We start from the raw sequence: 56,747 nt of genomic DNA, 5'->3' as shown, positions 1-56,747 counted from the left end.
GAAAATGCTGGTCATTGGTTTCCAGGGATGAAAGCTAACCGTTGTACAGAATGTGGTGATTGTTTGCCCAAATGTCCAGAAAATTTAGATATTCCCACTTTGCTAAAAGATACCCATGAAAGATTGCAGGGGAAAGCAGGAAGAAGATTATGGGGATAAATCCAAAATCTAAAATCTAAAGTTATTTAACTTTTACTTCTTCAACTTCTGCTAATGTTTCCATAGTTAGCGGTGTAGACTGACTAGCACCAGAAAGAAGTTTTAAAAGATTAGGACGGGAATCATATAATAGATAGATAATGCGATCGCCTATTTCCCATTCTTGAGTAGCCGACATTACCTGTAAACGTTCTTGTCTTTCTAACAACAGTGGTACTAAAATCCCATCTCGAATTTTTTCTTGTATATGTTCTTGTTGAGAGTCAAATTCTGCCGCATTTAATGTAGTTGTTCCCAATTTCACCTGTCCATTCATCAAATATTCATTCCAAGTTTTTACTGGTAAATCAGAGACAAAAGCTTGATCAACTTTACTATTCTCCGAAGGAGATCCTTGAGGATGTCGGGGGAATATAGCTAAAACACGGGGAGGATTAAATTCCTCAGCAGCCCGTTGAGCTAAAACAAAATTCACTTCACCATTACTGGTAATGGCTAAAAAAGTCCCCATCGAACCAATACCAGCTTCTTCCAGTATTTCCCCATCTAAAGCACTACTAGCAATCACTCGGAGATTTTGGGCTTCAGCTTGGGCTAAACGTTCCGGGTCAGTATCAATCATCACTACACTTTCTCCCCGTTCTTGAAAAAAGCGGGCAATTAATAAACCCAAAGGATTACAACCCACAATTACCGCCCCAGTTGCATCTTTAGAGGTAATTCGTAACCATTTAACCAACCAGCCAGCGGTTAAACCTTGGCAAAAAACCGTCATGATAATTGTCAAAAAGACTAAAGCTTTAATCGAATCACCACCATTAACGCCCCTCTGCGTCAGTAAAATCGCAAATAAAGACGCTACAGAGGCGGAAACTATGCCTCTGGGTGCAACCCAACTTAAAAATAGTTTCTGTCGCCAATTTAGATCACTATTCCAAGTACACAAAATAATGTTAATGGGGCGAACAACAAACATTAACACCAAAACGGTGAATAAACTCCCCCAACCTAAAGCGAAGACACTGGCAATAGATAAATCAGCCGCTAGGAGGATGAATAATACAGAAACGCTGAGAATTGTCAGTTGATTTTTAAAGCTTCGCAATAAACGCTCTTCGGGAACTGAAGAGTTAGCAAACACCGCACCTGCTACCACTGTGGTCATAATTCCCGATTCAGAGCGAATCATTTGCGCTAGGGCAAACAACACCCATAAAACTGCCAGTACAACCAGATTTTTCAGTTCAAAGGAGATAAAATTGGCGCGTTTAAACATCCAACTCATTAAATATCCACCAACGCCACCAATGCCCGCACCCACAGCGAAACGTAAAATTAGACCAATAATGGCATTAATGGGGTCTGTATCACCGTTTAAAATCGTATCCAGGACAACGTAAGCCAGGATAGCTCCCACTGGATCTATTAAAACTCCTTCTCCTTCTAATAGCGTTGCTACTTGTCTATCTACGTTAATTTGTTGAATTAATGGACCAATTACGGTCGGTCCGGTGACAACAACAATGGACGCATAAAGAACTGCTATATTCCACGGAAATTCGCCTAGCCAGTGGGCGGCAAGACTTCCCCCTAGTAGGGTGATCAGGGTTCCCAGGGTGACGAGTAACTGGAGACTGAGGGAAACTTTGCCCAACTCCTGCCGATCTAATTTGAGTCCACCTTCAAACAAAATGATTGCTGTTGCTAGGGAAACAATCACTTCCAATCCTGTGCCTAGTAAATGCGGTTGTAATATTCCCAGCCCGTCTTTACCTAAAAGGATGCCTAAGAGGAGTAGTAACACGATGCTAGGTAATTTGAAATATGCAGCCATTACCTGGGCGCTAATGCCTGCAAAAACAGTGATCACCATCTGGAGGGTGATTTCAAAAGGTGCTTCCATATTGTAGATTTTGAGCCATTGATTTCAAAATCCTCTCTAAAGAATCATAAATATTAACTTTACAGAAATATCCGGTAAGCGTAAAGCTCAGGGGCTAAAGCCTTGAGATATAAGCGACGCGGGCAAGATGCCCGCACTACCAAAAACCCGTCAAAATAAATTTGACAGACTACTAGAAATTTCTCAAGAATTTATTTTTCTTGGCAAAAGGACAGGGTTAATAGTCCAGAAATATTCCCCCTGCTCCTTACTTTGTGGCTTTTTCACCTCCTCTAAAAAAATCTTTCCAAAACCTCTTGACATTCTCAAAAAAACTCGCTATATTGTTAAAAGTGAAGAGAAACAAGCCCCCATCGTCTAGAGGCCTAGGACACCTCCCTTTCACGGAGGTAACAGGGATTCGAATTCCCTTGGGGGTATTATAAAAGGGATAGAGAAAGAATTTTTCTTTTTCTATCCCTTTGATGTTTTTATGATTCCTGTGTCGGAATATTTACAAGATTTAATTTTGTTATTAGGTAGGGGTTTAGCAGTGCTAAACCCTTAGAAATCCAGGTTTTTTGTAATCTGGCAAAAGTCCATTTCCCAACCGTGTTTAGTATGGACTATTGTATTAATTGCTTGTATATACCACAGGCTAATTGCTACACGATTAGTTTACAAGTCTTCATTGAGACGGTGTTTAATAATTTATACTATGCAGTGTAATTATTCAGGAGCTAGGAAAGAAATAGCCAACAATTACCGCTATATTATAAACAATTAATCATGGAAACATCAAATTTTGTTTATATTTATGATGGCAAAGTCTAAAAAGTTTCGTTGGCAAAAAACTAAATATTCTACCTTAGCCCGAAAAATAGACATTTTCAGGGCTGCGGCTAAATTTATGTTATTTCTGTGGTGGGATAGTATTTTTCCTCAAGATTCTTTAGAACATAAGAAAAACCGCGCTACTTGGTTTGTGAATACTTTAATTGATTTAGGTGCTACTTTTATTAAAATTGGTCAAACTTTGTCAACTCGTGCCGATTTATTGCCTCTAGAATATATAGAAGCTTTGGGAACTTTACAGGATCAAGTTCCGGCTTTTAGTAGTCAAGAGGCAATTAAGATGATTGAATTAGAATTAGGTAAACCTCTACAATTTATCTATAAAGAATTTGAATTTAATCCTTTGGCTGCTGCTAGTTTAGGTCAAGTTCATAAGGCTACATTATACTCTAACGAAGAGGTGGTTGTTAAAGTTCAACGTCCGGGTTTAGAGGCTTTATTTAATTTAGATTTTAAAATATTATTACAGTTAATTAAGTTTTGCAATAAATATTTGGCTGGGGTAAGAAAGTATAATTTACAATCAATTTATAATGAATTTTTTGATTTGCTGTTTCAAGAAATTGATTATATTCAAGAGGGTAAAAATTCTGATAAATTCAGAGATAATTTTCATGGATATCCGCGAGTTATTGTCCCTAAAGTCTATTGGCAATATACAACAACGAAGATATTAACTTTAGAATATAAACCGGGAATTAAAATTAATGATAAAGCGGCTTTGGAAGCCTGCGGAATTAATATTCATCAGGTAAATGAAACGGGGATTTGTTGTTATTTAAAGCAACTATTACAAGATGGTTTTTTCCAAGTTGATCCCCATCCAGGGAATATGGCAGTCAATCCAGATGGTAGTATTATCTTCTATGATTTTGGCATGATGGCAGAAATCGGAATTTTGGATAAAGATCAAATGATTAAAACCTTTTTTGCTATTTTAAAAAAGGATAGCAATGAAGTGGTAAATACTTTAATGAGTATGGGATTACTTGAACCTGTCCCAGATATGACTCCAGTAAAAAGATTAGTCACATTTTTATTAGATAAATTCACCGATAAACCTTTAGATGTTAAAGCATTGGGTGAGGTAAAAATTGAACTTTATGAAATGTTTGAACAGCAACCATTTCGCTTACCTGCTCAAATGACATTTATTTTAAAAGCTATAACTACATTAGATGGTATTGCCAGGACTTTAGAGCCTCAATATAATCCTACAGTATTATCCCAGGCATTTATCAAAAGTCTGGCAGTCACAAAAAGTAAAGGAAGTACAATCGCTCAATTAAGCCATCAAGCTAGGGATTTTATTCAATATCAACTGACAAAACCGAATAAAACCGAAGTTTTAGTTAAGAAATTAGAGGAAAGAATTGAAAGAGGAGAGTTACAATTAAGAGTTAAAAATGTTGAAAGCGATCGCATCTTAGGACGAATTTATCTAGCAGTCAAAACATTAATTTATGCTTGTTTAACAGGGTTCAGTCTGTTGACAGGGTTAATTTTGATCATCGTCAAGTATCATAATTGGGCGATCGCAATTTTTTGTGTATGTGCTTTTTGTCTATATTTATTAGTTAAATCGTTAATGAAATTAGCAGTGATAGAGAAAATAGAAAAAATGGGCAAAAAGTAGCTAAGTAAGGATTCAGGTCTAACGTCTTCCGTAATTCCTCTATAATTAACCCGGAAATCTCAGGCTTTGCATCCGAATTAACACGGGAAACCTGAATTAATCCAGGAAATTGTCTTAAATAAATCTAAAAATTAGTATTTTACCCAGTTACTAAGGTAGCGTCTGGGTAAAATTAACTAAAATTACCGACTAATCAACCAAACTCTCAAGACTCAGAGGAACCATATCACCATTCCTCGTCAATCCCAATAACATTGACTGTTGTGATGCAATTAATTTACCTGTGAGGACACAACGCTCATCTTGTTGGGCTACAGCAGCAATACTAGCACGAATATCAGATTTAGAAAAACGCGGTTTCCACTCACCTGATTTTTGCTGGATATAATTCCAGAGAATATCTCGAATTAGAGACTGATATCCCTGATTACCAGCGATATCTTTAAGTTTCTCCTTGAGTTTCCGTTCTAGACGAATACTAGTAACTTCCATATCAGTTGTTGGGGTGCGTGTAATGGTCTGCATGATTTTTTCTCCTTATAGGTATAGACAGGATAGTAATACAAGTGTAGTATGTTTAAAGGAATGTTCAATAGGTGAAATTTTCTGTGAAATCCATTTATCCCATCTCTACCTCTTCACAAGCAACCAAACGCCTCGGCAGTTGGGAATTTGCTGCTGCGGACGTGGAGAATTTATTTATGGGCAAGGATAGCCAACATCAAGGGCAAAGAACAAAAGGCAATTATGATTTTAAATATCCCAGCATGAATTTGCTGAATACAAAACCACAAATAGAGATCAAACGCGGGAGGTACAGGTAAAGAAATGCTGTACCAAAATAAGACAAAACCATCAGGTCAATTGTTAACCCCCGCAGCGTCTAAGACAGAAGCGGGGGTTTTTTTATAAGGAGTTAGGCTGTGACAAGCGCAATCCAAGTATTAGAGCAATCTGTAGTCGTGTTTTCCCAGAATTACTTACCACTGTGTCGGATAAATATCAAGCGGGCGATAGTGTTGCTAGTCAGCAATAAAGCCGAACCATTAGAATTTTCGACAGAAGACGGTTGGTTAATTCACTCATCTCGATTTGTGCTGTCTGTACCCAAGCACATCCGCTTAACAATTGCTGCTACGGAACGAATGTGGAAAATTCCGCCAGTCAATCGTCGGGAGGTTTTACGACGAGATCATAGCAGTTGTCAATATTGCGGTACTAACAAACATCTCACCCTAGATCATGTTATCCCCCGATCTAAAGGTGGCCGACATACTTGGGATAACGTAGTCATAGCCTGCGAAAAATGTAACTCTCGCAAAGGCAATAAAACACCCACTGAAGCTGGAATGCCTTTGCGGAAATTACCGAAAGCACCTATTCACCCAACGGTGATATTTGCTGAGAAGTTTTGGAATGATATGCAAGCAAACCTGGAATAACAGGAGAGCAAAAGGAATGCTGAAATTAACTTACACCGAAAACTGTTTTTATTTAGAGTGTCTCACTCAATCTCTTGAGGAATGGGTAGCCCAAAGAGTGATTTTGGCACTGCGTGTCAGTCAAACTTTGCGGATTGAACCCACCACAGCTTCCTTTATGCTACCTCTTGATTTGCCAGGAGTAGAAAGACTAAAAGCCGAAGTAAATCGCCATGATAGTGAAATTATGGGCTTATCTAACTGTGATCCTGAATACTTAGAAGTTACCCTCGATGGTTCTTGGTTATCTGATGGTAATCATGATGCTGTCGGTGTATTTGTCACCACTATGAGCTACAGCACTGAGTTTTTTTTGTATAAACTTTGGCAAGAGTCTCAAATTTGTGCTTCTGTCGTCACTGAGTAAGGATGATCATGGCTGCATTTCTAAAAGTTCAGGAACTGTAACAAATCGGTAGCCTTGCTGTTTGAGTCCGCTGACGATTGCTGGCAAGGCTTTGACTGTTCTTTCCCGATTTCCGCCACCATCGTGCATTAACACAATTGCGCCGGGTTTAGCATCTCTGATCACATTTTTCACAAATACTTGATATTTTGCCCGCGGATCGGTGTCTGCTGAAGTCACTGACCACATAACAACGGAGTTTTTCTGACTTTTAGCATAAGCAGCTAATCCGTTGTTTAAATAGCCTCCAGGGGGACGGAAAAATGATGTTTTGACACCTGTTGTTTTATAAATAAGGTCATTTGTTTTTTCAATTTCACTTTTAGCTGTGGCTTCATCCATCTTTCGATACCAATGATGCCAAGTATGATTACCAATAGCATGGCCTTCAGCTACAACTCGTTTGGCAATTTCGGGATTTTCTTGTAAGGCACTTCCTACCCAAAAGAATGTAGCTTTTACATTATTTAGTTTGAGGATGTCTAACATTTCTCCGGTGGTTTTTGGCCAGGGACCATCATCAATAGTTAAAGCAATTACTTTCTCTTTATTGCTGGGTTCAACTTTATAGATAGTTTTTGCTTGATATTTAGCTGGGACAGTAAAATCTAGGTTTTCAACTTTAGTTAGTAGTTGTGATTTGGGATTAATTTGATTAGTCGGAATGGCAACTTTTAAGGGTTCGCTATTGGTTTTTAATTGGCGTGGATTTGGGATGTTAGTACAAGCTGTAAAAGACAATGCTATTGCGGCAATAGCAATTACTTTTAGTCTTTTATTGTGGTTATTTGTGGGAAAGGAATTATAATTTTTGGGCATAAAGTTCTGTGATATATTCTCCAGGTTGGGAAATTGAAATCTTCCAAAATTAATAAAAAACTTAGTTGGGTAAGGATTTGACTAAATCGGCAGTTAGAAACTGCATTTACAAAAGTCATCAAAAGCGGGGTTTCGCAACTTCTAGGATTTTTTTATTGGGATGAGATTTATCTATTGAATATTACAGCCAATTCTCTCTAAAGATTGATTAAGAAAATATTTAATTCAATTAGTATTTATAGGCACAGTCAATCATCACAGTAAAATGAGTGGACAAATGTCAGAAACATATCAAGCAGAGCGTACCATCTCATCTATATTTAAAGAACAGAAACAAATTGATGATGTAATTCATCGGTTACTAGATAGAGGCGTTTCCAGCGATTATATATCCGTTTTGGGCAGAAATTTTCAATCAGAAACCAGAATTGCTGGCTTTATTACTAAGCGGGATGTAATTTTGGGAGGATTAAGAACTGGGGCGATTTTTGGTTCTTTATTTGGTTCTTTCCTTAGTTTATTAACTGGGGTCGGTGTATTATTTATTCCCTTTGTTGGTCCAATTGTGGCAGCAGGTCCGATTGGAGCGATATTATTAGGGGCCGCAAGTGGAGCGCTCGCTGGTAGTGCTGGGGCAGGTTTGGTATCAGTTCTTACTGCCTTGGGGATGTCAGAAGACAAAGCTACGGTTTATCAAACCCGCTTAGAAGCTGGTGAATTTTTATTAATGATCGAAGTCCCGATCAATCGGAGTGGCGAATTTCAATTACTATTGGAAAGTTCAGGTGGTGAAGAAATTAATATCATTGGCAAAACACTACCTCATCCTTGTCCTGGAAAATGCAAAAATTCAGATGATTTATCTCCTGAAGTTCGCACCCATCTTTCACCAGAAGCTCAGAATATATTCATTGAACGCTATAATACTGCACTGAATGATAATATGGACAAGCTTACATCTGAACAAATGGCTTGGGATGAAGTTCATAAGCGATTTGATGAAGATGAAAATGGCGTTTGGTCAAAAGTTAAAGTTTTGCGATAGGATGTTCTTCTAAGAGAATTCCACAAAAAAGATGATCCAATTTTGTGGGATGGGCATCTTGCCCGTCCTTGTGTTGTTAGCGGGCAAGATGCCCGCACCACAAGAGATTTTGGGATATTTTTTTAATTGGAAGTCTCTAATTAGAAGTTCCTAAAATCTTTAAATACAAAAACGCACCAAATCAAAAGACTTGGTGCATTTTCGATTAATTTTTAGATGGGAGCGGGGGGGCTCGAACCCCCACGACCGTTTAAGGTCAACGGATTTTAAGTCCGTAGCGTCTACCATTCCGCCACGCTCCCGTAAGGTTATTTACTGTTTTTGAGGCAGTATTCACCCGCTTGTCTGTTATACCACTAATTGCTTTTTTTTGGCAAGTAGATTTTAAAATTTTATTTGCTAACGCTAATATTTGACATTTAGCACTGAAACAAAATTTTAAGTTAGCCATTTAGCTCACGCTTGATGACTGGAAAACACTATATCACAAGTTTCGATTTTTGGGCAATTTATTTTTGGGGGATGGAAAATAACAGAATTACCGATTTCCTCAAACCAGCCATTGGGCATATCATGGGAAGTGAATGCACCAAATATAGTTCAAATTGCGGTAAGGAATATGGTTGTAGCACTACTGTATCTGAGTTTGGCTGGCGCTTATTTGCTGGTAATCCCCATTGCTGTCTTTTTCTACTTGAGTTTAAGATGGTATACCTGTGGTTCTGTGGAACGGGTGTTTATGTACTTTTTAGTGTTCTTTTTCTTTCCAGGGTTGCTAGTTCTCTCCCCGTTTGTGAATTTGAACCCCCGTCCGCGAAAAATTGCTTAAATTAAGATTGGTAGGTCATAATTCTCATGCGACGTATTGACGCGATTGGTATTGGCTTCGGCGTTTTTGTCGCCGGTGGCTTGGCTTATGTGGGTTTGCAAGTAGTAGGTTTAGATAGTCAGAATGCTGGTATCTGGAGTCAAGTTTTCTTGATTGCTGGCTTAATTGGCTGGTTATGCACCTATCTTTTCCGCGCGATGGGGAATAAAATGACCTACCATCAACAACGGGAAGCTTATGAAACGGCTTTTTTGCAAAAGCGTCTGGATGAACTTTCTCCGGAAGAATTAGCTAAACTGCAAGCGAAGATTGAAGAGGAAAAAGAATCTCAGGTTTAGGGTTATTATTGTTCAGTGGTTTGTTGACAAATGACCACTGACCACTAACTACTGACTAGGTGAAATGACTGCTATTTCTCGTTGCTTTGAAAATTTGAGACGGAATCAAGAGTGCGCGTTGATTCCCTTTATTACGGCTGGTGATCCAGATTTAGAAACTACTGCTAAGGCTTTGCAGGTTCTCGATAATTCTGGGGCTGATATTATTGAGTTGGGTGTCCCCTATTCTGATCCTTTGGCTGATGGTCCGGTGATTCAGGCTGCGGCTACTCGCGCTTTGGCACGGGGGACCACTTTAGAGCAGGTGTTAGAGATGCTCAAGGGGATTAGTCCGAGTTTGCGATCGCCAATTATTTTATTTACCTATTACAATCCGATTTTATATCGAGGTGTTGATAAGTTCTTGGGGCAAATTAAAGATGCTGGGGTAGCAGGTTTAGTTGTGCCTGATTTGCCTTTGGAAGAGTCAGCAGGACTCATTAAACCAGCGGCGGAGATGGGAATAGATTTAACCTTATTGGTAGCTCCTACGAGTTCTCCTGAAAGAATAGAAGCGATCGCTCGCGCTTCCCAGGGATTTATTTATTTGGTCAGTGTTACTGGTGTCACGGGAATACGAACCCAAATGCAAACGCGAGTTGGTGATTTACTCCAACAAATTCGCAATGTTACAGATAAACCCATCGGTGTCGGGTTTGGGATTTCTGATCCTGAACAGGCGCGACAAGTGAAAGCATGGGGCGCAGATGCAGCAATTGTGGGTAGTGCCATTGTGAAACGACTGGCAGAAGGTACACCAGAGCAGGGATTAGATGCGATCGCTCAATTTTGCCAAAGTCTCAAGATAGCTATCAAAAATCCCTCTTAAACCCAAGGGAGAAATTGCCAAACAGTGTATTTTTTTGTTATTTTTTAGTGGACAATTTGACTATGATCGTCTTAAATAATAACAGCATATCTTAGGATAGACAAAAAAACTAACTAATACACTGGTTTATCTTGACCCTTAACTTAAATATACTATCAAAGTAGGCAAAAAATTATGCGTGTGAGAGTGTGTCAGTCACAACTGAGTTACTGTTCTGTAGTATTTGAGGGGTAACAGCAATGAGCGAAAGTATGGCATTTATTGGCGGAGTCGCGGTGGCTGGGTTAGCGGCTTTAGTCTTGCTGAAAGGAACAAATACCCCAATCCCATCGAATTTTGGTGTTAGCCCCCAAATGCCAGGGACAGTTATGGCTCCCCAGGTAATGCAGTATCCTCCCAATTACGGGCAACCTGCCTATTTTAATCAACCCACAACTACTCAACCCCCAACTGCTCCTAATTCTGATCAGCGTCTAGAAATGGAAAAGCTGAAAATGAATATGCAGCTAGAGAAGTTGAAAGCTGACAATGAACAACTCAAGTTACAAAACCAACAATTCCAGGTACAAGCTCAAAGCTTTACTCAACGGGAGTGGCAATTAGCACAACAAGCTAATCAACAAAAAATGGCGACATCATTACAACAACCTGAACAAAATAATTGGTGGTCTTCACCCATGCTTTGGGCTGTGGGTGGTGCGACATTGACCATTGGTGGGGGTGTTGTGGTGGCTGGTGTTCTTTCTTTGTTTGCACCAAAACAGCGGGGTACTCGGACCGTCCAGGTGATTCATCCCTACAATGGACAAGCACCATCTTTAAATCCTGTCCGTCGGGCTGAGTTTTTACCTTCCTCGCGGATGGAATCTAGAAGGGTAGAAACGGCAGAATACGACGAAATGCAATAAGTTGTTGGGCTGAATAGTTGGGACATTGAGACGGCAAAAAACCAAAAATCAGAATGCAATTAGTGGGGTTAAGTATTAAACTCCACTTTTTGGTATTTCTGAGGGTAAAACAAACTGCATTAAAATCTTCGACCTTGAGCTATATCTTGTTTACCTCTTTCAAAAGATGCGATAAAACCAGGAATATCAAGTAGTTCTTGGGTAGCTAATTCGCTTTCTTTATCTGCTAGATAAGCTAAAAATTCGGCAACTATTTTTAAATTATCTGGAGATAGCTTTTCTAAGTTGTAGTTTATTTCTTGACGCAGTTGTGAGGTGTTCATAATGTTAATTATGGTTTTTTACTATTTTATAACAGATTTATTCTTTAGGTACTAAAGCAATACGATAACCCAAAGCATCTAAAAATTCAATTAAGGTGTAAATTTCATTTCCGGCATTTTCTGATAATAATTGATCAAGTTTTTCATAACGTTCTTTGGCTATTTCTGAGAGATTATTAGCCAATATTCTCGCCTCAATAATATCTTTTAAACCAGCCCTAAGTAATTCTGGTTCACGTCCTTCTTCATCTAATTCTAAAAAAACTGCTAGATAAGCTGTAGCGTGTTCTTCATTTTGAAGAGAGGAAATGAGATAATCATGGTAACTGCTAGTTAGTGGTATTTTTACTTCTGTTGTCATAATCTCTCCAGTATTGTTTAGCTGTTAATATATCTTGTTCTTGGGTACTTTTATCTCCACCACAAAGAATTATTACTATTTTTGACCCAATTTGTCCAAAATAGATCCGGTAGCCTGGTCCATAGTCAATTTTTAGTTCACAGACTCCTTCTCCAACTGTGCGGTAGTTTCCTAAATTACCTAACCTAACTCGTTCGAGTCTTTTTTCTATTTTAACTATAGCTTGCATATCTTTGAGATCATCAAGCCATTCTGCAAATAGGTTTTTTCCATCTGGTGTGATATAGTTTTGTACTTCTCTTGGTTGTGCTTCCACTTTTGGTTTGTTAATACTGCATAAATTAGTTTACTGGAAATTGTTTTTTCTGTGTAGAGAGTGGAAGGTAAAGTAATTTGCTAATTAACTGCATCAATTCATACATTATCTTTTTCTGCATCATGCAAATTAGAAATATAAGCTGGAAGTTTACCAAAATTAATTCTTTCTACATATTTAATGGCGCGATGTTCCTCTAATGAGGTTTGAATTAAAGTATTTATTAACAACCGAAATTTATTAACATCTGCTTGAGATAATTTCATGAAGCTAGTGGTCTGTCAATCTAAAAATTGTGAGATTGAGGGAAAATAGAGAGGCTATTAACTGTAAACCTCATCCATAAATAGAAATTTGATAGACCACTAGTTATAGTTATAGATACCCATTACTGTCAATTTAACGTAAAACCGATATTCCAACTGGGAATGAATTCCCAGTCTCATAGCAAAAGTCATCTAAAGATGACTAAATAACCAAAAAATTTTTAACTTTTTGAGTTTACTTTAGTAACCTTTAGCTATTAGCCTGTAACTTCAGTTACAGGCGGGTTAAGAAGCAAATCAGATAAGCTATCTGTTATAAATATAATAGTTGCTAATCCAATGATCTGGTTAGCAGAAGCTACCAATGATATAGCTAATGGTACAGAAATTCAATTGCTTTTCTATGTTTAATTGTGGTAGTTTCTGTATTATCTAATGGTTGGACAACTACCAATACTTCTACAGATTTATCTTTAAAATCTGTATGGGTTTGAATTTGCAATATACCATCTGTACCGATATGCGCCAGCAATTTCATTGTTTCCATTTTTTACCACCATTCTTAGGGACAGGTTGCCAATTTCCGTATTTATTCATATCTATATTACTACTTAAATTAAAACTTCAACTTCCTGAGCGATACTTGTAGGTTGAGGAATTGGTAAACCTAACTCTATTAAACCTTCTATATGAAATTCTATGGATTCTACAATCATTTGTTGAACTTCTGCTAATGTTTCAGCCACGGCTATACAACCGGGTAAGTCGGGAACATAAGCACCATAACTGGTATTTCCTTTTTCAATTACTACTGTATAACGCATTATTCGTCCTCCAATTGAGCTTGTCTCCAAATACTTTTTAGTGTACCAATGGGTACGTCAATATTAGGTTTACCGGAAACTGTAACTGTACCAAGTTTATGAGGATGTTGAAACTGACGATGACTTCCTCTAGTTCTTGCTAAATACCAACCATCAGCTTCTAGTCGCTGAATCACTATTCTTACTTTCATATTAACATCTATTTGTACAGGTGAAATTTCTGTTATGGATTTTCTCATCTTTCATCATCTCTATTTTAATCTTCATCATCATGCAAACTAGAAATATAAGGTGGAAGTTTACCAAAACTAATTCTTTCTACATATTTAATGGCACGATGTTCTTCCAATGAGGTTTGAATCAAGGTATTTATTAACAAGCGAAATTTATTAATATCTGCTTGAGACGGTGATTTTAATTGTGTAGCTAGTAAACTGGAAATTTGCAATATCAATTGAAGATTAGGTAAGTTAGTTTCGGTTTGTTCAATGATTTCATACTTTTTATTAAGACAATATTCATTACCTATATGAGAATAATCAGCCAGTGTTTTTAATAGTTCTGGTTTCCAATTAATAATTACTTGTTTGATTCCTGGGATTTTATTTAATAAAACAGTGATGATTTTCGGTAAATCAGGAATGAAATCACCGATATTTCTAAATCTATAGATGGGAGTATCCAAAATTAATTCGATTGTACTAACTGGTGGTGCGCCAAATGTATAGGTTTCTAATGTATAAGGTGCAATAGGTTTTAATTCAGTTTCACTAATTCGTTTAGTAATTAATGTAGCCGCAGCACCGCCTAAACTATGTCCGGTTACGAAAATATTTTTATTGGCGTTTTCTTGTCTTTGGATAAAGTCTTGTAATTGTTGCCAAAAACTTTTAACATAAAGATTAAAACCGGAGTGAATTGCTTCTGAATTGGGGAATGCTAGTAAGTTAAAGAAGTAATCATCTAATCTTTCTGTACCTCTAATAGCAATGACAATATCATTTTCTGTGGATAGGAGTAAACCACAACAAACTAATTCATCCGTATCACTTAAAGGACGTGGTGCTGAGATAAATTCTATGGTTTGATATGGTGGGAAAAATGATGGAGAACCTGTTTTCAGGATATCGCTAACTATATCATTTCCTTGTTTATAGGCGACGTAAGCGAGTTGAGAAATACAAGCCATTTCTAGGGTGCGTTGTCTGTCGGTGGATGTTTTCATGTTGGTTAAAGAAGTAAATGTTTGATTTTATTTGTGCAAAATAGATATGGTAGCTCAATCTATTGTATAATCAACTATGTAGCTCGCTGATAAAATATGCAAGATACCCTAACCATTGCCATTACTCCAGAACTTAAAGCAGCACTTTTAGAAATTACCCAAACTGAAGGTATATCTGCTGATAGTTTAGTCGGTAAAGCTATTGAGGACTACATCTTTACCCACAAATTCCGCGCATTGCGTTCTGACTTGATGCAAAAGAATGAAACAGTTTACACAGATGAGGAAATTTTTGAGCTAATTTCATGAAGCTAGTTATAGATACTAATAATTAATGATAATTTTTGTAAAACAATGTTCTAAAAATATGAATAAACAATATAGAATATATTTAGATGTTTGTTGTCTTAATCGTCCTTTTGACGACCAAACTCAATGGCGAATTAGGCTAGAAACTGAAGCAATTTTAGAAATTATCAATCATTGTCTATCTGGAAAATGGCAATTAGTCAGTAGCACAGCTTTAGAATTAGAAATCGCCAGAACTCCAGATATAAGCAGAAGAGAACAAGTACAAAAAGTCTTAACAATAGCTCATGATAAGATTTTAGTCACAGAAGAAATTACTCGACGAGCGATAGAATTAACAACCTTTAATATTAAAAATTTTGATGCTTTTCATCTGGCTTGTGCTGAAAATAACGCTGATATTTTCTTGACCACTGATAGTCGTCTATTGTCAAAATCATTAAGCTATAAGGATAATATAAATATAATAGTTGCTAATCCAATGATCTGGTTGGCAGAAGCTACTAATAATATTGTACAAGGAGGAGAAAATGACCCCAATTGAACTATATAGAAAAGGATTTAAAGCTCTTGTAGATGCTTTAGGATATGTTGACGCTATCAGATTTATTCGTCAATTTGATAATGGTAGTGGAGACTATACAGAAGAACGTCATCAATGGTTGGATAATGTAACAATGGATGAAATACTAGCCAATATTAAGAAACATCAAGAAACTATCTAGGGAAAAGAGATCAATAGGTTTTAATTTTTGATTCTTTAACCCAGGAGATGTTTTATGGAAAGAATAAATTACTCGCAAATTATTCAAGATATTTTAAGCAATCATTCTACCAATGATATTGCAAATGGTACAGAAATTCAATTGCTTTTTGATACGCAACGTCATCATTATCAAGTATTAAATATTGGTTGGAAACAACAAATTAGAACCTATGGAGTACGGAAATTGGTATTGATCCTAAAAAGAACGATATTGTAGGGGTTTAGCAATGCTAAACCCCTACGAGAAATATGGGTTTTAGGACTATACATATTTAAAGTTTCCTGTCAATGCGTAACTCCTATAATTGATAATTAAGCAGTTGGTTTTCGCCGAACTTGCGATAATTTAACCCAGAGAAATGGGAAGAAGATAATGCAAATTAATCCTCCTGTTGCTAAAGGATTTTTTGCCAGCCATGCTAATATTTTATCTAGTAAGCGTGATTCTCTGGTTTTTTTCAGATTATTAAGAGAGCGATTTATAGAGGCTATTTGAGAATCTAATTTTAATTTTTTATCCTGAGTACCTTTTAAAGCTGGGAGAGCTTTTTCTAAATCTGATATGACTTGATCTAAATCTGCAATAGGCATGGTGGCAGATTTGTTTTCATAGTTTTCACCTATTACCTTCAGAGCAGCAGCAGCCTCTTTACGAGCGTATTCAGTGTATTTATCCTGATCCTTGAATGGTTCTATCAAAGGAGGAATAAGCCCTTTTATTTCCCCTCCCATATTCACCAGGGCAGCGGCAGCATTGAAGCGAACCTTGCTATCATTATCTTTCAAAGCTCCTATTAATGCAGGAACAGCCGTTTTCGCTTCTGCTCCTATCTTTCCCAAGGCTTCAGCAGCGTCGGAGCGAACCCAGGCATGGTTATCTTTCAAAGCTCCTATTAATGCAGGAACGGCCGCTTTTGCTTCCTCTCCTATACTTCCCAAAGCACCAGCAGCGTCGGAGCGAATATTTTCATATTTGTCCTTTAATGCTTCTATTAAGATAGGAACAGCCGCTTTTGCTTTCTCTCCTATTGCCGATAGGGCAATAGCAGCCCATTTGCGAACTTCTGCATCGTTGTCCTGCAATGCTTCTATCAAGCTAGGAACAGCCGCTTTCGCTTTCCCTCTCATTTGCCCTAATGCAGCAGCAGCAGTTGAGCGAACGTCTTTATCATTATCTTTCAACGCTTCTATCAAGGCGGGAACAATGACTTTGGATTCTCCTTCAATTCCAATAATCGTCAGGACATGAACAGCATTACGACGAACCTCTTTATTCTTGTTATTCAAAGCTTCAATTAAGGCAGGAACAGCATTAACTTCCTTTTTGATACTCACTAGGGCATAAATAGTGTTGGAGCTAACAGATGGATCATTATCTTTCAACGCTTCTATTAAGGCGGGGAAGGCAGCTTTGCCTTCTCCTCTCATTTTCCCTAATGCCGCAGCAGCAGTTGAGCGAACGTCTTTATCATTATCTTTCAATGCTTCAATTAAGGCAGGAACAACAACTTTGGCTTCCTTTTTTATTGTACCCAGAACATCAGCAGCAACACGACGAACGTCTTTATCATTATCCTTCAAAGCTTTAATTAAGACAGGAACAATAGGTTTAACGTCCCCTTTGATATCACCCAGAGCAGCAAGAGCGTAGATACGAACGTATTTATCATTGTTCTTCAAAGCTTCTATCAAAGCAGGAACAACATTAACTTGAATTTCCCCTTTTATGTTCCTTAGAGCATCAAGAACTTTGATGCGAAATCCTGCATTGTTGTCTTTCAAAGCTTCTATTAATGTAGGAACAGCCGTTTTCGCTTCTGCTCCTATCTTCCCCAAGGCATCAGCAGCTTGAAAGCGAATCCAGACATCGTTATCTTTCAAAGCTTCTATTAATGTAGGAACAACAACTTTGGCTTCCCCTCCTATCGCCAGCAAGGCAGCAGCAGCAGTTGAGCGAACGTCTTTATCATTATCTTTCAAAGCTCCTATTAATGCAGGAACAGCCGTTTTCGCTTCTACTCCCATCCTTCCCAAAGCTTCAGCAGCGCCGGAGCGAACCGTGCTATAATTATCCTTCAAAGCTCCTATCAAAGTAGGAACAGCAGTTTTTGCTTCTGGTCCTATGCTTCCCAATGCTTTAGCAGCACCTCTGCGAACCCAGGCATCATTGTCTCTCAAAGCTGTGATTAAAGCAGGGATAGCAGTTTTCGCTTCCACTCCTATATTCCCTAAAGCTTTAGCAGCGCCGGAGCGAACCGTGCTATCATTATCCTTTAAAGCTTCAATTAAAGCAGGAACAGCCGTTTTTGCTTCTGCTCCTATATTCCCTAAAGCATAAGCAGCACCAATACGAAGGGTTGAATTGTTGTCTTTTAAAGCTACAATCAGTGCAGGTATAGCTTCTGCTCCTATTTTTTTAAGTTCACCAGCAGCATAGTAACGAATATTTCCATCATTGAACCTTAACTGTTGGATATAGGTAGATATTTCTGCTTCTCTGCTGGTTTGCGCCAATGCTTTATTCGTCGGTACTACAGACAACCATAAGCAAGAGAAAGAAACTGCACTTACAGCTAATAATCTTTTCAACTTTCTCTTGCTCATTAGTTTGCCTCACTGTAGTAATTTTTCAGTTAGATGCTTTTTTGTAGCCTACCCGCTTTACATGGGAATTTATACAGTGTAACATAGAATTTGAGTAAAATTGCTGGCAAATTTGAGATTAATCAATGTGAATCTCACGACGAACTAGATTTTCTCTTTCCTGAACTTACCCGCATTCATAATCATGATTTAGTAATCATCGAATCATGGCAAAATCATGTAGATTGGGTAAAATCTCTACCTCCAGCAGAATTAAAACTTTTAAATAGTGCTGATTTTCATAATTCAGAAACTCCCCAAACTATAACTAATCCAGAAATACCACCAGAACAAATCAGCTATGAAAATATAGCCGAAAAATCTCACTTTTATTCATTACGTGATCAATTATTATTTATGTTTGCGCCTGAATTACGCCGGGAATATGAAAATTATGTGAGTCAACAAGCAGCAAATTCTGGATATAGAACATTAGTTACATCTAATTTACAACTAGCATCAGATTTAACTGTTGCAAATCTTTTTCACTACTTTAATATTAGAGATGAATCACAAGAAGAAGAGTCAAAAGTTAGTTAGAATAAACCCAACATCACAAGACAATCTAAAATTATGACCTATACCCCAGTAAAACCACTCACCTTTGAGCAATTTTTAATTGAATATGGGGACAATACCCGCTATGAACTAATTGACGGAGAACTCAGAGATATGGAACCAACAGGACCCCATGAAGAAGTTGCTGGAAATATTGCCGGGAGAATTTATACAGAGATTATTCATAATAAATTAAACTGGTTGATTCCCAAAAATTGCTTAATTAAACCCTTCGCTGGGTCAGCTACAGCACTCCGTCCAGATGTAATTGTCTTAGATAAAGCAAAACTTAATCAAGAACCACTTTGGCAAAAAGAACCAATAATTTGTCATGGAAATACCATTAAATTAGTTGCTGAAGTTGTCAGTACAAATTGGCAAGATGATTATGCCAGAAAAATAGAAGAATATGCTTTTTTAGAAATACCAGAATATTGGATTGTAGACTTTCGGGCATTAGGTGGAATCCAATTTATTGGTAATCCTAAACAACCGACATTAACAATTTGTCAATTAATTAATGGAGTCTATCAACAAGAAAAATATCGTTTAGGAGATAGGATAATTTCTCCTCTATTTCCAGATTTAAAACTTAAATTAGATGACATCATGCCATAAAATTGTAGCTTGTATTTGTAGGTTGGGTAGAAGAAAGTGTTCGCGGAGCGTGGCGAAGCCATAACCCAACAAACCCCAATACAAAAATGAAAATAAAATGTTGGGTTTCGTTCCTCAACCCAACCTACATAATAATAAAGACCACTATGGAAAACGGCATATTTAAACCCCACTTTTTGGTGTTGCTGTGGGAGTTGGTTTATTTTCCTGGGGTAATACTTGTTTAGCGGCATTTTCAGCAGCTTGTTTAAACATTGGTTCTAACTTATCACGCCAATATTTAATATTCGGGAGCTTTTCAGGATGATCTCGATAAGCTAAAACTTCATCCCATTTACCATTATCAATAGCCTTATTAATATCCTTAGCTAAAGCCTCAGCTTTTGCCCAATCATTCTGCCATTGATTAACAGTATCCACCGTTTCTTTAATTCCAGAAATAGCATTTCCCGAAGTTGATTTTAGCAAAGAAATTGCTCCTTGTAAATCTCCTGATTCAAATTTTTCTCTAGCTTTTGCCACCGTTTTAGATTTATCTTCAGTAGCAGCCGGAGTTGGTTTGGGTGCAGAAGTTTCCACAGCAGGTTTTTGTGAAACTTGAGGAACAGGAAGGGATGCAATTAAAGAACTATCATCTACAATTTGAATAGCTAAACCTTTGTCACGTCGGCAAGAAATCCATGTTTCATTATTAGAAATAATATCAGAATGCGCCCAAGCCAAGCGACCAGATGAAAGTTTAATTTCTACCCAGCCGCGATTTGTGCGCTTACCCGTCACCTCAAATTTACTAGCTGCACCCAAGGTCTTCAAAATATTATCAGAATTAATCGCACTAGGTTCAGAACGAATATTAGAATTAGCCGCAACTACAGCCAGACAATTATTTATTAATTTGGTCTTTTCTCCTGTCCAATTACCAGTTAAATTCTGTAAATTGGGATATATATTTGTAAATAAAGCCGCTACACCACCTACTAATAATATGCCAATTAATAAAGGTAAAGGATCAGGTTTATTAGATTCTTGAGGAATATATTGTTGTTGAGGGGCAGGTTGAGAAGGAACACGATTAGCGGGAGAAACCGCCATTGTTTTCTGTATAAATCTGGAAGCTAGGGGTGGTGGAGATTGATAAATAATTTGAGGAGATAGGGACGGTTGGGATAATTCTGGGGTGATATTCACCAAGTCTCGACAAGCTTGTAAGGCTTCCGTTGCTGTTTGATAGCGTTCTTTGAAATGATAACGCACCATCTTCGTTAAAATTGCGACTAACTCAGGATTAACAGGAATTAAATGCTGCCAGTTAATTTCCCCTGTATCTGGATCTTCTTGTAATTGACTAACTGGGACTCCCGTTAATGCTTGAATAGCAATAATCCCCAAAGCGTAAATATCGCTATTAGGTCTAGGCTTACCTTGTCCCTGTTCTGTAGGCATATAGCCAGGCGTGCCAATAGCTACCGTAGCCGTTTGTTGTCCGCCCACCAGAACCAAAGGGGAGCGTAGTTGTTTAACTGCGCCAAAGTCTACTAAAACTAATTTACAATCAGCCTCACGGCGAATAATATTATCTGGCTTAATATCGCGGTGAATCACACCTTCTTGGTGAACAAACTCTAAAATACTCAAAATTTCCAACAGCATTTGCATAACTTGGACTTCACTCCAAGGCTGTCCGGGAATGAGTTCTTCACTTAGAGTGTGGCCGTCAATAAATTCTTGGACTAAAAAGAATTCTTGATTTTCGTCAAAATAAGCTAAAAGCCTGGGTATTTGGTCATTGTTGCTCAATTTTTCTAAAGTTTCTGCTTCGCTATTAAACAGGCGTTTAGCAGTAACAAAGATGTTAGGGTCAGAATTAGCCGGTTTCAGGTGTTTAACCACGCAGATGGGGTTGCCTGGCCGTCTGGTATCTTGGGCAATATAGGTTTGACCAAATCCCCCTGTCGCCAAGACGCGAATGACTTGGTAGCGATGATCTAGTAATTTGCCTATCATAATTTCCCTCCCCAGCTTTACAGCTTAAATTTTCCTGCTAGTAGTAAATATCTCCAAATTTCTCTTTCTGAAATCAGGTATCTTGAGAAAAGATTTAAATTAAAAGTATAGTTTTTTCATCGAACCAAATTGTTAATTTTACTATCAGTATCCATATTTACTAGCTATGCCACCTAAGATAACTAATTCTACCTCATGGCAACAAGCTGAAATCTTGATGCAACCTGCTTTTATTCGCGTGATTGATAATCTTCGCAAGCAGTTGGATATATCTGACTGGAAAGGGACTTACCAGGATGTGTTGACTTGGCCTGCTAACACTACTGATGAAACTAAAGCCTTGGTAACTCAGTTGGTGCAAGAAATGGAAACCGCAACACCAATACAAGTAGAAGAAATTAGAAAAACTCTGGCTAGTTTGCCTATGCCCCATCCGGGATATAACTTGCTTTTACAACGTCACGGGGAACAAGTCAATATAGATTTATGGGATTTGTGTTATCAAGTATGTTTTCTGAATTATAGTCCAGAGAATACAGCGGTTGATATTGATACTAGCTTAATTGATGAATATGGCGATGTGGATTGGCAATATTTAGAAAATAAAACTCAGATATTGGTGGAACAGGTTTTCGCTAGTTTACCAATATTAGGCGATTAAAAATCGCAGCTACACAAACAAAGTCCGCCTACGCGGACTAACAGGACTCACGCAAAATATCTCTCAAACCCTCATTTCTCCGTGACCTCTGTGCCTCTGTGGTTCGTTATTCTTGTACCGTAAATAAGTCCTAACTAATTTAACCTTAAATCCTGGACATCTTGATAGCGTAGCGTGGCGTATGACTCCTACGTCGTCACGCAAGCTATAGCCATTTCTGACAAAATACTGATTAATATTTCCTATGAGATTGATTTCTGAACCACCAATTGCGGTCAAAATTCAAAAGATGAAACAACGGGTGCGGTGGCAGCATTCGAGTATTCTACAGCAGGGCATTGACCAAACCTGTATAGTGATAGATGATGGCAACTCAGACAGTCCAGAGTTTTCGTTTATGGTGATGGGTGATACTGGGACTAAATCCCATTCTGGACACCATCCCCAACGGGAAGTTGCCAAAATGATGTTAAATCATGGTGATGATTGCCGGTTTGTGCTGCACACTGGTGATGTGATTTATATGGTGGGTTCTCGTGAATATTACCCAGCCAATTTTATTGAACCTTATCGGGAATTTTTGGTGGGCGGTAATCAACCCCAAGATATCACTTATGATCAAATGGTATTTAAGTTGCCAATTTTACTAGTATTGGGGAATCATGATTACTATGATGTGCCTTTATTGTATCGGTTGTTAACTGGTCCAACTTTGCCTTTGCGGCGAATGTTTCGTTATAAAGATATTGAAATTGGTTGGCATGGATCTAATCAAGGTGATGCTTATGCTAGAGCATTTTTAGATTATTTGGCGGAAGTTTCTCCAGCGGAGTTAGAACAGCATTTAAAACAGCATTACACCGCTAAAACTGATACGGGTCGGTGTTTGCGTTATCAACCGGGAAGTTTTACGCGTTTACCTAATCGCTATTATAATTTTTGTTACGGTGGGATTGACTTTTTTGCCTTAGATTCTAATACTTTCAATACTCCAGATCCTTTACCTCATAACCAAGCTGGGGATAATTTTCGTCGGGAACTAGAAACCCGTCGTCAGGAAATTGATCAAGAAGAACTACGGATGTTGACGGAGTTTGACAAGCTGAATCCCGAAAAACCTGATCAAGCGGAATTATTGGCGGAACTTGGTGCTAAATTAGACCAAATAAATGAAGTGAAAATTGATATTGAAAAGCAATTGGCATCTCACACCAATACTAATGTTGATTTTGAACAATTGGCGTGGTTAAGAGATAGATTAATTGCATCTTGGCATAATTCCGCAGTCAGGGGGCGGGTAATATTTTTACACCATCCACCTTATGTTACAGAAGGAAGTAAATGGAATCAAGGACAGACTTTAGCTATCCGTCATCGTTTACGGGAGGTTTTCGATGAGGTGGCGAAAAGTTTAGGTAAAGTTACCCAGGAACGTCCAGTAGTAGATATAGTATTTAGCGGACACGCCCATTGTTTAGAACATTTACGGACAGTTAATACAGGACACGCAGATTCTCATACTAATTATATTATTTCTGGTGGTAGTGGTCGCGGTCCTCGTCGTCAACGCCAAGAAGGGGGAGAATTAATGGAAACCTTTACCAGCAATAATGATCTTTCCATTCGCAAAGTTGCAGATTCGCTGTTGTATGTGGGACGGAGTGGTAGCGGTTTTGAGAGTAAAAAACCTTATTCTTGTGTGCGGGTGGATGTGTTGGAGGGTTTTCCGGCTAAGTTTATGATCACACCTTTAGTTACAGAGTTAGTTGAGGGTAAATGGTGCGAACGTCAATTAAAACCTTTGATAATTTAATCTTTGTATTTGTAGTGATATCCTATGTAAAAAACCGCAGATTAATTCATTCCTGCGGTTATTAACGAAAACTCTAGGCTTGAGGAATCAAATTGGTGGTTTTATTCACATTATCCCAAACTATCCAATTGATATCATTGGCTAAATTATCAGCTTGATTGGTAACTTTAAAATAGAACTTGTCGCCATTTTTAAACTGCACAGCAAAATCAGCATTTTGGGCAAAAACAACTATAAAACCCCTATCCCGTAAGCAATACATTGCCCAATTTTTTAAAGATTGTTTCTGGGGTTCGTGGGGAATTGGTGGATTAGCAATTACGTCTGCAATGACTTTTAAAATTTTTTCCATTTTTGGATTTAATCAGGATCACAACGAATTTCAATCATAAACCCATCGGGGTCATAAAAGTACACTCCTCTACCAGTAGGACGGGTAACGGGTCCATAAGCAATAACTAAATTATTTTCTGTAATTACTGCTAATGCTTGGTCAAATAATTCTGGATCAATATCAAAGGCTAAATGATATGCTCTGGTAAAGAACTTACTGGGATCTGGATTTGGTGGTAATAATTCTGGTTCTCCAAATAAGTCGATAATTGTGCCGTCGGGAGTGATGAAATTAGCGACTTTACCAGCATTGACAAGTTCTATTAATGTGGCAGGTACTTCATCCCCTGTGAGTTCGTGTAAGCCTAAAATCTGACCGTAAAAATGGCGAGAGGCTGCCATATTTTGGACGTTAAAGGCGATATGATGAACTTTGCGAAGGTAGCCAGTGGGAATACTTGTTTGAGAAATCATATTTTTTATAACGAACCACTTCAGACACAGAGAACACAGAGATAAGAACAAGTCTATGGATTTAAAATTATCTGTAAATCGAGTATAAAGCCAGGTAAAATATCTTCACCAGAAAGTTTTGGTGGGTTGTCAAAATCAAAGTTTAAAACTTCTACATCTTTTCCGTAACAATAAATTTCTACTGAGGGTGTTTGCGGATCAATTAACCAACCTAAAAGCGCCCCATTATTTTGATATTCTCGCATTTTAGTGCGTAATTTTTCTAAACTATCAGTTTCCGAGCGCAATTCAATCACAAAATCAGGACAAAGGGGGGGAAACCGTCTTTTTTCTTCTTTACTTAAAGCCTCCCAACGTGCTAGTTTTACCCAAGCTGCATCAGGACAGCGATAAGCACCACTAGGTAATTTAAACTCTGTAGAAGAATCAAATACTTTACCTAATTTAGTTTGACGATTCCAAATACTTAAATCTGTAGTTATATCTGAGTTCCTAATTCCGCTTTCTCCACCTGTGGGGGGCATAATAATTAATTCTCCGGTTTGGGTAAGTTCTAATTGCCAAGGTTCGTTAGCAATGCAAAGTTGATAAAACTGCTCATCTGTTAAATTTACTGCGGGAGGTATGTTTAAGGTGAGGGTTTCCATAGATTTTGCTTAAAGAGGCTAGTTTTATTATCAGATAAAATTCATGAAAATTCAGAAAAATTTAGGTTAGGCGATCGCTAAAATTGACCCCAATGATATAGTACAATACCGATCCAATACTGCTCGGTTAGGCCTCGAAACGAAACCCAACGAAATCCTTGGTAATGTTGGGTTTCGCTGTCGCTCAACCCAACCTACATTTCCTTAACTATTTCTTCCTTTGCGTCTTTGCTTCTTTGCGTCTTTGCGCGAAACTTCAATAAAAATCATTGTAAAAATGGTGGGTTAAGCTGTAATTAACCCACCCTAAAACTACCTCCTATATTCATCCCCACAATCACCAATTAACTGATACAAATCCCGTGACTGTTGAGAAACTGCATCTATTTTCCCTATATCCTCAGCATCTAAATTAAAACCAAACACCTTAGCATTATCTGACAAATGTTCCACAATTCCTAATCTAGCACCGACAATTACACCCCCGACTGCTGGCTGATTTAAAATGTAATTTACAGCCACATTAGCAATACTAACTTGATGTTTATCAGCGATTTGTTTCAGAGTATATAGTAACTCTTGAAATAATCTCCAACCACCCCAATTAGCAATCATTTGTTTGTATTTTCTCAAGCTAGTGGTGTTGATTTCTGAGCTTTTTGGTTCTGGGTTACTCAAATATTTTTCTGATAATAAACCACCGCAAACACTACCATAGGCAAATATTTTGATATTATGATCTTGACAGAATTTAACCATATTTACTTGTGGTCTTCTGTCAACTAAGGAAAACTGGACTTGATTAGAAACAATCCTGATTCCTGCTTCGGTGATAATTTGCAAATGTTCCGTATCAAAATTAGTTAAAGCTAAATGTTTGATCTTACCCTCATCTTGCAATTCTGCCATATATTTGAGAGCATCTAAATAATTAGAGTCTCCATATTCCCACCAATGGAACTGCATTAAATCTAATGATTTAACATCCATTCTTCTCAAAGAAATATCAATATTGTCCTCGACCAGTTTTTTTGTCATCTTCCCCGCACGAGGAACCCATTTTGTAAAAGCTTGAATATTATTTACAGCTTCTTCTCCACGAGTCGCAATTAATTGACGACGAAATTCACCAATAAAATCTTCTGCTGGTCCATAATGATCTGCTAAATCCCAGGTTGTAAAACCAGCATCTACATATTGAAACATGGACTCAATAGCAGTTATGGGGTTAATGCGTCCATGTCCTCCCGAAACTTGCCACATTCCATTTAAAATTCGGCAAATTTTCAAGTCGGGGGTAAATTGTAAATAGCTTTCTTGAGGTAACATCATATTTTTTATCTTGTTATTTCCAGTCTTTTTCTGCTTGTTCCAAAACATAAGCTGCAACTTGTTGAATTTCCTCAGTCGTCAATCTTTTTTTATAAGCTGACATATTATTCTTACCATTAGTGACAATGGCTGTAATCGCTTCTAAAGAATCCATACCATATTTTTTAAGTGCATTCTTTTTTAAGTTTTTACCGCGTCTAATGATATTTTCTCCATGAATATGACAACCAGCACAGTGGAAACTAAAAATTTCCGCACCATTTCCTGTATCTAAAGCATTAGCAGGTAAGGTAAAATTGATAGTCCACAAACAAAATGTGCATAATATCAATATTATTACTTTTTTCATAAAGCTTCAAAATCAGAGATGAAGCCGACAAATTTTGTACATTCTTCTTGAAAAGATTCTGCTTCGCTAACATCTTCAATTTTATAAGACATGATGCGTTTTCCATCTGGCATTTTTTTAGAACCAATCAATTCAGCTTGGTAATTTACTACCATTTTCTTAAATTCAACACCGTACACTTTCCAAGCTTCACCATCACAAGTGATATTTACCCGCCACATAATTAGAATCTAGTTATTGATCAATATTGATTATTTCATAAATTGGCAACATTTAACTAAAAAAATCAAAAATTCAGGGATATTGTGATTAATGTACTTTAAACTACCTGGAGATAGATATGATTTTATATCTTTAGAGGGTGTTAATAGTAAAAATATTTCACCATACTGAATGTAAGTGTTGTATGAGATTTGCATTTAATATGACCATGAATAAAAACGTTAAAGAACAAATTCAATTAGATTTACGCCAAGCTCAAGAAACAGGACAATTAAAATCTGAACGGATTCGGGAAATTGTGAAATCTGCTGTTTCTCAAGTAGGTTCTGAATTTCAAGAAGGTTCTCATGAATTGCGTAATTTAGTTAATGATGCTGTTTCTACCGTCGTTGATAATTTGCAAGAAAAAGGTAGTGAATTTAGAGAAGGAGTTGTAGCTTCAATTGAAGGCGCTATGGAAGCTATAAGTCTGAAAAAACACTCAGATATTGTCAAAACCCAAACTGAAATTAAGCAGCTACAAGCTCAATTAGATCGGGAAGAAGAAGAACTACAAGCAGAAATTGAAGGAATTTTAACCAAGATAGTCGAAACGAGTCAAGATAAATCAGCAGATACAAAAATTGCGATTGATTCAGCAATTGATTCTATCAAAGATAGTGAAGAAATCGGATTATTAAAGAAACGCTATGCACAATTACAAGCACAATCAGCAATTGTCAGAGCAAATTTATCTGCACGTTATAGTGGAAGTGATCAAGAGGTACAGGATTATTTAAATGAAGCAAAACAATGGTGTGATAAATCCCATCCCAAAGCCGAATCTATCACAGCACAAGTAAAAGAAAGTTACTCAGCTCTAGAAAAAAAATTGACAGACGCAGGTGCAGTTATAGCAAAGAAAGAACGTCAATTAAAACAAACTTTACGCGAGTTACTTTTAGCAACGGCTGATTTATTCAAAGATAAAGATATTCGTGCTTAAAGACTAACTATCCTTTAGATCCCCGACTTCTTAGAGAAGTCGGGGATCTTGTTATTGTTACATACTTAATAAGTACCTTCCTCTCTATTCATATTTTCTTCATGCTTGACAATTACCCAAACTGCATGAATGCTACCAGGAAGCCAACCAAGCAAAGTCAGCAAAATGTTAATTAACAAAGTTGGACCGAATCCAACTGTGAGAAAAACTCCCAAGGGGGGTAAAAATAACCCGATAAGTATCCGTAATAAGTTCATGGATATTTCCTAGTTTTTAAATTGGGTTTACCTATTGATTATCTTGTAATTCAAAACCTTTTTCTGCGAAGTATTTACTGAGAAAGGTATTAGCTAAAGAAAGAACTACAGGACCGAGAATAAAAGCGATTAATCCTTGAACTTGAAAACCTGGAACTAAAACTGATGCTAACCAAAAGCAAATTCCGTTAACAATGAGGGAAAAACCCCCCAATGTCAGATATGTCAAAGGTAAAGACAAGATATTAATAGTTGGTTTAATTCCACTATTAATTAAACCAATCACAACCGCAGCAATTAAAGCTGCGGGGAAATTAGCAATATCTACACCAGGAACAACTAAATCAACAATCAGCAAACTTAAAGCTGTAGCGAGTGCGATGAAAAAATATGACAACATTTTTTACCTCAGTAACAGCAATATCAGTGCTAATTACTATTTTCAAAGATAGACTAATATTTCACATCTTTTCTTAGATATAATCTTGATCTATCTTAGGTTAGATTAAATAATAAATTTTCAGTAAGATACCCGACTTCTCTAAGAAATTATTGTATAACAAAAAATCTAATATTAAGTAGTGCAAGCATCTTGCTCGCATCCCTTATCCAAATTTAAAACACAACAGCTTAATGTTTTTCTACTAAAAATACTCTTGTAGAACTGGGTAAAGACAAGGCTTCTTGAATTAATTCTTTAACTGATAGTATAATTATTGATATTCTCTGTAAATCGCATTAAGAATAGGCACAAACAAAGACTTTATTCACAAACTATTTTATCATTGTTTCTGTGGAAATGTCAGATTGACGATGACTGTGTTTCTACATTATCCCATTGTAACTAAATTGCATCGTGTATTTCTCTAGTGCAACTGTTTTATTTCAAACACCTTCCATCAATCAGGAAAAATTTTGCCAAAAAGTTGACTTAGACTTAATGAGTGTGTAACATGGATTGATATGTATATTTAATAGGTGAGTATATGTCTGGTGCATTGCAAGAAGCAATAAATACTCTTGATAGTTTAACGAAGGAAGAAGGTTCTCTTTATGAACGATTAATGGTTGCGTCTAAGAGTATAGAGCGTTTAGGCGATGATTTAAATAATCCAAGAATCAGAGAATCTACTCCAGAAGATATAAGAGAATAATTTGAAAAAGTTGCACAACTTTTAAACAAGTTAGATCCAGCGACCGATCAGGATACACTTGAAGAAATAGTTGATGAGATAATACTTTTATATAATCTTTCCAAGAAACAACAAAATTAATTAACTGAAAAATCTAATTTTAAATGTCACAGGTAATATTCAACGCTATTTTTTAGCAATAGAGCTTATTTTGATTTAGGGTCGCTTATGGATAGCAGTTCACAGATTGATACTGTTCAAAAGTTTGCAGAGGTTATTGGTGATCATGATGACCTCTGGAATCTTCTGGTTGGAAGAGAAGTTAGTCGCTTTGACAACAAACTTGAATATGAACATTCCAGAAAAGATATACAAGGTGTAACATTTTACCAACAAGGAAAAGTTATTGAAATAAAATATTTGAGAACGTCTAAATTCTTACTAAGAGTAGATTATGGTTCTGGCTTTATTTTTAAATATAGCAAAAAACAATTTATTCGAAAATTCAATCAGATTGTACCTTCTATAATATGGGATGAAGTTCTAAAACTTACACCTGGAGTAAGGTGGGAAGAAACCAAGATAGGTAAAAAATTATCTCTACTACAAAACATAAAAGACGAATTTGAAAATAACTTTCTTAATGCCGACAACTTTTATCAACTTCATTGTACTGAATACGTATCATCGGAAGAGTACCGATCCGAAAAATCGAAGTACATACAAAATTGGATAAAAACAAAACCAGATTTAAAATTCTCTCCTGATCCTCAACAAGCAGAAGCAATTGGTACTCTTGCAAATCATGTACAAGTAATAGCTAGAGCAGGAAGTGGTAAAACATCAACATTAGTCAACCGAGCAATATTTTTACAGAAACATTGTGGTATTGCACCAGGAGAAATGTTACTTTTAGCCTTCAATCGCGACGCAGCAAACCAAATGGGAAAGAAAATGCGAGAAGGTCTAAGTTTACCTTTACAATCACAAAATTCTGTTCCCCATGCAATGACTTTCCAAGCAACAAGTATTACAAATCATCGAGACAATTTTAATTTACAAGTTTCCAAGAATGAATAGGGAGGAAATAGAAGCCATGTTTGGATTAAGTGAGTTAAAACAAACCCGATTTTATCAAGAAGCAAAAGAAGAGGGAAAGGAAGAAGGAATAGAAGTAGGTGAACGCAAAGCCAAATTAGACGCAGTTCCTGGATTGATAGGATTGGGTTTAACTGGAGAACAAATCGCACAAGTTTTAAACTTAAGTTTGGCAGAAATTAGCGAGATTATTCAACAACAGAATACAAAGGACAGGTAAACATTTGGTGATTTGTGATCAAATCTCTGATTTTCATCCTTTAATCCTGCATATCCTGTATCCCTTAGAGGATGTTTTAAAAGTGGTATTCCGTAATTTTCATCATATTGCTACCCCCTTTACAAGGGGAAAGGGGGGAAACAATAAAAATCCAGTTCCCTGCCCTTTACAAGGGGAGGGTTAGGGAGGGGTAAAAAATATTTGATACATCAACCATAACTTTTCAAACACCCTCTTACGGGAGGTGTTAGCCACTTCTGACAATTTACCTAACTATACTGCAAACGGTTCATAGTTTAACCAAATATGAAACCCCTCTGGTAAACCTCTCCAGTATTAAATGTTATTCCTTTTCCCTCTCCTATAGGGAGAGGTGCGGGGAGAGGCTTTAAACCTTGTTCTTTGTATGATAAAAAAGTCCAGCTTCTAGCCGTTTTGAGTATAACAAGTCAGGGAGAGGTAATTATTGTTTGATTCCTTTCATTGATAAGCTTATGCGTTTGAGTTTTTCGTTGATTTCTAAAACTTGCACTTTAACGACTTGTCCAACTTTCACAATTTTTTTCGGATCATCTACAAATCTATCAGCAAGTTGGGAAATATGCACTAAACCATCTTGATGAACTCCAATATCAACGAAAGCACCGAAGTTAGCAACGTTGGTAATGATTCCTTCTAGTTGCATTCCGACGGTTAGATCTTTAATTTCTTTGATTCCTTCTTTAAAGGTAGCATATTTGAATTCCGCACGAGGATCTCTGCCTGGTTTTTCTAATTCGCTGAGAATGTCGCGCAGGGTTGGTTCTCCAATGGTTTCGGTAACGTATTTTTTGATGTTGGCTTTTTTGAGGTTTTCTGCAACTTGTGTCACTTGATTTAAGGATACTCCTAAATCAGCCGCGATAGATTGTACCAAAGAGTAACTTTCTGGATGAACTGCGGTATTATCTAAGGGGTTTTCACCACCACGAATTCTTAAAAACCCTGCTGCTTGTTCAAAGGCTTTAGGTCCTAATTTCGCTACTTTCAAAAGTTGACGACGATTTTTAAATGCGCCATTTTGGTTACGATAGGCAATAATATTATTAGCTATGGTGGGGGTAATTCCCGAAACAAATGTCAGCAGTTCTTTGGAAGCAGTATTTAAGTCTACACCCACATAGTTAACGCAACTTTCGACGGTTTCATCTAATTTCTTTTTCAGTAATTTTTGATCAACGTCATGTTGATATTGTCCGACACCAATTGATTTAGGATCTATTTTGACTAATTCGGCTAAAGGATCTTGTAATCTTCTCCCAATACTAATTGCACCCCGCACGGTAATATCTAAATCGGGAAATTCTTCTCTAGCTACGTCGCTGGCAGAATATATAGATGCACCAGATTCATTTACCATAACTTTAACTGGTTTATGGGCTATATTTGGTAATATTTCGGCCACAAATTCTTCTGTTTCTCGTGACGCTGTACCGTTACCAATAGCGATTAATTGAACTTGGTATTTTTCAAGTAATTTTTTAATAGTTTGGGCGGCTTTTTGGCGTTGTTCTGCTGCTTGGTGGGGAAAGACAGCTTGATATTCTAAAAATTGCCCAGTTTCATCTAATATAGCGACTTTACACCCGGTTCTAAAACCTGGATCTATAGCCATTGTCGGTTTCATTCCTGCTGGTGCGGATAATAGCAATTCTCGTAAATTGGTTTCAAAAGTTTTGATTGATTCTATGTCAGCAAAGGTTTTTTTCTCGTTTGTTACTTCGCTAATTAAGGAAGTTTTCATCAAGCGGTTAAAACTATCTTTTAACATGACTTGATAAAAATCTCGAATATTGCGAACTTGAGTTTTTATTTCTTGAGATTCTAAATAACTCAGCACAAAATCTTCATCAAACGCAACTTCAAAACTGAGAATTTTTTCATCTTCTCCTCGACATAAAGCCAACAGATTATGAGGGGCAATATTTTTGACTCTAATCTGATAATTTCGGTACATTTCAAATTTAGTTGTCCCTTGAGGATGTTCGTCTTTAATCCGAGAAATAAACACCCCATTCTCTAACAGATAATCGCGTACATGAGCGCGTAATTCTGCTTTTTCTGCTACTTCTTCAGCTAAAATATCAGACGCACCTTTTAAAGCTTCATCTGCGCTTTTTACTCCCAAGGTTTCCGAAATATACTTTGCTGATTCTGCCTCTAAAGATGCGGAAATACCATTTTTAACATTTAGGGATTTAATAAATGTAGCCAGTGCTTCTAGCCCTTTTTCTCTGGCAATGGTAGCGCGTGTCCGACGTTTAGGACGATAGGGTAAATATAAATCTTCCAGTTCGGTTTTTTGGAGACAGGATGCTATTTTTGCTTGTAGTTCTGGAGTAAGTTTATCTTGTTGAGCGATCGCATTCACAATTACTTTCTTTCTTTCTTCTAACTCCGTTAAGTAATTATGCCTATCTTGTAAATCCCGTAATTGCACTTCATCCATTTCATCAGTGCGTTCTTTACGGTAACGCGCAATAAAGGGAATTGTCGCCCCTTCTGCTAAGAGTTCTAGCGCATTTTGTACTTGGTGGGGTTTAAGTTTTAGTTCAGTTGCGAGGAGTTGGGAAATGTTCAACATTGGATATTTAAATTGAAAGTGTTAAATTGATTCCAGCACGAATAGATAGTGTTAACTTAATTTAGCAAATAATGGCATCATTTTAAAATAGCTAATTTCATCACTTGAGAATAAATTTGTTGCCATTTTGTCTTACTTAAGTATAATGTTAATAACGTTCTTGAAGAAGGTTAAAATCTACTGGTATTAAACAGTAGCTCGTAGTTTGGAGATTAGTGAAAATGCCTTTATTTTTCTTAATAACATTAGTTACAGGTGTAATGACTGGCTATCTCTTCCAAAGAAATGATGATGAAATCACCAATATTGCAGGTGTGTTCACAGCCGTCATTTTTATTGTAAGTTTAGTATTAGCACCTTGGCCAATTCAGTTTGGTTTGTTAATGTTTGTGGTCATTGTCAGTAACAAACTGCTGAATAAAAATTGGTTTTAAATATTATTGCGGGTATTACAGGTAAAAGCGGGGATATTTGCCCTTTGCCCAATTATGGTGTAATATGAGTAAAAAACATAAGCCCGTAATCATAAATAGGGTTTGCTGAAAAAGTCTTTTCGTGAGAGGTAGGAGTATGGCTAACGCCACGCTTCGCTATCAGGAGGAATTGGAGGTAGGTAAGAATAGCCTCGAAGATAGGGAAAGTGATTGGTTTGTAATGGGAACGTTTTTTGACTTCAATCACATTTTCAACTAGCAGCAAACTCGGTAAATTTCCGTTTGTATGGAGCTTTAAAACCCAAAACTATATCTTGTTTAGGAACTCCAGCTTCTACTAATTCATTAGCTACTCCGATTTCTGTGCCATCGCGTTCAATCCAAATTTTGCCATCTTTAATTTCTACGTAAATAATACAACCAAATATTCGCGTTAGTTCTTGCCAACCAATATTAATAACTTGATAATGATCGCGCTCCGGATCAAATATCAATTTGACTTCTGTTTGATTATTTGGGCGATTTCTTGCGTGACCTTCCAGAATTGTTTGGACTATTTCTTTGTAATTTAGTCTCTCCATATCACAATCTCCTCTTGATCTGGGTTAAAAATCAGTAATTTTAGGTCATATTCGCCAATTATTCTTTGAATAAACTTCCGACTAAAAAACTCATCATAAACATCTATTGTCCATCCATCTTTTGTCAGGACTGTTTTAACTGTATTATGAAATAAATCTTTAGCTGGCATACATAAATTAAACTTATTTAACCACTGTTAATAGCATAATATCTCAGATGAAAGGTTCAAAAGGCAATTAAAGATTTAGAAACATAAATTATAGTAACAAAAATTATAGTAACAAAACCCAGTTTATACTAAATTAAGTTGATTGATTTGTGAGGAAACAAGGGAAAGGCTATCAACCACTACAAAAATGTAGGGTGCGTTAGCGACAGCGTAACGCACCGAAAATCAGTAAATAAACATACATAAGGTGCATTACATTTCATTAACGCACCCTACAATATCAGGCGATCGCACTATGATATTTTAATATTAATTTCATAGATACTTCCTTCGTATTGATTTTGTACTAAATAAGTGAAACTACCAGTTTGATGGTCTGCACCAAGGTCTAAATAACCAAGTAGATCGTCAGAACTTATAGTATCATATTCCCACAATTGAATTTTTACCTTATCATTCAAAGGTAGCGTATGTCCAACTTCCTTAGTTTGCTGTGACATCATGTCCTTGTATTTACCGGACGGCCATACTTTGGAACCATTAACTCTAATATAAAGTTCATCTGCTCCTGCAAAAAAATAATCGAGTCCATTAATCACAGCCACACCTGCGCTCGCACCTCCAGCCGCAGCTACTCCAGTAGCTGCTATAAGTAAGCCACCAGACGCAGCGCCAGCTACAAATGTCGCAGTACCAGCAATAGCACCACCAATTAGACCAAATAGACTCTGGGCTATGGAGTCAATTCCTGAAGATGGTTTGATGCACTTTACACTTACAATGGTTAAAGATTTCATTTTGATTTTTCCTTTGATATGACTAGTGGTCTGTCAGTTTTCTATTTGTGGATAAAGACGCTTGAGACGGATACGGGCATCCGCTCAAGTGGTTTTTTCCCACACTATTTAGACGTTTTACTCCCCCCATTTGTGAATTTTTCGAGTTACGGACAAATTTCCCCCCCCCAAAAAAAACACCCTAAATCGCCATAACCCTTACCCCTCTTACCTTTTAAGCTTCTCCAAAATTCTCTCCACCTCCCCACGGACAGGGTACAACAACTGCTGACTCAAAGCCCCTTTATAAGCCTGTCTAGCCCCCGACTTATCCCCCAAGCGAAACATCACCCTCCCTAACCAGTAATCAGCCATGGCTGGGTTAAATAACCTCAACTCCTGACATCCTTGAGCAGCTACCTCCCACCACCGTTTACTAGCCTTAGCATTCTTCAAAACTCGATAACTCTCCCCCAACCAGAACGCCGCCGGTACGGATTGCAAATAACCGCCATCTGGTAAAAGCTCCCATGCTTTTTTTAAGGCTTCCACGGCTTCCCGATGTTTACAAGCCAAAATCAACACCTGGCCATGACGTAACCAAGCATCAGCTAACTGGGGTTGTAGTTTTGTCCCCTGTTGGGAAACCTGACAACCCCGTTCAATGTCTGGAAAATGTTCCACCAATACCCGCCCCGCAGTTGTCCACATACTCCAGCATTCAGGAAAGCGCGTTAACATCTCCTCCACTATGGAAGCAAGAATCGTTTTACTCTTCTCTGGGTGAGGTGCAAGGGGTAAAATTTCACACAAACCCTAATAAATTTTCCGGTCATGGGGATACAGATAATACGCTTTCTCCATCATTTCCGCCCCTTGCTGGTATTTCCCTGTGTGGAATAAACTCAGCCCATAATAATACCAACCATAGGGATAATTGGGGGATTCTGTGGTAAATTTGGCTAATACCTCCACCCCTTGCGCCCAATCCCCTCGTAGAATGTGATAGTAGGCCAAGGATTTATGGACTTCAACACTATGGGGAACTGTTCCTAGTAAGGAGGTAATCATTTTTTTAGTAATTTTCCCTTCTTCACCGGATACCATTCTCGCCGGCAAACGTTGATCAATTTGTCGTTGTATTACCCGAAAATCATCACCAGCTAGGGCTATAAGGCTGTTAAACCTCTCTTTCGCCGTTTGTATATCCCCCACCACCATCAGGGCATCATAGCTGTAAATCAGGGACATAACATCATCTGGATTAATTGCTAAAATCGGCTCTAGGGTGCGGAGAATACCCAGGGGATTTTCTACATTTTGATATACCTGTGACAAAGCCAGTCGGTGAAATACTTGATCAGGTTCTAAACTAGCCGCTAAATTAAAGGCTGTGAGAGCTTTTTCATTGTCACCTTCGCAAACTGCAATCAATCCTTTTATATGATACTGAGTTCCTGGATTTTCAGACAAAAATAGGGCTGTATCATATACTTGTAAAGCCTCTTTTTGTTGTCCCATTAACTGCAATATCTTTCCCAATTTTAGATGCACATCAAGTAGTTGAGGTTGTCGCTCAATTACTTGATTATATTCGATAACAGCTTGTGACCAGTTTCCTATTTCGTAAAGCAAATCAGCTAATTCTAATCTTTTTTTCCATCCTTGAGGATATTTTTCAATGTACTTGTTTAAAGCGATAATTTTCTGCTGTTGTCTGGCTGATTTTTCTGCTATAAATAACTGAATATTCATCTTTAGCCCAGATGGCTGAGTCAATTGTACCAATGATGTGGTAAGGATTCCAGGCATATTAAAGTTGCTTTATAATTAATTTCTTGCTGTTGGCTTTTTGTAGGTATTGATGATTCCTCATCATGATTCCATATTTGCTCAGATTCTAATTCTTCTACTATTGGAATCACGGTGTTTAATGGTGAAAAGGAATCAAAAGCAGTGTTATCTTCCCCCGCAAGATACTTCTTTAACTGCTTTTGTAGAATCTTTCGCGCTTTTTGAATACGTTTACGAAGGTTCTCTTCAGAAATGGTGAGTTGTTGAGCGATATCTGGATAGGATTTGTTTTGACAACAACATAAAATAAAAGGATGGCGTAATTTATCGGGTAAAGATGCAATTTTATACTTGAGATATGCCGCCATTTCCAGATTTAAAAGCCAGGATTCAGGAGGTTGTAAATTAGAAGTAAGTATTGGATGATCTGCAAATTGAATGTCGTCAATATTATCAACTTTTGCAACTTCTCGTTGACGTTTTCGATAGACATCAATGCAATAGTTATAAGTAATTTGAGATAACCACGATTTAGGATGTTCAATGTCATTTGTAGATTGTGTCCATTGACCCCAAGCTTTAAGCATTACCTGATTGACTACATCTTCTGTATCATGGTAATTACCGTTGAGCCATTTTAAACAACAGTTGTAAAGATAACCTTGATGTAGGTCCCATAATTGCCAAAAATCCTGACAATTATTTGGAGTTTTATCGCCAAATTGGCTTTTTTCTGGCAATATATTTCCGTTTCCCATCTCTGATGACAAAAACAAGAGTTCTTGTTTTGGCTCTACCGACATAGATGAATTACTGTTCATTCTTAACAAGATGAAGGATAATGCACTGTGTACAGTATAATTCAGGTAAGTTCAGGTATCTGTAAATTATTGTTATAATTTGTTTATTGTCATCCTACTTAATCTCAGAAGTTAGGAGTCTTAAATTCTTAACTACAATAAACCTTCTAAAATACGAGGACATCATGACCTTTACCGCAGATCCTCCCTATACACAAACCAGCCTTCCAGATCATACTCAACTACCAGAATCTAACGGACTATTTGTGAAAAATTTCCAGGAACATCCTCAAAGTATTCTACTAACTCAATCTATTATTCCAGTATTACAAAAACTCCACGCTGATGGACAATATGCTATAGGTCAAGATAGCGGTATTTATTGGCGAATAACTGAACCACCAGAACGAGGTGCAGAAGCCCCTGATTGGTTTTATGTTCCTCATGTGCCACCATTATTAGATGGTAAAGTCCGACGTTCCTATGTGCTTTGGCAAGAATTTATTGCCCCATTAATTGCTTTAGAATTTGTATCAGGAAATGGCACAGAAGAAAGAGATAAAACACCTTGGCAGGGGAAATTTTGGATTTATGAACAAGTGATTAAACCTGCCTTTTATGGCATTTACGAAGTTAGTAAAGCCAGCGTGGAAGTATATCATCTCATGGAAGGACAATATCATTTATTGCCACCAAATCAACGAGGTCATTATCCGATTACACCTATGGGAGTAGAATTAGGTATTTGGCAAGGGACATATCAAAATATGGAGTTACCTTGGCTACGTTGGTGGGATTTAGATGGTAATTTGTTACTTGATGGTCATGAAACAGCCGAAAATGAACGCCAACGGGCTGAAAGTGAAAAAGAAAAAAGCGATCGCCTAATTGCCCAATTACGCGCTTTAGGAGTAGAACCAGAAGTGTAGAAAAAACCATATCTCCAATTACCAATCACTAGATTTACGAGTAATCAACCCACCCACAAATGCCCCTAAAATTGTCCCTGTCCACAGTCCCGCAGTGCTACCTTGCCAACTTGCACCCGGAGTCACTAAAGCACTACACATTTGTTTAAATCCCCAAGCCTGGTTTTGACACTTTTGGCTATGTTGCATGACGGTGATTTGTCCAGCTATTAAAGCAGTAAAAAAACCGGAAGAAAGTGCCAAAAAGGTACAAATAAGAATGCGTTTTTTGATCATATTTTTGTCTCACGCAAAGGCGCAAAGGCGCAAAGTGAAGAAATTACGCCTTTTGCTTTTTATCAACCCGTATTTCTCATGCCGGCAGCAATTCCGTTGATGGTTAATAATGCTCCTCGGAGTAATTCTCCTTTGCTGTAACGAGAGTGAATTACTCCGGTTGTGGGGGCATTTTTTGATTGACGAAGGCGTTTTAATAGGGAAACTTGGATAAATCCTAAAGGCACAATTGTTCCATTTCTTAATTGTACAGAACGTTGCAATACTGGATCACCATCTAATAGTTTTTGGTGTCCGGTGATTTTTAAAACTAAATCTCTGGTCAGAAAGAATTCGCTAGAAATTTGGGCAAAAACTGTCTCAAATCGAGGTTTGTCTTCAGGGTTAGACAATTCATCAACATAGTGACGTGCCATTTCCATGTCTACTTTTGCTAAGGTCATTTCGGCTTTAGAAATCACCATTTTAAAGAATGGCCATTTAAGGTAGAAATAGCGAAGTAATTTCAAATGTTGTTCTGGTTCTGCGTCTAAAAATTCTTGTAAGGCTGTGCCAATTCCATACCAAGAAGGTAATAAAAACCGGGTTTGTGTCCAACTAAATACCCAAGGAATCGCTCGCAGACTACTTAAATCTTTTTTACCAGATGGACGACGGGCTGGACGAGAACTAATTTGCAATTGGCTGATTTCTTCAATGGGGGTGACTTGGTGGAAGAAGTCAATGAAATCAGGTTGTTCATAAATTAGGTTACGATAGTGTTGACGCGACGCATGAGATAACTCTTCCATGATCTCATTCCAAGGTTCGATGTCATCAAACCCTGTTCCTAGTAAACTGGCTTGAATTACGGCTGTGGTGATAGTTTCTAGGTGATACAAAGCCAAATCTAACAAGGAATATTTAGAAGCTAAGACTTCCCCTTGTTCGGTAATTTTAATCCGGCCACTAATACTATGACCTGGTTGGGCTAAAATCGCTTCATGAGCAGGACCGCCACCACGTCCCACAGAACCGCCTCGTCCGTGGAAAATCCGCAGATTTACACCGTAACTTTCGGCGATTTTCTGAAGTGATTTTTGAGCTTTATGAATTTCCCAGTTACTGCTTAAAAAACCAGAATCTTTATTACTATCGGAATAGCCCAACATTACTTCTTGTAAGTTAGGATTTAGAGCAGAAATAGATGGAGGTGCTTCTGCACTGAGCGAAGTCGAAGCTTTTGCACTGAGCGAAGTCGAAGTGTTAATTGCGGCGTAGCCACCAGCCAGCATTGCCCGATATAAAGGCAATTCAAACAGTTCCCGCATTACGCCTCTAGAACGTTGTAAATCTTCTACTGTTTCAAACAGAGGAACGATGCGAATTGTCCCCACTGCAACTACAGGATCAAATAAACTGGATTCTTTGGCTAAGAGTAAAACTTCTAGTACGTCGCTAACTTCGCGGCACATACTAATAATATAAGTTTGACAGATTTTAATGCCAAATTCTTGTTGTAGCGATCGCAAAATTCGGAAAGTTTCAATTACATCATTGGTTTTTTCTGAAAATGGTAATTCAGCGGGAATCAAGGGCCGCCGAGTTTGCAATTCTGAAGTTAACCAAGCGATTCTCTGTTCTTCTGATAATTCGTTGTAGGACTGGGGTAAAAGTTGCAAATATTCGAGAATCTCATTGATAGCATCAGCATGACGAGATGATTCTTGACGAATATCTAATTGAGTCAGATTAAAGTCAAATATTTCCACTTGACAAATCAAGTTTTCCAATTCTCGACAACTTAAACCTGTTTCCGTTAAATTGCGTTGAATTAACAACAATTCTGTTAAAAATTCCGCACCCGTTCTGTACATAGGTGCATCTTCATTGTTTGGCGTTTCCCGATTATATAAAGCCAAATTGCGATCGCGGGTATTTTCTAACCGCTTGAGAATGTAAGATAACTTCAGACGATAAGGTTCTTGGCGGAAACGCAATGCTAAATCATCATACACCCCACTTAACTGTGATTGATCCAACTCCAAAGACTCTAGCAAATCTGGTAGTACATCACTCCAGTGCATAGATACACTCAATAAAGACACTAACTCTTTAACTGACTTAATATACCGCTCTAAGACCATTTTTCGTTGATAACAAGCGGTTTTCCACGTTACCTCCGGTGTCACCGAAGGATTACCATCTCGGTCTGAACCTACCCAAGAACCAAAAGAGCAAAAATTTGTCGTCGGTGGTTGTAACCAGGGAAAAGTTTCCCCCAAAGAATATTTGAAGCGTTTGTATAGTTGCGTAATACCATCAAACAACACTTCCTGAAAGTAGTGAAGAGCATAATCTACTTCATCCAAAACCGTTGGTTTAAACTGATGTAATTCGTCAGTGCGCCACCAGAGGCGAATTTCTTCCAGTAATCTTTCCTTCACCTCCAAGGTTTCCCAAGGATAGCTACTAGCACGATTTTGGGCTTCATCTAGTTTTTGCAAAAGATGAACCACCTGACGCTGTTTATCCCGGATAGTATGACGGACAATTTCCGTCGGGTGTGCAGTGAAAACTAAGCGGATATCCAGTTGGGAAATCAGGCGTTGAATTTGTTGGGGTGGGACATTCAACTTAAATAACAGGGGAAATAAAGCCGCAAAAGTTCCTTTTTGGGGAGTTTCTGCTGTCATTAAGTCGCTACCTATTTCTTTCGTAACAGGTAATTCTTCATCTCGTTGATTAGTGGAATAAATTATACTGGGGAAAACGTCCTCGTCAGTTTCCCCAGTATAGCGATTTAATTGCTGCTTTTGCTCGTATTCCTGCTCAATAATATTAATCAACTGAAAGTACAACGCAAAGGCACGCGCCGCACGAATTGCTTCATTGATATTCAATTGTTCAATCAATTCTACAGCAGAGGCAGCTAGGTCATTTGTGGCTTGTCCTTCTGGGGAACATAAATCCCGCAGTTGACGCAAAAGATCCACCATTTCTTGACCGCATTCTTGACGCAGCACCGACTCCCACAATTCCTCTACTACCTGTAGACGATGACGTAAGAATAATTCCGAGTGTAGCACTGGAAAATCAATATGTTCAGCTTTCATAGTTTTCATCATACTCTCTAAGATACTCAAAACATCTAACCTACCTTTTTGAGCATCCAATATCAAGCTGTTAGCTTTTGTTTAGGAGCTACTCACAGGTGACTTATCTTACTTTTAACTGCTTTTGATTCGTTTTTAGGAGGAAGAGGCAATTAAAATCAACCACTTCACCAAATGCCTACTGGCCATTTTAGGATAAAGTTCGCCTTCACTCAAGAACAAACAGGAGAAAAGCGAGCGCAGGGAATGGGAACGGAGTTAAAAGTCTTTTGGTGTATGGGTTTTTAGGTATTTTTTTGGTCAGAATCAGGATATCCAGGATTTGAGGATGTACAGGATTGTGATTTGTGAATTGTTTGTGAATGTTTAGGGGATGTTTTTTTCTATTATTGAAAAATTGCTATTTCCCATCAACAATAACATCCTGTAAATCCTTTAATCCTGGATATCCTGATTCTGACAAATTAACGCTCAGATACCCACCAGCAAGGCTAATGGCAACCCATAAGTAAATTTAATCATATAGTCAATAATAAAGCTTGTCTAAATACATACTGACAGGTAAAGTAATAAATAACCATAATCAGTAGATATTACATTTTCAACTGGGAATTATATGATGATATCAACCTTTACTAATAAAAACTTAATAGGTGAAATTCTTAAAGGTCAAAATGGGGACTATAAAATCCTCGACAAATTAAACGAAGGTGGCTTTGGTGAGATATATTTAGCCGAAGATATTTCTAATCAAAACCAGAAATGTGTTGTCAAACTCCTCAAGCCTAAGCAAAACTCAAATAGAGAGGATTTTGAAGAAAGAAAAAGATTATTTAGACGCGAAGCAGAACATCTCAATAAACTAGATCATTCCCAAATTCCCGAATTAAAAGATTATTTTGTCATTAATTACAGATTATTATTAATAGTCAAACAAGATTTTTATTTAGTCGAAGAATATATAGAGGGTGAACAACTGACTAAAGAACTCCCACCGACCAAGAAACTCGACAGTAGTAAAGTTTGGCAAATACTCTATGACATTTTAGAAATTTTGGAATTTCTCCAGGAGGAGAAAAATTTAGTTCACCGTGATGTCACACCAGCAAATTTAATCAGAAGAAATAGTGATCAAAAACTCGTTTTAATTGATTTTGGTACAGTTAAAGAGATGACTGATATCGAAAATCATCCCCTAAGTCGAGTTATTGGTACTTATGAATATATGCCACACGAACGTATAGATGGTATCTCTACTTATAACACTGATGTCTTTTATGTAGGTATGATTGGTATTCAAGCTTTAACAGGTGTTCGTCCAGATCCAAGGCGATATGATGATAATAGCATTAAGTTTGAAGATAATGGTCAAATTACATGGCGACATTTACTATCAGAATCTCAATTAAACGAACAATTTACCCAGAAACTAATTGGTATCATTGATAAAATGGTACATAATGATTATCAAAAAACTCGCTATAACACAGCCGCAGATGCGTTAAAAGCATTAAAATCTATAGAACTGATAAACTCTACTGAGAAAATTCCTAATAGTTCCAGTGGTAGTATTTCTAATCTAGTAATTAGCAATCCAGAAACCAATATTCAACTCTTTAGAAAACTTTTCTTGGAATTGATTCCTCAAGAAGGTGAAAAAAGATTAAATAACTTCAAAAATACAATATTAACAATTCCATCGGTGTATACAATAGATATTACTCCTAAACCAGATGAAAATAATAAAGTTATAGAGCGAAGTCTGCTATCAGGTAAAGTTGTCATTATTGCTAGTATAGCTACTGCATTGGCTTTTGCATTTCTGGGTTTTCAAGGTGTATCTTCATTAAAAACTGCTCAGAAAAAACCTGACTCTCAAGAAACTAAAATATCTGAAATACAACCTGACATATCAAAAGAAGAATTAACTAAAACTTACAATCCTCAAGAACCAGATAAGAATTTTACTATCAAATATTCAGATCAATGGATAGCTAGAGAAGAAACGCCAGGAGGCAGTGAAAAAATTAAATTCATTCGCAAGGATAAATTACAAACAGATAATTGTCCTGTAGAAATTCTGGTTAGTGTTGATGATTTAGGTAAAGCTTTACTTCTAGAAGAACGTAAAAAAGAAATTTTAACCAATATCCAGAAAGATGATTTGAATAGTTTAGAAAGAGCAGATGAAAAAGTTATTTTAGATAAAACTGATGCTTATCAAATTAGATGGACTCGTCAAGAAAATGGATGTACATTTAAAATATTAGAACGGGGAACTATGGCTTTTAAAAAGGCTTATTATATTACTTATCAAGCACCTGTGGGTGAAAATGATAAATTCTGGCCTGTAGTGGAAAAAATGATTGATTCTTTTCATATTCAAGAGAGTAATTAATTTGTCTGAATCAGGATGTCCAGGATTTAAGGATTTACAGGATGGTACTTTTTATCTGAATTAGGATTTACTTCGACTTAGCAACACCTAAAACATAGTAAAATTAAGATTACATAGCGTTTTTTATCAATAATTATGCGTATGCTTCGTCACTTCACACAAATCAGCACTCTAACAGGTGTAGTTTTAACCAGTCTACTTGTTTCTAGTCATCCAGTAGCAGCACAAAAGGCTTGTGTTGTTACAGACAGTGGTAATGTTGTATGCGGCAGACTTCAGCCGAACTCCCAAAATCCTAGCAGTGTCAAAAATCAAACTGTAGAATTTGAAGAGATTAATTTAACTTTGCAAGGCTGTAAGCGTTCTTCTTCTACCGTGAATTGTCACTTTCTATTAACTGCTAAACAAGATGGTACAGGAGGTTTTTACTGTGATTACGGTAAGATGTTTGACTTTTATGGAAAAGAGTATTTTTGTCATCAAGCACAACTTGGGCAAGCCAAAGGAAAGCAAGGAACTGATGTCGCTACAAAAATGCTGAAGGGTATTCCCTTGAAAGCAACAGCTACCTTTCGTGACGTACCCGTACAAGTAAAAGAGATAGCAGGAATTGAAATAGGGATCGCTTTATCAGGAACTAGCGGTAGACCCTATGAACCTCAGTATACACCTGTATTTCGCAGCATACCTATATCAGAGTAGCCCAGGTCTTGTTTAGGGTTGTCTAAACAATCAAGACCTATTCCCATCGCTGTTTTTACAAAAGAAAAAAATAATCAAACTATCTACCCCTTCTACTCAGACACCCGCCAAACTTTAATATTATTTTCCCTACTCGCACTAGCTAGAGTTTTGCCGTCTGAACTAAAAATGACAGAATCAACGGTGTCAGCATAACCTGTCAAAGTGTGGATTTGTGTTCCCGTTGCCACATTCCACAATTTAACTGTATTGTCATCACTGCCACTAGCCAAAATTTTCCCATTAGGACTAAAAGCCACAGAACCAACTCGGTTAGAATGACCTGTAAGAGTGCGGATTTCTGTTCCTGTATCTATATTCCATAGTTTAATTGTCTTATCTGAACTGCCACTAGCCAAAATTTTGCCATCGGGACTGAAAGCCACAGAACCAACTCGATCAGAATGTCCGTCAAAAGTCAGAATTTCTCCTGCTGTTGCCACGTTCCATAGTTTAATTATCCTGTCATCACTGCCACTAGCCAAAATTTTGCCATCGGGACTAAAGGCCACCGCACTAACCTTAGCAGTATGCCCTGATAGGGTGAGTATTTCCTTAGTTGTGGACACATCCCACAGTTTGATAGTCCCGTCACTACTACCACTAGCTAAGGTTTTACCATCTGGACTGAAAGTGACAGAATAAACCGAGAAAAAACTTCCTTGCAGACTGCCAATTTCCGTTCCTGTAGCTACATTCCACAACTTGATAGTCTCGTCATTACTCCCACTAGCCAAGGTTTTACCATCTGGACTGAAAGCAACCGACTCAATTCGGTCGGAATGTCCTTGAAGAGTGCGGATTTTGCTTCCTGTAGCTATGTTCCATAGTTGAATACTTCCATTCATACTGCCACTAGCAAGAATTTTGCCATTGGGACTCAAAGCAATAGCTGTTACCGGGAAAAAATCTCCAGGTAAGGTTTTCGCTAGGGTGAAATTAATAGATGATATAGGTTGTGTCTTTATTTCTGTTGGTTTTCGAGATATTACCCTATCTGCAACTTGTATAGGTGTAGCTTGTAGTGGTGATGTAGTAGCAATATTCTGAGACTTTTTATATTTATTAATAGGAATACCATCAAAATCTACAGCACCACTGATAGCATTAGGAAATGCTTGACCATTAATTCCCACCAATTCTCCTTGTGCATTAAGTATTGGACCTCCACTCATTCCTGGTAAAGTATTATTACTCATAATTAAGGCATAACCCTCTTTAGGATTAGGAGATATACCATTAATGATCCCGTTATAAAAACGATAACAACCCTTTAAACAACGACTATCATTAACAGACCAACCAGCATTATAAATCGGTGTAGATTCTGTTAATTTATTGGAATCACCTAATGTAGCAACAGTGTAATTATCATTGCTGATAAATTGAACAACTGCTAAATCTAAATCAGGTAATTTTCTAATATCACTATAATTAAAATTATAAGTTTTTCCATTATGTGTGATTAAAATATATTTACCTTTATTTTTCACAACATGATTATTTGTTAATACTGTATATCTATTACCTTCTTTCTTGACAATTATGCCAGTTCCTGGTTTTTGACCAGCAATTTTAACTGTAATTTGTCTAGCAATATTATTAATTTCTCCACCGTCTAAAGCTGCTGTATTTTGTGGTTGTACTAAGATTACAGTTACACCTATTAACGTCGCAGCTAGTACATTAATCAACCTCATTTTTTAATTCCTGTTATTAGTAAATTTAGTGCGTTGGGTTTGGTTTCTCTATACAACTGTCAACTTAACGTAAAATCCATAGCCCAACTGGGAATTTATTCCCAGTCTCATAGCAAAAGTCATCTGAAAATGACTAAAATAACTAGAAAATTTTTTAAATTATTTAGTTTACTTTAGTAAACTTTAGCTATTAGCCTGGAACTTGAGTTCCAGGCGGGTCTGTCAGCCAACCTACAATTAAGAAAGTTCATTTTTTCATTTTCTGCTGATATTTTTTTGGTAAAATACATTTTTTCACACTTTCTGCTTTTTCTCGCATTTGCAATATTGTACTATTATTTAGTTCCCCTGCTGCTAATGGTTTCTTTCCAGAATTAGAAGCTGGAATTTTCACTAATTGAGGTGCTATCTTCTCAACTGTTGTAATGGGTATAGCCCAACTATTGCGAGGTATAATATCCTGTATAGGTTGACAAGGTTCTGAACCATCAGCATATAATTCTGTCACTTCCCAAAGGGGATTTTTATGTACACCATTAATCCCCACTAATTCCCCTTGCATATTTAATAATGGTCCCCCACTCATACCTTTATAAATATCATTAGTATAACCGATTTGATAGCCTCCTTCTAAGGGTTTATCTAAGATTAAAGTAAGATACCCTTGAGTAAATATTCTCTTTTCTGGCATTTTTTCTGGAGATGTTTCATTTATTGTATCTTCATTACTAAAACCATTAGCAAATAATTGTTCTCCCACCGTTAATGTTAATGGGTTTCCTATTTTCGTAACTTGATAATTTTGATTTGATGTGAATTGTAATATCCCTAAATCATTCTTACCAAATTTCACAGCTTGAGGAATTTTAGCAGGATAAATTTTACCATCTGGTGTTTGAATTTGATAACCTGGTTTATCAACAGCCATTAATACATGATTATTGGTGATAATAGTATAAATTTGATTTTGTTTATTAACTTGTTTATTGATAATAATTCCTGTTCCTAAAAACTCTTGAGAAAGAATTTTTACAGTAATTGATTTTGCTATTTTTTGATTATTTTTAATTGCTAGATCATTCACAGATGATGTTGAAAAAACAGGAGACTCTGCTGGGAGGGAAATAGCTATTCCTCCCAAACAGGTTAATAATAAGAGTGCAGAATGAACTCCAGTTAGTAGACATTTACAAATCATTGAGAATTTTCAAATAATTATTCATGAACTACTATTTTATTCTTCTGTTAAGATTCCATTCAGGTCAATATACAAATCACCATCTTCATAGAATAAAGATTTACTTTCACTCAAATATACAGGTCTTGATTTAGATGCACCATTTCTGAAATATTGGATTTGTGTCAAAACTTTAGTGGCTAAATCCCTATCATCTATACCTGGTTCAGGCTTGAGTGTAATGACAACATCTTCTTTTAAACAATTACCACCTACTTTAATAGCAGTACATATTACAGGAAGTCCGTTAAACTTTCCCCCTCTAAGATAGAGCATTCTATTATCACTGTATGCCTGTAGTCTTTTGCTAACAATGCGACAGCGTTCTTGTTTAGAGGTTCTAAAATAGTTACTTTCCCAGACTAACATGGGTTGCCAACCGCGACTTGTTTTGGCTAATGTGATAGGGTTTTGCAGTTTATCATTACACTTGAATTTTTCCCCTGCATAGCCGGGTTGGTGTACAGCTAAGGCGATAATGGGGGTGATGGTCAGTCCTAAAAGTATTTGGGAAATTGGTTTAAGTTTCATAAGTCCCCTGTCGGCAAAAAATATACTTTGGAATAAATATCGTTAATTATACATGATTTGATAAATTTGTCAATAAATATGCTGGTGTTAAATTGGGAATCCAAATTAAGAATCTATGGGTAAGAAAAATTTTGCAATCACCAAAACGTAAGGGTTTAGCATTGCTAAACCCCTACAAATTACAAATTATTCAACTGTTACAGATTCCGCTAGTAATCTCTGGCTTTTACTTCTGGGAAATTTCTAAATTTTGCAACCAAACAACCAAATTATCTAAACTTACAAAATCTAACAACACCTCAGTTAAAGCTTCCAATTGTTCCAAAGATAACTTCTCAATCTGCATTTTTAGCTGACTAGGAATTTTCCCAAATCTTTTCGATAACAACCGCAGGATCAGATTTACTTCCCCCTCCTGTTTACCTTGTTGTTTACCTTGCTGCATACCTTGCTGCATACCCTGCTGCATACCCTGCTGCATACCTAATTCGGTAGCTTCTTCTCTGAGTTCTTCATACAAGCGAGTTTGCTGAAAACTTATGCCTAACATTGCTTCTATCTCCACACGACTTAAACGAGTAAACCGATAAGAAATAATCGTGGTAATTATTTCCATTATGCCACGTCTAGCTGTTGGTTCTGGTAACTCCTGCTGACAACGATTGATTAAATATCGCGCTGCTGCTGGGGCTTTGTTTTGTTTTAGAGTAATTAACACCGCTTGCCAATCTTGAAAACGCTCCCTATTTCTGTAAAAATAGAGAAATAATTCCCCAAATAACCGCTCATACAGTCGTTCATCTTTTTGAAATTGCACCTCACAAAAATAAACAACACCAGGAGTTTCGGTTTCTGGTGGTAAAAACACCCCGTCAATTTCAAACTTTGGTTCTTTTACCGCTACCGAATCGAAGCGATAATTAGCCGCATTTGCGGGAGGATTTGGCAATAACTCAAACAGTATGGTTGGATATGTTTGAAATAAATAATAGGAAATAGAGTCACGTCGCATATTATAATTGTAATCTATCCTACCTACTCAAAAAAATTCTCCTCTGGATGATTGTTATATACAGCAAAAGAGGGAATTATACAACTTTTTTATTTATCAACCTCACAGCAACAAAGTTAAATTTTCTCATCACCATAATGAACACATCAACCACACCATTAACACGCTTAGATTTTTACTACAAGCAAATTAAGACAATTATTTTAGCGCGTCAAAACCCGATTACTGGTTTATTACCAGCGAGTACCGCTATTACTGCTCATGGCGATTATACAGATGCCTGGGTGCGAGATAATGTGTATAGTATTTTAGCAGTTTGGGGTTTAGCCCTAGCCTATCGCAAATTAGATCATGATCATGGTCGCACTTATGAACTTGAACATAGTGTTGTTAAACTAATGCGTGGTCTATTGTTTGCCATGATGCGACAATCTCATAAAGTTGAAAAATTTAAACATACACAATCTTTATTAGATGGACTTCACGCCAAATACAATACAGCCACGGGTGATATTGTTGTCGGTGATGATGAATGGGGACATTTACAACTTGACGCGACATCTATCTTTTTATTAATGTTGGCACAAATGACCGCCAGCGGATTATCAATTATTTTTACATTGGATGAAGTTAACTTTGTCCAAAACCTAGTTTATTATATTGGTCGAGCTTACCGCACACCAGATTTTGGCATTTGGGAACGGGGAAATAAAATTAATCATGGTAGTGCAGAATTAAATGCTAGTTCCTTGGGAATGGCTAAAGCAGCTTTAGAATCTATAAATGGATTAAACTTATTTGGTGTTCATGGTAGTCAAGCATCAGTAATTCATGTTTTACCAGATGAAATCGCTAGAGCCAGAATTACTTTAGAATCATTATTACCCAGAGAATCAGGTTCTAAAGAAGTTGATGCGGCGTTATTAAGTATTATTAGTTATCCCGCTTTTGCGGTGAAAGATGAAGCATTGCGAGAACGCACCTTTAAAGAAATTATTAGTAAACTCGCAGGAAAATATGGTTGTAAGCGCTTTTTAAGAGATGGACATCAAACAGTTTTAGAAGACACCGAACGCCTCCACTATGAACCTGGTGAACTTAAACAATTTGAACATATTGAATGTGAATGGCCATTGTTTTTTACTTATTTAGTTCTTGATGGTTTATTTCGCGGTGAACAAGCACAAGTTGAGAAATATCAGCAACTTCTACAATTATTGTTGGTAGAACAAAATGGGTTACAGCTATTACCAGAAATTTATTATGTTCCTGAAGAAAATATAGAAGCTGAGAAATTAGATCCTCAGTCTCAGTTAAGATTACCCAATGAAAATATTCCTTTAGTTTGGGCGCAAAGCTTATATTATCTGGGAGAAATGTTAAGTGAAGGTTTAATCTCACTAGGAGATATTGATCCTTTAGGTAGACATTTGAATGTCGGCAAAAACCGCAATTCCTTAGTTCAAATTGCTTTAATAGCAGAAGATGAAGCCCTACAAACACAATTAGAAGTATATGGAATCGAAACCCAAACTCCTACCCAAGTCGCACCAATTCAAATTAGGAAATCTGAAGAACTTTCCCAAATTTATACACAAATTGGCAGAAATGATCAACTGGGTTTAACGGGTCGTCCTTTGCGAAGACTGAGAAGTTTGACGATATCAAGATTCTTTCGGATTAGAGATCAAACAATTGTCTTTTTACCATCATTTCTAGATTCACAGCAATTTTATTTAACTCTTGATTATCACTTTTTAGTAGATCAAATTAGAGGTGAATTGGCTTATATCCAAAAATACTGGAGTGATTTAGGTCGTCCGACTTTGACTTTAATGATTACTCGAACTATGCTAGAAACTGGGTCAGAAGCATTATTAGAATTAATGCAGGAACTCAAGGATGGTATTTGTCATGGAGTCCAGGTAAAATTAGGAAAGCTGAATCAATTAATGCTGACAGCCGCAATTCAAAGAATTGATTTTTTATCAGATACAGAATTATCGCAATCATCAGTCATAAATCAGAGAATTCGCTGTTATTACCTGACTTCTAATTTAGAAAAAAGTTGGTCTTTGGGACATACCCAAGAATTCCAAATGGAATGCGAAACTAACTTAGATTTATTATTAGAATATTTACGCTCATCAGAAAACATTTATGAGCAAATTGAATTACTGCAAACTTTAACGCGGTTACAGAGTTTAGAATTTGATACAGGATATGCTGGGCCAACTAATGCTGTCACTGTAGCGGATTTACTCGATGAAGTCTATACCAAAGCCGGAGATTTAGGGCTGTGGGCGGTGGTGCGACGGGCTGCGGGTTTACGCCAAATGCTCGATATTGGCTTATCAGATGCGATAACGAGTATTTTGGTTCAAGGTAAGCAAATAGCAGTGGGGAGGGCTTACAGTCAAGCTTCTCTGATAGTTGTTCCTATCTCTGGAAATGAGATTACTGAGAAAATTAATAACTTCTGTCGTGAGGATATTCGGGATAGAGTTTTAACGCAAGAAATTCTTATTTATCTTGGTGTCTTAATCAAATCAGAACCAGAATTGTTTCGCGGATTTATTACATTGAGAGTCGGTTATTTGATTCTTTTAATTACTAGCGACATAGCCAGAGAATTCATCCTTACCCAAGATGAAGCTTATGAACAATTAATGCAGCTTTCACCTTTTGAAGTGAAAATGCGTTTACGTCAAGTGTTAACTGGATATAGTGGCGTAAGTAATTTATTACGTCAACAGGAATCATTGCACGTCAAACAAAAAGAAAGTGATATTGCTTGGGTTGTGCTACCTGTAATTAGTGAAGAAACAGAAGTTCCTCTTGATGGTTGGCGCAGATTTCGTCAAAGAGAAGGTGCATTAAATCGTGTACCCAAAGACTTTTTTAAACAAGTTTGGCTATTAATGCAGCATTGCAAAGGTTTAGTCATTGGTGATAAATTAGAACGACGGAATCGGTTAGAAAGTGAAGTCATGCTTTCAGAAATGACCGCAGGAGAAAGAAATTTTGCTTTATTAGTTGAACATTTGCTGAATAAAATTGAAGCCCCAGAATATCGCCAAGTCAATGTAGAAGCTTTGATGGAATTGGCTACAATCGTGGCTAATAACCCTAAGTTGCAAATTGAAGAATATATGGTTTTAGATGTGTTAATCGGTCATGCAGTGCGGTTAGCGTGGTTAGAAAATCATCCCCATCGCCGCGATTATTATGATGAAGATAAAGCTACTGCATGGCCATCATTTTATAATAGTTCTCCTCAAGATTGCGCTAATTATATTTTGAAAGCGTTTAGGTTCTTAACGGAGTTTGTTCAAGATGTTTAGCTGTAAATCAAGTCACCCTTTTCTTTAGCAGCGTAAGTCCTATTTAGGGTTTGCTGAATCAACCTACAACCCAGACGCATCAAGATTTTTATCTGTATAAAAGGTAAATGAGGTGCAAGAAAAATATGATCATAGCATCAAAAATTGTTCAGTTTTCCAGACTTGATATTACTTCTAACTTCTTCTAACTTCTTCTAAATCCTCCTGAACTTCTAGCCCTCACAGATAACTTTTTCAGCAAACCCTATTTAGAAGAAACCCATCTAAATCAAAGACCCCCGACTTCTTCAAGAAGTGGGGGATCTAAGTGCAATTATAAAAATAGCATTGCCATTGCCACCATTGAGAATATGATTACCATCTTCTCCGAAGAAGATATCTAGACTAATACAACATCTAAGGAAACCGCAAAGCCTGATGGCTTGTTCTCAATTGTGGCAAATGTAGTCCCCAGGAAGGACAAATTACCATTGAGGTTGTTATAGTTGAACTGACTCAAGGAGGTAGCACCAAATCCAATTTTGCTAACCTGGATTTTATCATTCTGTGTCCACTGGAAGTCTTTGATGATGTCAATGCCTTCAAATTTGCTGTTGAATACAAATACCTCTAAGATACAAGGTTGGGTTGAGGTACGTTCACGAAGTGTGGTGTATCCCTGCGCTCGCCGGAGGCATCAGCCATAACCCAACATGAGCCTCGGGTTGCGCTGTCGCTTAACCCGACCTACAAAAAATGGACAAGGTATTGATTACTTATTAATAAATCTGGCGACTAGAAGTCGCGGCTACACAGACGAAACCCACCTACGTGGGTTCTAAACCCTCTATTTTTATTAGTCCATGCAGGTGGTCACTGAGCCTGCGATGCCCTGAGCTTGTCGAAGGGTCGAAGTGTGGACTTTGTTTGTGTAGTAGCGATTTATAATCGCCGGAAACTTTTCAAACACCCTCTAAGGCAATTCTACGGAATTGGGTTTAGCAATATGTGGTAAACCCCAACCGAGTTTTTCCCGCAGAACACGGAAAAATTCCGGTGACTGGAGACGAATAAACCGGGCTCTGTAGGGCGATCGCTCTAAATATACCCGATCTTCCGGTAAAATATAACATCCACCATTACCATCCACCACCATCACCAACCGGGGAATATTCACAGGATAGATATTAACTGGTTCACTATCAGGAAACACCAAAGCCCTAGAAGCCAGAGAATGGGGACAAATTGGGACTAACTGCAATACAGGGACACCAGGAGTAATTACTGGACCACCTGCGCTTAAAGAATAAGCTGTAGAACCCGTTGGGGTAGAAACAATAATTCCATCAGCCGCAATATCCACAGGTGAATGTCGCCCCACTGCGATTTCAAAATGGCACATACAAGTTAAAGGTTCTCGATGTAGCACCATTTCATTTAAACAGAGGGCTTCCCATTTTACCGTATCTCCCCGCATAACTTTAACGGTGAGCATAGCTCTATCTTCAACCTGATATGCACCCGCCATACACTGTTCTAAGGCTTGGGGCAATTGGTTAAGATAAGCTTCAGTCAAAAATCCCATGTGACCAGTATTTACCGTCAGCATGGGGATACCACAGGGGGCGACTAGGCGCGATGCTGCTAACACAGTTCCATCCCCCCCTAACACCACTGCAAATTTCATGTCTGAGTCAAAGCCAGGGGGCGTAAGACCTTCAATGGGGGTGTGCAAGACTGGACTATCTGGTTGAGAATAGCCCAATATCCCACCGATACTCGCTGTGATGTATACATCCCAACCAGCAGCGGTGAGCTTGTCTTTTAGTTCGATAGCGACACTACTCGCTATCGGCTTAACATCGTTGTAGATAATGCCTGCTTTCGGCACACTCAAATATCCAAGTTTAAGGGATGATTTTTCTGTATCTAATAGTTACACATTTTAGCCTAATGTCACCATTCGGCTGACATTTATTGACTATTGGCTTTGGAGGATTGTTTAAAGGGAGTCTTTTTACTTTTAAGCTTTTTACTTTTGGCTTTTTCGTAATCTAACTGTTTCAGCTTATTCATAATCCGACTGAAGTATTCTTGTAGATATGCTTCTAAGGTGGTAGTTTCTTGTTTGTCTAAACCAAAAACAGTATATACTTCGTCCATATTTTCTGAGTTTAGAGCTTTACCACCAGCTAAAACTTCTGTAAAAGCTAATCTATCAGCAACATTCCATCCCCATTGAAAGCAGCGCAGTAAATTTTGGACAGCCCGTAATAAACTGATAGGCATTCGTGTAACTTTTGCGTCTCTATCAGATAAGCGTTCACAAAGATTAATAATTTCCTCAGCACTCCAAGCACGAGTTCCCACAACTGGGAAAGCTTGCTTTTCTGTTTCTGTCACAGTCAAAGCCCGCACCGCGAATTTAGCAATATCCTGCGTATCCATATAGCCAATAGGTGAGGATGTTCCTGTTACCCATACTGGTTGTTTTTCTAAAATAGGTATGCCGTACTGACCAATTAACCCTTGCATAAATCCAGCTAAACGTAAAACTGTGTAGTTTAAACCTGACTCTGCTAAATATGCTTCTGTACATCGCTTAATTTCCATCAGCGGTACATTGGGGTATTTATCAGCATCTAAAATTGAAAAGAAGATAAATCTTTCTACACCAGCAGCTTTAGCGGCTTGAATTAATGCTACTTTGCCATCCCAATCCACTTCTTTAATAGTTAGTGAATCTGTGGCACGAGATGTAGCAGCATCAATAACTGCGGTTACACCTGTTAATGCTTCTGTCAGGGTTTGTGGATTACACAAGTTTCCCCGTACCAGTTCTGCACCCCATTCTTTGAGAAAAGCAGCTTTTTTAGGACTCCGAACCAGACAGCGGACTTTATACCCTTCATCAATTGCGCGACGAGCTACTTGTCTTCCCAAAGTGCCAGTTGCACCAACTATTAATAATGTCATGGGGTTGGTTATATATCTTAATGTTTATGAAAAGAATCTTAACAGAATTTAGTTATCTAAATAAAACTTTACATCTTTTTAATAAAAGATAGGAGTCAGCACTTCGACTTCCCTCAGTGTCAAGTCAGGAGTCAGGAGTCAGGAGTCAGGAGTCAGGAGTCAGGAGTCAGGAATCAGGAATCAGGAATCAGGAATCAGGAATCAGGAATCAGGAATCAGGATGAAGAATTAATTTTTCTTCCTCTACTTCCCCTACTTCCCCTACTTCCTTTACTTCCTTTACTTCCTCTACTTCCCCTACTTCCCCTACTTCCCCTACTTCCCCTACTTCCCCTACTTCCCCTACTTCCCCTACTTCCCCTACTTCCCCTACTTCCCCTACTTCCCC

64 protein-coding genes, 2 tRNA genes and 1 pseudogene (1 of these 67 running past the window's edge) are annotated in these 56,747 nt (G+C 37.5%); 29 read left to right on the top strand and 38 right to left on the bottom strand.

Annotated features, from left to right (window positions below; genetic code table 11):
- Positions 1-159: the 3' end of an aldo/keto reductase gene (locus FJR06_RS15290; RefSeq protein ID WP_168651733.1), read on the top strand. It extends 972 nt beyond the left edge of the window; only the last 159 of its 1,131 coding nucleotides appear in the window; the start codon falls outside the window, past its left edge; it ends in the stop codon at positions 157-159.
- A gap of 22 nt (positions 160-181) precedes the next feature.
- Here FJR06_RS15290 and FJR06_RS15285 read toward each other — a convergent pair whose 3' ends face one another.
- Positions 182-2,062: a sodium:proton antiporter gene (locus tag FJR06_RS15285; RefSeq protein ID WP_015078844.1), complete on the bottom strand. Its 1,881-nt coding sequence runs from the start codon at positions 2,060-2,062 to the stop codon at positions 182-184.
- 346 nt (positions 2,063-2,408) lie between these two features.
- Here FJR06_RS15285 and FJR06_RS15280 point away from each other — a divergent pair.
- Positions 2,409-2,481: transfer RNA gene (locus FJR06_RS15280), tRNA-Glu, on the top strand.
- 377 nt (positions 2,482-2,858) lie between these two features.
- Positions 2,859-4,532 carry an AarF/ABC1/UbiB kinase family protein gene (locus FJR06_RS15275; RefSeq protein WP_168651732.1) on the top strand — a complete coding sequence of 558 codons (1,674 nt, stop codon included), beginning with the start codon at positions 2,859-2,861 and terminating at the stop codon, positions 4,530-4,532.
- Between the two features lie 189 nt (positions 4,533-4,721).
- Here FJR06_RS15275 and FJR06_RS15270 read toward each other — a convergent pair whose 3' ends face one another.
- A complete protein-coding gene (locus FJR06_RS15270) occupies positions 4,722-5,057 on the bottom strand; it encodes a ribbon-helix-helix domain-containing protein (RefSeq protein ID WP_015078842.1) in 336 nt (111 codons plus the stop codon).
- Positions 5,058-5,140: 83 nt separating this feature from the next.
- Here FJR06_RS15270 and FJR06_RS15265 point away from each other — a divergent pair, with 83 nt between their 5' ends.
- The 3 genes from FJR06_RS15265 to FJR06_RS15255 all read left to right on the top strand — a co-directional run bounded on the left by FJR06_RS15265 (position 5,141) and on the right by FJR06_RS15255 (position 6,380).
- Positions 5,141-5,356: a hypothetical protein gene (locus FJR06_RS15265; RefSeq protein ID WP_015078841.1), complete on the top strand. Its 216-nt coding sequence runs from the start codon at positions 5,141-5,143 to the stop codon at positions 5,354-5,356.
- 99 nt (positions 5,357-5,455) lie between these two features.
- A complete protein-coding gene (locus FJR06_RS15260; RefSeq protein WP_015078840.1) occupies positions 5,456-5,974 on the top strand; it encodes an HNH endonuclease in 519 nt (172 codons plus the stop codon).
- A gap of 16 nt (positions 5,975-5,990) precedes the next feature.
- Positions 5,991-6,380: an alr0857 family protein gene (locus FJR06_RS15255; RefSeq protein WP_015078839.1), complete on the top strand. Its 390-nt coding sequence runs from the start codon at positions 5,991-5,993 to the stop codon at positions 6,378-6,380.
- Between the two features lie 6 nt (positions 6,381-6,386).
- Here the strand turns inward: FJR06_RS15255 and FJR06_RS15250 are convergent, their stop codons facing one another.
- Positions 6,387-7,238, bottom strand: coding sequence for a polysaccharide deacetylase family protein (locus FJR06_RS15250; protein ID WP_168651731.1), 852 nt, complete (start codon positions 7,236-7,238; stop codon positions 6,387-6,389).
- A gap of 277 nt (positions 7,239-7,515) precedes the next feature.
- Between FJR06_RS15250 and FJR06_RS15245 the strand changes: the two genes are divergently transcribed.
- Positions 7,516-8,283 carry a ChaB family protein gene (locus FJR06_RS15245; RefSeq protein ID WP_015078837.1) on the top strand — a complete coding sequence of 256 codons (768 nt, stop codon included), beginning with the start codon at positions 7,516-7,518 and terminating at the stop codon, positions 8,281-8,283.
- 217 nt (positions 8,284-8,500) lie between these two features.
- Here FJR06_RS15245 and FJR06_RS15240 read toward each other — a convergent pair.
- Positions 8,501-8,585: transfer RNA gene (locus tag FJR06_RS15240), tRNA-Leu, on the bottom strand.
- Between the two features lie 317 nt (positions 8,586-8,902).
- Between FJR06_RS15240 and ndhL the strand changes: the two genes are divergently transcribed.
- From ndhL to FJR06_RS15220, 4 genes are all read left to right on the top strand, one after another.
- Complete coding sequence (gene ndhL / locus FJR06_RS15235; protein WP_080683924.1) at positions 8,903-9,112, top strand: NAD(P)H-quinone oxidoreductase subunit L; 210 nt, start codon at positions 8,903-8,905, stop codon at positions 9,110-9,112.
- A 26-nt stretch (positions 9,113-9,138) separates the two neighbouring features.
- Positions 9,139-9,450 (top strand): DUF3007 family protein, encoded by a 312-nt coding sequence (locus FJR06_RS15230; RefSeq protein ID WP_015078835.1) that lies wholly within the window; start codon positions 9,139-9,141, stop codon positions 9,448-9,450.
- 64 nt (positions 9,451-9,514) lie between these two features.
- A complete protein-coding gene (gene trpA, locus FJR06_RS15225) occupies positions 9,515-10,318 on the top strand; it encodes a tryptophan synthase subunit alpha (RefSeq protein WP_015078834.1) in 804 nt (267 codons plus the stop codon).
- Positions 10,319-10,557: 239 nt separating this feature from the next.
- On the top strand, positions 10,558-11,226 hold the full coding sequence (locus FJR06_RS15220) for a hypothetical protein (RefSeq protein ID WP_015078833.1): 669 nt from the start codon (positions 10,558-10,560) through the stop codon (positions 11,224-11,226).
- A 119-nt stretch (positions 11,227-11,345) separates the two neighbouring features.
- On the opposite strand, the gene FJR06_RS15215 is transcribed toward FJR06_RS15220, so the two are convergent.
- From FJR06_RS15215 to FJR06_RS15180, 8 genes are all read right to left on the bottom strand, one after another.
- Positions 11,346-11,549: a hypothetical protein gene (locus tag FJR06_RS15215; RefSeq protein WP_015078832.1), complete on the bottom strand. Its 204-nt coding sequence runs from the start codon at positions 11,547-11,549 to the stop codon at positions 11,346-11,348.
- 37 nt (positions 11,550-11,586) lie between these two features.
- Entirely contained in the window at positions 11,587-11,910 is a 324-nt protein-coding gene (locus tag FJR06_RS15210; protein WP_015078831.1) for a DNA-binding protein, read from the bottom strand.
- Entirely contained in the window at positions 11,879-12,226 is a 348-nt protein-coding gene (locus tag FJR06_RS15205) for a type II toxin-antitoxin system RelE/ParE family toxin (protein WP_015078830.1), read from the bottom strand. The genes FJR06_RS15210 and FJR06_RS15205 overlap by 32 nt, the downstream gene beginning before the upstream one ends.
- Before the next feature lie 98 nt (positions 12,227-12,324).
- Positions 12,325-12,492 (bottom strand): hypothetical protein, encoded by a 168-nt coding sequence (locus FJR06_RS15200; RefSeq protein ID WP_015078829.1) that lies wholly within the window; start codon positions 12,490-12,492, stop codon positions 12,325-12,327.
- Positions 12,493-12,865: 373 nt separating this feature from the next.
- Positions 12,866-13,039, bottom strand: coding sequence for a hypothetical protein (locus FJR06_RS15195; protein ID WP_015078827.1), 174 nt, complete (start codon positions 13,037-13,039; stop codon positions 12,866-12,868).
- 64 nt (positions 13,040-13,103) lie between these two features.
- Entirely contained in the window at positions 13,104-13,316 is a 213-nt protein-coding gene (locus FJR06_RS15190) for a type II toxin-antitoxin system HicB family antitoxin (RefSeq protein ID WP_015078826.1), read from the bottom strand.
- The gene (locus FJR06_RS15185) at positions 13,316-13,555 is read right to left on the bottom strand and encodes a type II toxin-antitoxin system HicA family toxin (protein WP_371416371.1); all 240 of its coding nucleotides are present in this window, start codon (positions 13,553-13,555) and stop codon (positions 13,316-13,318) included. Before FJR06_RS15185 ends, FJR06_RS15190 begins: the two co-directional genes overlap by 1 nt.
- A gap of 17 nt (positions 13,556-13,572) precedes the next feature.
- Positions 13,573-14,541, bottom strand: a complete 969-nt coding sequence (locus FJR06_RS15180; protein WP_015078824.1) for a lipase family protein — start codon at positions 14,539-14,541, stop codon at positions 13,573-13,575.
- Between the two features lie 96 nt (positions 14,542-14,637).
- Between FJR06_RS15180 and FJR06_RS15175 the strand changes: the two genes are divergently transcribed.
- Genes FJR06_RS15175 through FJR06_RS15160 form a run of 4 tightly spaced genes read left to right on the top strand, consistent with a single transcriptional unit; the run spans position 14,638 to position 15,833 of the window.
- Positions 14,638-14,850 carry a hypothetical protein gene (locus FJR06_RS15175; RefSeq protein ID WP_015078823.1) on the top strand — a complete coding sequence of 71 codons (213 nt, stop codon included), beginning with the start codon at positions 14,638-14,640 and terminating at the stop codon, positions 14,848-14,850.
- Positions 14,851-14,908: 58 nt separating this feature from the next.
- A complete protein-coding gene (locus FJR06_RS15170) occupies positions 14,909-15,394 on the top strand; it encodes a hypothetical protein (RefSeq protein ID WP_041458240.1) in 486 nt (161 codons plus the stop codon).
- On the top strand, positions 15,381-15,575 hold the full coding sequence (locus FJR06_RS15165; protein WP_015078821.1) for a hypothetical protein: 195 nt from the start codon (positions 15,381-15,383) through the stop codon (positions 15,573-15,575). Before FJR06_RS15170 ends, FJR06_RS15165 begins: the two co-directional genes overlap by 14 nt.
- 54 nt (positions 15,576-15,629) lie before the next feature.
- Entirely contained in the window at positions 15,630-15,833 is a 204-nt protein-coding gene (locus FJR06_RS15160; RefSeq protein ID WP_015078820.1) for an element excision factor XisI family protein, read from the top strand.
- A 95-nt stretch (positions 15,834-15,928) separates the two neighbouring features.
- Here the strand turns inward: FJR06_RS15160 and FJR06_RS15155 are convergent, their stop codons facing one another.
- On the bottom strand, positions 15,929-18,220 hold the full coding sequence (locus FJR06_RS15155; RefSeq protein ID WP_015078819.1) for a HEAT repeat domain-containing protein: 2,292 nt from the start codon (positions 18,218-18,220) through the stop codon (positions 15,929-15,931).
- A gap of 90 nt (positions 18,221-18,310) precedes the next feature.
- Here FJR06_RS15155 and FJR06_RS15150 point away from each other — a divergent pair, with 90 nt between their 5' ends.
- The gene (locus tag FJR06_RS15150; protein ID WP_015078818.1) at positions 18,311-18,799 is read left to right on the top strand and encodes a hypothetical protein; all 489 of its coding nucleotides are present in this window, start codon (positions 18,311-18,313) and stop codon (positions 18,797-18,799) included.
- A 33-nt stretch (positions 18,800-18,832) separates the two neighbouring features.
- Positions 18,833-19,435 (top strand): Uma2 family endonuclease, encoded by a 603-nt coding sequence (locus FJR06_RS15145; RefSeq protein WP_168651730.1) that lies wholly within the window; start codon positions 18,833-18,835, stop codon positions 19,433-19,435.
- 162 nt (positions 19,436-19,597) lie between these two features.
- Here FJR06_RS15145 and FJR06_RS15140 read toward each other — a convergent pair whose 3' ends face one another.
- Positions 19,598-21,439 (bottom strand): protein kinase, encoded by a 1,842-nt coding sequence (locus FJR06_RS15140; protein ID WP_168651729.1) that lies wholly within the window; start codon positions 21,437-21,439, stop codon positions 19,598-19,600.
- A gap of 166 nt (positions 21,440-21,605) precedes the next feature.
- On the opposite strand from FJR06_RS15140, the gene FJR06_RS15135 reads away from it, so the two are divergent.
- Together FJR06_RS15135 and FJR06_RS15130 are read left to right on the top strand one after the other, a co-directional pair.
- Complete coding sequence (locus FJR06_RS15135; protein ID WP_015078815.1) at positions 21,606-22,100, top strand: hypothetical protein; 495 nt, start codon at positions 21,606-21,608, stop codon at positions 22,098-22,100.
- Positions 22,101-22,344: 244 nt separating this feature from the next.
- Entirely contained in the window at positions 22,345-23,913 is a 1,569-nt protein-coding gene (locus FJR06_RS15130) for a metallophosphoesterase (RefSeq protein ID WP_168651728.1), read from the top strand.
- Between the two features lie 73 nt (positions 23,914-23,986).
- On the opposite strand, the gene FJR06_RS15125 is transcribed toward FJR06_RS15130, so the two are convergent.
- The 6 genes from FJR06_RS15125 to FJR06_RS15100 all read right to left on the bottom strand — a co-directional run bounded on the left by FJR06_RS15125 (position 23,987) and on the right by FJR06_RS15100 (position 27,269).
- Positions 23,987-24,265: a hypothetical protein gene (locus FJR06_RS15125; protein ID WP_015078813.1), complete on the bottom strand. Its 279-nt coding sequence runs from the start codon at positions 24,263-24,265 to the stop codon at positions 23,987-23,989.
- Between the two features lie 8 nt (positions 24,266-24,273).
- A complete protein-coding gene (locus FJR06_RS15120) occupies positions 24,274-24,720 on the bottom strand; it encodes a VOC family protein (RefSeq protein WP_168651727.1) in 447 nt (148 codons plus the stop codon).
- A gap of 53 nt (positions 24,721-24,773) precedes the next feature.
- A complete protein-coding gene (locus FJR06_RS15115; RefSeq protein ID WP_015078811.1) occupies positions 24,774-25,367 on the bottom strand; it encodes a Uma2 family endonuclease in 594 nt (197 codons plus the stop codon).
- A 312-nt stretch (positions 25,368-25,679) separates the two neighbouring features.
- A complete protein-coding gene (locus FJR06_RS15110; protein ID WP_015078810.1) occupies positions 25,680-26,699 on the bottom strand; it encodes an aldo/keto reductase in 1,020 nt (339 codons plus the stop codon).
- Between the two features lie 13 nt (positions 26,700-26,712).
- Positions 26,713-27,048 carry a cytochrome c6 PetJ gene (gene petJ / locus FJR06_RS15105; protein WP_015078809.1) on the bottom strand — a complete coding sequence of 112 codons (336 nt, stop codon included), beginning with the start codon at positions 27,046-27,048 and terminating at the stop codon, positions 26,713-26,715.
- Positions 27,045-27,269 (bottom strand): hypothetical protein, encoded by a 225-nt coding sequence (locus tag FJR06_RS15100; protein ID WP_015078808.1) that lies wholly within the window; start codon positions 27,267-27,269, stop codon positions 27,045-27,047. The genes petJ and FJR06_RS15100 overlap by 4 nt, the downstream gene beginning before the upstream one ends.
- 209 nt (positions 27,270-27,478) lie before the next feature.
- On the opposite strand from FJR06_RS15100, the gene FJR06_RS15095 reads away from it, so the two are divergent.
- On the top strand, positions 27,479-28,255 hold the full coding sequence (locus FJR06_RS15095) for a hypothetical protein (RefSeq protein WP_041458236.1): 777 nt from the start codon (positions 27,479-27,481) through the stop codon (positions 28,253-28,255).
- Between the two features lie 65 nt (positions 28,256-28,320).
- Here FJR06_RS15095 and FJR06_RS15090 read toward each other — a convergent pair whose 3' ends face one another.
- Both FJR06_RS15090 and FJR06_RS15085 read right to left on the bottom strand, forming a co-directional pair.
- A complete protein-coding gene (locus FJR06_RS15090; RefSeq protein ID WP_015078806.1) occupies positions 28,321-28,512 on the bottom strand; it encodes a YqaE/Pmp3 family membrane protein in 192 nt (63 codons plus the stop codon).
- A gap of 31 nt (positions 28,513-28,543) precedes the next feature.
- A complete protein-coding gene (locus FJR06_RS15085; protein WP_015078805.1) occupies positions 28,544-28,912 on the bottom strand; it encodes a phage holin family protein in 369 nt (122 codons plus the stop codon).
- Between the two features lie 586 nt (positions 28,913-29,498).
- On the opposite strand from FJR06_RS15085, the gene FJR06_RS15080 reads away from it, so the two are divergent.
- From FJR06_RS15080 to FJR06_RS15070, 3 genes and pseudogenes are all read left to right on the top strand, one after another.
- Positions 29,499-29,666 (top strand): hypothetical protein, encoded by a 168-nt coding sequence (locus tag FJR06_RS15080; protein WP_015078804.1) that lies wholly within the window; start codon positions 29,499-29,501, stop codon positions 29,664-29,666.
- A 207-nt stretch (positions 29,667-29,873) separates the two neighbouring features.
- Entirely contained in the window at positions 29,874-30,725 is an 852-nt protein-coding gene (locus FJR06_RS15075) for a UvrD-helicase domain-containing protein (RefSeq protein ID WP_015078803.1), read from the top strand.
- A pseudogene (locus FJR06_RS15070) lies at positions 30,664-30,963 on the top strand (Rpn family recombination-promoting nuclease/putative transposase); the annotation flags it as partial. The gene FJR06_RS15075 and the pseudogene FJR06_RS15070, both read left to right, overlap by 62 nt.
- A 463-nt stretch (positions 30,964-31,426) precedes the next feature.
- Here the strand turns inward: FJR06_RS15070 and FJR06_RS15065 are convergent.
- Complete coding sequence (locus FJR06_RS15065) at positions 31,427-33,586, bottom strand: Tex family protein (RefSeq protein WP_015078800.1); 2,160 nt, start codon at positions 33,584-33,586, stop codon at positions 31,427-31,429.
- 221 nt (positions 33,587-33,807) lie between these two features.
- Between FJR06_RS15065 and FJR06_RS15060 the strand changes: the two genes are divergently transcribed.
- Together FJR06_RS15060 and FJR06_RS24725 are read left to right on the top strand one after the other, a co-directional pair.
- Positions 33,808-34,020 carry a hypothetical protein gene (locus tag FJR06_RS15060; protein ID WP_015078799.1) on the top strand — a complete coding sequence of 71 codons (213 nt, stop codon included), beginning with the start codon at positions 33,808-33,810 and terminating at the stop codon, positions 34,018-34,020.
- 136 nt (positions 34,021-34,156) lie between these two features.
- Entirely contained in the window at positions 34,157-34,279 is a 123-nt protein-coding gene (locus tag FJR06_RS24725) for a hypothetical protein (RefSeq protein WP_256369509.1), read from the top strand.
- Here FJR06_RS24725 and FJR06_RS15055 read toward each other — a convergent pair.
- From FJR06_RS15055 to FJR06_RS15030, 6 genes are all read right to left on the bottom strand, one after another.
- Complete coding sequence (locus tag FJR06_RS15055; protein ID WP_015078798.1) at positions 34,272-34,601, bottom strand: XisI protein; 330 nt, start codon at positions 34,599-34,601, stop codon at positions 34,272-34,274. The two genes, FJR06_RS24725 and FJR06_RS15055, sit on opposite strands and share 8 nt — an antisense overlap.
- Positions 34,589-34,771, bottom strand: a complete 183-nt coding sequence (locus FJR06_RS15050; protein WP_168634508.1) for an element excision factor XisH family protein — start codon at positions 34,769-34,771, stop codon at positions 34,589-34,591. The genes FJR06_RS15055 and FJR06_RS15050 overlap by 13 nt, the downstream gene beginning before the upstream one ends.
- A gap of 293 nt (positions 34,772-35,064) precedes the next feature.
- A complete protein-coding gene (locus FJR06_RS15045) occupies positions 35,065-35,568 on the bottom strand; it encodes a hypothetical protein (protein WP_168651726.1) in 504 nt (167 codons plus the stop codon).
- A 207-nt stretch (positions 35,569-35,775) separates the two neighbouring features.
- The gene (locus FJR06_RS24005) at positions 35,776-36,288 is read right to left on the bottom strand and encodes a tol-pal system YbgF family protein (RefSeq protein ID WP_168651725.1); all 513 of its coding nucleotides are present in this window, start codon (positions 36,286-36,288) and stop codon (positions 35,776-35,778) included.
- 75 nt (positions 36,289-36,363) lie between these two features.
- Positions 36,364-37,359: a tetratricopeptide repeat protein gene (locus tag FJR06_RS24000; protein ID WP_168651724.1), complete on the bottom strand. Its 996-nt coding sequence runs from the start codon at positions 37,357-37,359 to the stop codon at positions 36,364-36,366.
- Positions 37,323-38,144 carry an RNA polymerase sigma factor gene (locus FJR06_RS15030; RefSeq protein ID WP_254434436.1) on the bottom strand — a complete coding sequence of 274 codons (822 nt, stop codon included), beginning with the start codon at positions 38,142-38,144 and terminating at the stop codon, positions 37,323-37,325. Before FJR06_RS15030 ends, FJR06_RS24000 begins: the two co-directional genes overlap by 37 nt.
- 182 nt (positions 38,145-38,326) lie before the next feature.
- Between FJR06_RS15030 and FJR06_RS15025 the strand changes: the two genes are divergently transcribed.
- Positions 38,327-39,070, top strand: a complete 744-nt coding sequence (locus FJR06_RS15025; RefSeq protein ID WP_168651722.1) for a Uma2 family endonuclease — start codon at positions 38,327-38,329, stop codon at positions 39,068-39,070.
- A gap of 18 nt (positions 39,071-39,088) precedes the next feature.
- Here the strand turns inward: FJR06_RS15025 and FJR06_RS15020 are convergent, their stop codons facing one another.
- Both FJR06_RS15020 and ppc read right to left on the bottom strand, forming a co-directional pair.
- Positions 39,089-39,346 (bottom strand): hypothetical protein, encoded by a 258-nt coding sequence (locus FJR06_RS15020; RefSeq protein WP_015078792.1) that lies wholly within the window; start codon positions 39,344-39,346, stop codon positions 39,089-39,091.
- Between the two features lie 62 nt (positions 39,347-39,408).
- Positions 39,409-42,450 carry a phosphoenolpyruvate carboxylase gene (gene ppc / locus FJR06_RS15015; protein ID WP_168651734.1) on the bottom strand — a complete coding sequence of 1,014 codons (3,042 nt, stop codon included), beginning with the start codon at positions 42,448-42,450 and terminating at the stop codon, positions 39,409-39,411.
- 607 nt (positions 42,451-43,057) lie between these two features.
- Here ppc and FJR06_RS15010 point away from each other — a divergent pair.
- The gene (locus FJR06_RS15010; RefSeq protein ID WP_015078790.1) at positions 43,058-44,839 is read left to right on the top strand and encodes a serine/threonine-protein kinase; all 1,782 of its coding nucleotides are present in this window, start codon (positions 43,058-43,060) and stop codon (positions 44,837-44,839) included.
- Positions 44,840-44,980: 141 nt separating this feature from the next.
- Positions 44,981-45,541: a hypothetical protein gene (locus tag FJR06_RS15005; RefSeq protein WP_168651721.1), complete on the top strand. Its 561-nt coding sequence runs from the start codon at positions 44,981-44,983 to the stop codon at positions 45,539-45,541.
- Between the two features lie 92 nt (positions 45,542-45,633).
- Here FJR06_RS15005 and FJR06_RS15000 read toward each other — a convergent pair whose 3' ends face one another.
- The 4 genes from FJR06_RS15000 to FJR06_RS14985 all read right to left on the bottom strand — a co-directional run bounded on the left by FJR06_RS15000 (position 45,634) and on the right by FJR06_RS14985 (position 50,060).
- The gene (locus tag FJR06_RS15000) at positions 45,634-47,280 is read right to left on the bottom strand and encodes a trypsin-like peptidase domain-containing protein (protein ID WP_168651720.1); all 1,647 of its coding nucleotides are present in this window, start codon (positions 47,278-47,280) and stop codon (positions 45,634-45,636) included.
- Positions 47,281-47,527: 247 nt separating this feature from the next.
- Positions 47,528-48,478, bottom strand: coding sequence for a serine protease (locus FJR06_RS14995; protein WP_015078788.1), 951 nt, complete (start codon positions 48,476-48,478; stop codon positions 47,528-47,530).
- Positions 48,479-48,514: 36 nt separating this feature from the next.
- Positions 48,515-49,048 carry a COP23 domain-containing protein gene (locus tag FJR06_RS14990; protein ID WP_168651719.1) on the bottom strand — a complete coding sequence of 178 codons (534 nt, stop codon included), beginning with the start codon at positions 49,046-49,048 and terminating at the stop codon, positions 48,515-48,517.
- 226 nt (positions 49,049-49,274) lie between these two features.
- Positions 49,275-50,060, bottom strand: a complete 786-nt coding sequence (locus FJR06_RS14985) for a DUF2887 domain-containing protein (protein ID WP_168651718.1) — start codon at positions 50,058-50,060, stop codon at positions 49,275-49,277.
- Between the two features lie 137 nt (positions 50,061-50,197).
- On the opposite strand from FJR06_RS14985, the gene FJR06_RS14980 reads away from it, so the two are divergent.
- Positions 50,198-53,404, top strand: a complete 3,207-nt coding sequence (locus FJR06_RS14980; protein ID WP_168651717.1) for a glycoside hydrolase family 15 protein — start codon at positions 50,198-50,200, stop codon at positions 53,402-53,404.
- A gap of 952 nt (positions 53,405-54,356) precedes the next feature.
- Here FJR06_RS14980 and FJR06_RS14975 read toward each other — a convergent pair.
- The 3 genes from FJR06_RS14975 to FJR06_RS14965 all read right to left on the bottom strand — a co-directional run.
- Positions 54,357-55,274: an NAD(+) kinase gene (locus FJR06_RS14975; RefSeq protein ID WP_168651716.1), complete on the bottom strand. Its 918-nt coding sequence runs from the start codon at positions 55,272-55,274 to the stop codon at positions 54,357-54,359.
- Between the two features lie 83 nt (positions 55,275-55,357).
- Complete coding sequence (locus FJR06_RS14970) at positions 55,358-56,359, bottom strand: SDR family oxidoreductase (protein ID WP_015078783.1); 1,002 nt, start codon at positions 56,357-56,359, stop codon at positions 55,358-55,360.
- 208 nt (positions 56,360-56,567) lie between these two features.
- On the bottom strand, positions 56,568-56,747 hold a 180-nt coding region (locus tag FJR06_RS14965), incomplete at its 5' end, for a hypothetical protein (protein ID WP_217359785.1).

Origin of the sequence: Dolichospermum sp. UHCC 0352 (genome assembly GCF_009711925.1) — a bacterium.
In the GTDB taxonomy this organism is placed as follows: Bacteria; Cyanobacteriota; Cyanobacteriia; order Cyanobacteriales; family Nostocaceae; genus Dolichospermum; species Dolichospermum lemmermannii.
This window is presented reverse-complemented; position numbering and strand designations above follow the sequence as displayed.

Coding starts and splice junctions, on each gene's coding strand:
- FJR06_RS15285 (WP_015078844.1), bottom strand. CDS start 2,062: ATGGAAGCACCTTTTGAAATCACCCTCCAGATGGTGATCACTGTTTTT.
- FJR06_RS15275 (WP_168651732.1), top strand. CDS start 2,859: ATGATGGCAAAGTCTAAAAAGTTTCGTTGGCAAAAAACTAAATATTCT.
- FJR06_RS15270 (WP_015078842.1), bottom strand. CDS start 5,057: ATGCAGACCATTACACGCACCCCAACAACTGATATGGAAGTTACTAGT.
- FJR06_RS15255 (WP_015078839.1), top strand. CDS start 5,991: ATGCTGAAATTAACTTACACCGAAAACTGTTTTTATTTAGAGTGTCTC.
- FJR06_RS15250 (WP_168651731.1), bottom strand. CDS start 7,238: ATGCCCAAAAATTATAATTCCTTTCCCACAAATAACCACAATAAAAGA.
- FJR06_RS15245 (WP_015078837.1), top strand. CDS start 7,516: ATGTCAGAAACATATCAAGCAGAGCGTACCATCTCATCTATATTTAAA.
- ndhL (WP_080683924.1), top strand. CDS start 8,903: ATGGTTGTAGCACTACTGTATCTGAGTTTGGCTGGCGCTTATTTGCTG.
- FJR06_RS15230 (WP_015078835.1), top strand. CDS start 9,139: ATGCGACGTATTGACGCGATTGGTATTGGCTTCGGCGTTTTTGTCGCC.
- trpA (WP_015078834.1), top strand. CDS start 9,515: ATGACTGCTATTTCTCGTTGCTTTGAAAATTTGAGACGGAATCAAGAG.
- FJR06_RS15220 (WP_015078833.1), top strand. CDS start 10,558: ATGAGCGAAAGTATGGCATTTATTGGCGGAGTCGCGGTGGCTGGGTTA.
- FJR06_RS15215 (WP_015078832.1), bottom strand. CDS start 11,549: ATGAACACCTCACAACTGCGTCAAGAAATAAACTACAACTTAGAAAAG.
- FJR06_RS15210 (WP_015078831.1), bottom strand. CDS start 11,910: ATGACAACAGAAGTAAAAATACCACTAACTAGCAGTTACCATGATTAT.
- FJR06_RS15200 (WP_015078829.1), bottom strand. CDS start 12,492: ATGAAATTATCTCAAGCAGATGTTAATAAATTTCGGTTGTTAATAAAT.
- FJR06_RS15195 (WP_015078827.1), bottom strand. CDS start 13,039: ATGGAAACAATGAAATTGCTGGCGCATATCGGTACAGATGGTATATTG.
- FJR06_RS15190 (WP_015078826.1), bottom strand. CDS start 13,316: ATGCGTTATACAGTAGTAATTGAAAAAGGAAATACCAGTTATGGTGCT.
- FJR06_RS15185 (WP_371416371.1), bottom strand. CDS start 13,555: ATGAGAAAATCCATAACAGAAATTTCACCTGTACAAATAGATGTTAAT.
- FJR06_RS15180 (WP_015078824.1), bottom strand. CDS start 14,541: ATGAAAACATCCACCGACAGACAACGCACCCTAGAAATGGCTTGTATT.
- FJR06_RS15175 (WP_015078823.1), top strand. CDS start 14,638: ATGCAAGATACCCTAACCATTGCCATTACTCCAGAACTTAAAGCAGCA.
- FJR06_RS15170 (WP_041458240.1), top strand. CDS start 14,909: ATGAATAAACAATATAGAATATATTTAGATGTTTGTTGTCTTAATCGT.
- FJR06_RS15165 (WP_015078821.1), top strand. CDS start 15,381: ATGACCCCAATTGAACTATATAGAAAAGGATTTAAAGCTCTTGTAGAT.
- FJR06_RS15160 (WP_015078820.1), top strand. CDS start 15,630: ATGGAAAGAATAAATTACTCGCAAATTATTCAAGATATTTTAAGCAAT.
- FJR06_RS15155 (WP_015078819.1), bottom strand. CDS start 18,220: ATGAGCAAGAGAAAGTTGAAAAGATTATTAGCTGTAAGTGCAGTTTCT.
- FJR06_RS15145 (WP_168651730.1), top strand. CDS start 18,833: ATGACCTATACCCCAGTAAAACCACTCACCTTTGAGCAATTTTTAATT.
- FJR06_RS15140 (WP_168651729.1), bottom strand. CDS start 21,439: ATGATAGGCAAATTACTAGATCATCGCTACCAAGTCATTCGCGTCTTG.
- FJR06_RS15135 (WP_015078815.1), top strand. CDS start 21,606: ATGCCACCTAAGATAACTAATTCTACCTCATGGCAACAAGCTGAAATC.
- FJR06_RS15130 (WP_168651728.1), top strand. CDS start 22,345: ATGAGATTGATTTCTGAACCACCAATTGCGGTCAAAATTCAAAAGATG.
- FJR06_RS15125 (WP_015078813.1), bottom strand. CDS start 24,265: ATGGAAAAAATTTTAAAAGTCATTGCAGACGTAATTGCTAATCCACCA.
- FJR06_RS15120 (WP_168651727.1), bottom strand. CDS start 24,720: ATGATTTCTCAAACAAGTATTCCCACTGGCTACCTTCGCAAAGTTCAT.
- FJR06_RS15115 (WP_015078811.1), bottom strand. CDS start 25,367: ATGGAAACCCTCACCTTAAACATACCTCCCGCAGTAAATTTAACAGAT.
- FJR06_RS15110 (WP_015078810.1), bottom strand. CDS start 26,699: ATGATGTTACCTCAAGAAAGCTATTTACAATTTACCCCCGACTTGAAA.
- petJ (WP_015078809.1), bottom strand. CDS start 27,048: ATGAAAAAAGTAATAATATTGATATTATGCACATTTTGTTTGTGGACT.
- FJR06_RS15100 (WP_015078808.1), bottom strand. CDS start 27,269: ATGTGGCGGGTAAATATCACTTGTGATGGTGAAGCTTGGAAAGTGTAC.
- FJR06_RS15095 (WP_041458236.1), top strand. CDS start 27,479: ATGAATAAAAACGTTAAAGAACAAATTCAATTAGATTTACGCCAAGCT.
- FJR06_RS15090 (WP_015078806.1), bottom strand. CDS start 28,512: ATGAACTTATTACGGATACTTATCGGGTTATTTTTACCCCCCTTGGGA.
- FJR06_RS15085 (WP_015078805.1), bottom strand. CDS start 28,912: ATGTTGTCATATTTTTTCATCGCACTCGCTACAGCTTTAAGTTTGCTG.
- FJR06_RS15080 (WP_015078804.1), top strand. CDS start 29,499: ATGTCTGGTGCATTGCAAGAAGCAATAAATACTCTTGATAGTTTAACG.
- FJR06_RS15075 (WP_015078803.1), top strand. CDS start 29,874: ATGGATAGCAGTTCACAGATTGATACTGTTCAAAAGTTTGCAGAGGTT.
- FJR06_RS15065 (WP_015078800.1), bottom strand. CDS start 33,586: ATGTTGAACATTTCCCAACTCCTCGCAACTGAACTAAAACTTAAACCC.
- FJR06_RS15060 (WP_015078799.1), top strand. CDS start 33,808: ATGCCTTTATTTTTCTTAATAACATTAGTTACAGGTGTAATGACTGGC.
- FJR06_RS24725 (WP_256369509.1), top strand. CDS start 34,157: ATGGCTAACGCCACGCTTCGCTATCAGGAGGAATTGGAGGTAGGTAAG.
- FJR06_RS15055 (WP_015078798.1), bottom strand. CDS start 34,601: ATGGAGAGACTAAATTACAAAGAAATAGTCCAAACAATTCTGGAAGGT.
- FJR06_RS15050 (WP_168634508.1), bottom strand. CDS start 34,771: ATGCCAGCTAAAGATTTATTTCATAATACAGTTAAAACAGTCCTGACA.
- FJR06_RS15045 (WP_168651726.1), bottom strand. CDS start 35,568: ATGAAATCTTTAACCATTGTAAGTGTAAAGTGCATCAAACCATCTTCA.
- FJR06_RS24005 (WP_168651725.1), bottom strand. CDS start 36,288: ATGTTAACGCGCTTTCCTGAATGCTGGAGTATGTGGACAACTGCGGGG.
- FJR06_RS24000 (WP_168651724.1), bottom strand. CDS start 37,359: ATGCCTGGAATCCTTACCACATCATTGGTACAATTGACTCAGCCATCT.
- FJR06_RS15030 (WP_254434436.1), bottom strand. CDS start 38,144: ATGTCGGTAGAGCCAAAACAAGAACTCTTGTTTTTGTCATCAGAGATG.
- FJR06_RS15025 (WP_168651722.1), top strand. CDS start 38,327: ATGACCTTTACCGCAGATCCTCCCTATACACAAACCAGCCTTCCAGAT.
- FJR06_RS15020 (WP_015078792.1), bottom strand. CDS start 39,346: ATGATCAAAAAACGCATTCTTATTTGTACCTTTTTGGCACTTTCTTCC.
- ppc (WP_168651734.1), bottom strand. CDS start 42,450: ATGAAAACTATGAAAGCTGAACATATTGATTTTCCAGTGCTACACTCG.
- FJR06_RS15010 (WP_015078790.1), top strand. CDS start 43,058: ATGATGATATCAACCTTTACTAATAAAAACTTAATAGGTGAAATTCTT.
- FJR06_RS15005 (WP_168651721.1), top strand. CDS start 44,981: ATGCTTCGTCACTTCACACAAATCAGCACTCTAACAGGTGTAGTTTTA.
- FJR06_RS15000 (WP_168651720.1), bottom strand. CDS start 47,280: ATGAGGTTGATTAATGTACTAGCTGCGACGTTAATAGGTGTAACTGTA.
- FJR06_RS14995 (WP_015078788.1), bottom strand. CDS start 48,478: ATGATTTGTAAATGTCTACTAACTGGAGTTCATTCTGCACTCTTATTA.
- FJR06_RS14990 (WP_168651719.1), bottom strand. CDS start 49,048: ATGAAACTTAAACCAATTTCCCAAATACTTTTAGGACTGACCATCACC.
- FJR06_RS14985 (WP_168651718.1), bottom strand. CDS start 50,060: ATGCGACGTGACTCTATTTCCTATTATTTATTTCAAACATATCCAACC.
- FJR06_RS14980 (WP_168651717.1), top strand. CDS start 50,198: ATGAACACATCAACCACACCATTAACACGCTTAGATTTTTACTACAAG.
- FJR06_RS14970 (WP_015078783.1), bottom strand. CDS start 56,359: ATGACATTATTAATAGTTGGTGCAACTGGCACTTTGGGAAGACAAGTA.